Here is a 56419-nt window from a genome sequence, read left to right as displayed (position 1 = left end):
ACTCCGCCGCCCGAACCCCCACCCCACCCGCTGGAGCCACCGCTCGTCTGATGGACGCCGCCACCCGAGCCACGCCCACCCGGGGGACTCCCGCGGGTGCCGCCCCAGCCGCCACTGCTTCCGCCGTTCGACTGCTGGTGGACGCCGCTGGAGCTGCCTCCGCCCCTACCGCCGCCCGACGGGTGGTAGCCCCCACCGGGGCGGCCATTGCCGTAGCCGCCATTGGACGGGTGGTAGCGGGGACCGGGTGACGCCGGGTGCGAGCGCGAGCCGTAGTAGTTGCCCGGCCGCCGGTAGCCGCCGTAGTAGCCCGGGTTGTAGCGGTGGTAGCCGTAGCCGTAGTAGCGCCACGACACGCCCGGATACCGATACCAGGTGCGCAGGAAGGGGTTCGGGCGGCCGAAGGACACCGCGATGCTCGCGTGGCGGTACACCGGGACGATGACGCGCACGGAGCCGTTCCACGCCCAGCCGCCGCCGACGAACACGTAGGAAGGCCCGCGGCGGATCCAGCGCGGCGACACGAACACCAGGCCTGGACGCGGCGGCGCCATCCACGAGCCCGAGATCCACTCATAGCCGTTGACGCCCCAGTACCAGTAGCCCGGCGCCCACGTGTAGTCGGTGGCCGGCGCGGGGGGAGGCGCCTCCACGCGCAGCGGCGGCGGCGCCTGGGTCGCCGTCACGTCCTCGCTGGCGACCTCCACGGGAATCTCCACCTCCGTGGAGCCCTGCTGCGCCCAGCCGCCGGACACCCAGCGCCAGACGTCCTCGTCCTGCGCCCAGTAGCCATTGACGTACTGGTAGCCGGGCATGCGCTCCACCCAGCCTCCGGACTTGAACTGCCACTGGTCGCCATCCCAATACCAGTGCCCGGACGTCCACACCGCGCCGGCGTACGGGCGAGGGGTCGGAGACTCGGCCGGCAGGTCGGGCGGCGGGCTGGGCGCGACAGGCCCGGAATCCTCCGCGTTGGACTGCTCGCCGTATGCATCATCGCCCCAGTCGTCCGCGGCGACCGGTGCGGTCTGCGCGAGCGCCCCCTGGGTGGCCAGACCGACTACCAAACAGACCCACCATCGAGAACCCATGACTTCGTCTCCGATCTTCAGACCCTGAGGGGACGCGGGGCCGCTCCTATTTATTCATCCCGCGGGCCAAAGGCCCGTAATCCCGCCGACACTGCTACACTCCGTATGGACGCGAATGCTGCGCCGACTCCTTCCCACATTGCTGGCCCTGGGTTGTGGACTGCTGGCCCTCGGCTGGGGGTTGGTGAGCCTTCAGCGCATCTTCACCCAGGAGCGCGAGGACGCCCGCGCGCAGGTCCGCTCCGGGCGTGAGGCGCTGGGACAGCTCGCCGCGGAGTCGCTGCGCACCGCGCTCGCGCAGCGGATGAAGGCCCAGTTGCCGAACCTGAACTCGGCCGTGGGGGATCCGCTGCTGCCCGCGGAGGGTTATTACCTGCTCTTCCGGGGCCACCAGTTCCTGCCCCGCGTGGACCGGCTCCGGGACGGCGTGGAGGCCCCCGCGCAGGTCACCTACGCGTTCCTGGCCCGGGCGCTCGAGGATGGACCCGTGCCCCAGCCCTTCCAGGAGCGGCTGGCGAAGCTGCGCGCGGTGGAGACGGCCCTGGCCACCGGCAACGAGGGCCGCACGAACGCCGCGGTGGAAGCGCTGCTGCGCTACCACGCCGCGCATCCGCTGCCAGCCGAGCAGGAGCTGCCCTTCACGCTGCTCGTGGTGGAGCACCTGCAACGCGGGGACGCGACGCCGTTCCTCATCCGGTCGCTGGTGCGCGAAGGCCTGCCGGAGGAGCTGGGGGGCATGGCGCGGGGCGCGGGCCTGCAGCGGGACCTGCTGCGCGCGCGGCCCCGGCTCACCCGGGCGGACTTCGACTTCCTCCAGACGCGCATCGTGGCGTTGAGCCAGCTGCTGCACGAGCCCAGTGACGCGTTCGAGGCGCGCGTGCAGGAGGCGGGCGCGGGGGCGCTGGTGATGCCCGAAGCGCTGGAGGGCCCCACGCTCCTGGCCGAGCAATGGTACGTGGAGCCCGCGGCCGAGCAGGTGCGCGGACTGTCCGTGGACCTGCCCGCGCTGCTCGCGGACGTGACGCGGGAGCTGCGCGCCAGGGACCTCATCACGAGGGACGCCCAGGTGCGGCTGGGCCCCGGAGGCGTGGTGCGGCCCCTGTCGCAGCCGGGGCTGGAGGTGGCCACGCCGGGCTGGGCCGCGGCGGAGGCGGACATCGAGGCGCGCTACGGCCTCAAGACGCTGCTGGTGGCGGCTTGCGGCGGGCTGGCGTCGGCCATCGCCGCGCTGGCGGTGGTGGCCCAGCAGCGCAAGTACCGCTTCGTGGAGCTCAAGAGCGACTTCGTCTCCACGGTGTCGCATGAGCTGCGCACGCCGCTCGCGTCCATCCGCCTGCTGGGCGAGACGCTGGAGCGCAGGCTGGGCCACAGCCCGGAGGCCGCGGACTACCCCACCCGCATCGTGCGCGCGGCGGAGGGCCTGCACTTCCTGGTGGAGAACATCCTGTCGTTCAACCGCATCGACAAGGGGCGGTGGGCGCTGAGGCCCGCGAGGGTCCGCTTGGAAGAGGCGGTGGGCACGCTGCGGGACGACCTGCAGGACGCCATCACGGTGCCGGTGGAGCTGCGCTCGGAGGTGGAGGACGTGGAGCTGGACGCGGACGCGTCGCTCGTCCGGATGCTCTTCGCCAACCTGGGCCGCAACGCCTGCCTCTACAACCAGCGCAGCCCGGTGGTGCTCACCGTGCGTGCGTATCCGCAGCCGGGCTACGGCGCCACGGTGCTCTTCAGCGACAACGGCGTGGGCATCCCCCCGGAGGAGTGGGAGCGCGTCTTCCAGGACTTCTACCGGCTGACGCAGCCCGGGCCGGAAGTGCACGGCAGTGGCCTGGGGCTGGCGCTGTGCCGCAGAATCATGGGCCTGCACCAGGGCAGCATCCAGGTGGCCTCCTCCAGCCCGGAGGGCACCACCTTCGCGCTGACCTTTCCCGAGACACGCAGATGACGACGCAGACGCATTCCTCCACCCGCCCCTCCATCCTCATCGTCGAGGACGACGCCAACCTGCGCCTGGGCCTGCGCGACAACCTGCGCGACGAGGGCTACGACGTGACGGACGCCCCTTCCGCGAAGGACGCGGCGCCCCACCTCCAGGCGAAGGCGTTCGACCTGCTCATCCTGGACGTGATGCTGCCGGGCGAGGACGGCTACGGCTTCTGCCGCCGGCTGCGCGCGGAGGGCGTCAAGAGCATGGTGCTGATGCTCACCGCGCGCTCGCTGGAGGACGACCTGGTGCGCGGCTTCGAGGCCGGCGCGCAGGACTACCTCACCAAGCCCTACCGGCTGCGCGAGCTGCTGGCGCGCGTGCGGGCCCTGGTGCGCAGGTCCGGCACGGCGCCGCCACAGGTGATGACCTTCGGGACCTTCACGCTGGACCTGGGCCGCAGGGCGGTGCTGCGGACGGACGGCGGAGAGCTGGACCTGACGCGCACGGAGTTCGACCTGCTGGCGTACCTGCTGCGGCACCGCGACCGCGCGCTTCCCCGAGGAGAGATCCTGGACGCGGTGTGGGGCCGCGACGTCGTCGTGGATCCGCGCACGGTGGACAACTTCGTGTCGAACCTGAAGAAGAAGCTCGGGTGGACGAGCACGTCGGGCTTCACCATCCACACGCTGCGCGGCGTGGGCTACCGCATGGAAGTGCTGGGCGGCGGCACGTCATGACCGAACGATGACCAAGACATGGAGCGCTGTCGGCCCTCTGGGCCTCGCGACTCCGTACGTTGCTTCTTGAGGGGACGGGACGCCTGGAGCGTCCGCCCCAACCAGGAGGCGGGTCAGATGTTTGAGTCGGTCATCGAACGGCGAGGGTTGCGCTCGGGACGGTTCGGCACGGGCGCGTGGGTGTCCATCAGCGTGCACGCGGGGCTCCTGGGCCTCGTGTTCTTCATCTCCGGCCGGCTGCCCGAGACGCTCGAGCCGGAGCTTCCCGTCCTCGTCTTCAACCCGCCCTCCATCCAGAAGGGCGTGAAGCAAGCCGCGCAGCCGAAGCCGACCACCCCGCCGGCATCGAAGCCCAAGCCGCGCGTTGACCGCATCCCGCGCGAGCCGCGGCCGATGCCGACGACGCTGCCGGAGCCGAAGCCGGATCCGGGGCCGACGAGCGTGGCGGACGCGGCGAACACGACCAACACGACGGATCCGGGAGCGAGCGACCCGGTGGGCGACCCGAACGGGGATCCGACGAGCACCAGCCCCATTGGCGCCATTGGCGTGCAGGGGCTCGTGTCCGACGGCCCCACCGGCACCGAGGTGCTTCCCTTCCAGGGAGGGATGACGCCGCCGGTGATGCTCCAGGGCGCGCAGTTCAGCTACACGCGGGAGGCGCAGCTCGCGGGCGTGGAAGGCGTCATCGTCGCCAAGTGCGTCATCACCTCGGAGGGCCGCGTGCGGGACTGCCGCATCCTCAAGGGGTTGCCGTTCATGGACGACGCCGTGTTGTCGTCCCTCAACTCGCGCACGTATCAGCCCATGACCTTCCAGGGCCGTCCGGTGAATGTGTCCTACACGTTCAACATCAAGCTCCGGATGCCGCGCTGAGACCGGCGCGGTGCCCGCCCGTGAGAGCGGCCGGCTGGCTGCCTCCCCCTCGGGAAGGGAAAAGAATCGCGGCGGGAGGAGGGGGCCGTTAGGAACATCCCGTCGCGCCTGGCCATGTGCGCGATACCGGCACCGGAAGGAGCGGGCCTCCCCCGGCCCGCTCCCGGTGCCGGTCCCTTTTTCCACTGGAGCCTCGAACGCACGGCCCCATGTCTCAGCCCATGGCCGCCGTGTCGCCAGCGCTCGGGGGCACCGTGCGCGCGTTCTCCGCCAGCTCCGCGATGATGCGGACCGCTTCGTGCGCGGCATCTTCCGGACGCACGCTCGTGTCGGAGATACCGGCGATGAGCCGCGTGCGGTCGTGGTCCACCGCGCCCGGCCGGGCCCAGGTGCTCGCGGCCGGCGCCGTCAGGTACGCCGAGTAGGCGTGATGACCCGAACCGGGGCGCTCGCCAATCACGTGCACCAGGGCGCGCGGCCTTGCGTCGCCTGGGTCGCCGAACAGCAGCTGCCCGGCCTGATAGCCCGCTCGCACACGGCCGTGCTTCACCACCAGGACCTCGGGGGCCACGCTCCAGCCCTCTGACGCCAGCGCCGTGCGCAGCGTGTCCAGGAAGGGCGCCAGGTGGCCCGCGTCCATCAACGAGCGCGGATCCAACCCATCCGAGATGACGACCTGCACGTCCCACTGTCCCGCCCGCTGCTCCCGCAGCGCCCTCACCAGGGCTTCCGACGTCGCGTCCAGCGACTCGCCCGACGGCGGGTGCAGGATGTAGTCGCGTCGGTCCTCGGAGCACGTCCGCACCCGCACCGCGCCGGGCACGGCCTCCACCGCCTCGTCGGACAGCTCCGACCACAGCCCCACCTTGGCGTCCTCGTACAGCCGCCGCAGCTCCTTCTCCAGCGAAGGCTCCAGCGTCCAGACCTCGTCGCCGTGACCGACCGCCAGCGGCACGCCACGGGCGCCGACCTCCGCCATCCGCGCCTCCGCCTCCGCGCGCAGCACCGCCTCTGGCCGCGAGTCCCCCTTGTGCCGGCGGTACTGCACGTAGACGTGACGCGGATCCCCGAAGTGCTCCGTGGGCCGGCCGTCGGCGTCGATGACCCCCAGCCGCTGGAAGAAGGACCCCATCCGGTCATCCACCTTCAGGCCGTACCGCTCGCGCAGCCACACGTGGTCCTGGAAGGCCGTGGTGAGATAGCTGAGCATCGGATCATTCCGCGTGGGCAGCGCCATCAGGTACGCGGGCCCGGCCTCCGCGAGCTGCTCCTGGCACCAGCCCAGGTCGTCCAGCGACACGTCCATGTGCAACGTGGAGCACACGTCCAGGCCCAGCGTGAGGCCGTGCAGCTTACCCATCACGATGTCTTCCAGGCAGCAGCGCACCAGCTGCTCGCGCGTGCGGAACACCTCTGGCCCGATGAAGCCCGCCACGTCGTTGACGTGCACCCACGGCGCCGCCTCACGCCCCGCGCCCTCCTGGGCCAGCGCGACCCGGCGCTTCAGGGCCCTCGCGAAGCCGTACTTGCGCGCTTCGTGGATGAGCATGTCCGTGCCGTGGTGATGCCCGTTCGTCGCGTCCGCGCCCTGCCCCGTCTCGAAGTACAGGCCCCATCGCCCCGTGCGAGAGGCCGCGTGCGCCACCATCTTCTCCAGCGTCACGTCGAAGGTGCGGTTGGCGTCGTCGTTCCCACCCAGGCTCTGGAACCAGATGCCCGTGGTGCCTGGATGCATCGCCTCCACTCGCGCCTGCACGTCGATGTGGGCCAGCACGCAGTGGGGCATCACGTCTTCCAGGCCGAAGGTCGTCAGCAGGTCGAGCAGCGCGAGCTCCACCGCCGCGACCGTCGCGGGGTCCGACGACACCGGGTTGGTCCCCAGCACCACGTCCCCCACCGCGAAGGCCCAGCCGTTGAGGACCTGCCAGCGGATGTCCTCCGGATGATCCGTGGGCGAGTTGGGCTGCAACCGCGCACCCAGATAGCCCCGAGCCCCCACCCGGCTGCCCGGCAACGGATGGAACACGCGGCCCCCCACCGCCTTCAGCTCCGCGTCGCTCATCAGCTTCACGACACACGCGATGACGTCGCTGGGCAGCCCGTCCAGCACCTCGTACAGGGCCGCCTCCTCCCCCGTGAGCAGGAAGTCCTTCAGCTGCCCCAGCGTCCAGTCCGCCACGCCCTTCCAGCGCGCCTCATCCCAGGCCTCCAGGTTGAAGACGAACAGCCGGTCCTCGAACGGCGGGTGCGCGTGAACGTCATCCAGCCGCGTGCGCGACAGCAGCAACCGGGCTCGCTCGCGCGACACCTCGTCCGCCGCCGCGACGCCAATGGCCTCGTCGCCTTCCTTGAACGCGTTCGCCGCGCCCAGCACCTGCTGGTACAGACGCACATCGAAGCCACCGGAGAGGCGCTGCACGAAGTCCAGCACGTCTTCGTCAGGGAGGACGTCGGGGAGTTGGACGCTCATGGGGCGCCAGCATGAACCGGCCCCCCCTCCTCGCCACCAGCCCTCCAGGGCCCTGTCGTCTGGGTGACGCCCGGCTGCCTGCCCTGACGGCTGTTTGCTCCTGCAAACGTCAGGTCGTTCCCGCTCTCATGGGATCGCGGAACGGTGGCGGCTCACCCACCGTCCTTGCCGGGCGCGCATCCCGGAGACGGCCGCCACGAACGCAGCGCCTCCACGCGCGCGTCTTGCACTCCGGCCACGCCGCTCGGAGCGTCGAGGTGGTTGACGCCAGGCTCGCGCGTGAAGTCGAGCAGCCGGGACGGCAACGCCAGCGCAGGGCACTCTTCCACGAAGGCGGACTCGGCCTCCTCCAGGAGGATGTCCGCATGGTCCTCCCCGACGGCCCAGGACCACGGGAACGTCCATGTGCCCGAAAAAGGCTCCATGTTTCCCTGCGGAAACCATGTCCAGCTCAGGACCGTCTGGCCCGAGTCCCCTCCGACCGCCCCTCCGAGCACGCCCCCCTCGGTCCAGCCGCCCTTCGTGGGCCATTCGATGCTCAGCCCCTTGGGCACCGGAACATGCTGAGTCGCCACCTGCACGTTGTCGCGCACCTCCGGCGCGAGCAGCAGCATCCACGTCAACTCGCGAAGGCGATCCGCCGCCAGACGCCCCACCTTCACCTCGCCTTGCCGCGTGGCATCCGTGGCCGCCCCATCCACATCGCCCCGGGACTTCAAGACCAGTTTTGAGCAGCTGCTCGAGCGATACGCGGTGCCCGTTCCCAGATGGTACGCATCGAGCTGATCACAGAAGCTGTAGTGCCCCCGCCGACCCCGTACCACCAGCCAGCCATCCATCGGCGCGCGGATGCGCCCCAGGGGGAGGACCGACTGGAAGGTCCGCGGGCCCTGGATCCCGCCCAGGCACCCGCGCCAGGCGACGTAACGCAGCCGCGAAGGCTTCTTCTGGGCCACCGCCATGCAGTCCAGGGGAGGAGTGAGTTTGTCTCGGGAGAGGCCGGAGCGGCGCGGGTTCTCCGACTGGAACACCCGCTCCGCCCGCAGCAGCCAGGGTTCGGTCTCCACGCCGCACGCGCCTGCGTTCGCGGGACACAGCAGGTCCGCCAGCCGGTGTTTCGGAGAATGCTCGCGCGTCAGCACTTCGCGAAGGTCCGGCGGAATCACGATGTTGTGGCGCCCAGGAGCCCCGAGCTCCAGATGCGACGCGAAGAAGTCCTCTCCCCCGACGCGCCACCACACCTTCAACGCGAGCGCCGACACATCCGTTTCGTCATCCCACGCGACCGGCGGGCGCGTCTCCTCCTGACGGGCGATCGCGAAACACCGCAGGCCCAGCAGGGACGCCATGGCCGTCCGCACCGGGGCGACGTCCCCGTCGTCGGGGAGCGCCTCCAACTGCTGGTCGAGCGCGCTCAGCGCATCTCTCGCCGCGATCCAATCGGGCGTATCCGGGGTGCACGGCACGATGCGATCCACCCGCGCGGGTGCGCCCGCCAACAGCCAGCCAACCCCGACGGACACCAGAAAGGAGACGGACATTCCCGGCATCGCACCTGTTCACGCCCCGGGACGTCAAGTCTCCTGGCACCCCTACTCGCCAAGCAACGCCGACCAGAAGCGCACCAGCTTCAGCGCCTCCACCGCGCTGGCCCGCCGGTCCATCTCCGCGTGGGTGATGAGCGGCGTGGGCCGCAGGTGCACTCGCGTGGAGGGCGCCAGTTCGCGCGCCAGCAGCGTGGACTCGATGGCGGGGATGACGGAGTCGTCCGTCCCGTGCAGCAGGTACACCGGCGCCCGGGGCGCGGGCGAGCGCTCCGGCGACAGCGACGGGTCCCCCGCGAAGCCCTTCACGAAGGGCAGCAGCCGAGGGCCCAGCGCGGCCACGTCACGCGTATTCACCAGGCGGAGCAGCGTGGCGGCGGGCTCGGGGAGCGAGGCCTCCATCTCGCGCGCCGCCTGGAAGGTGGCCTCCGCCTGCTTGCCGTCCACGAGCGTCAGGTGCGACGCGTGCAGGAACATGCGCACACCGGTGCGCAGGGGCTCCACCTGCTCGGGTGGCACCAGCCGGTCCGCGACGTTGAGCAGGATGACCACCACTCCGTAGTCGTGGGGCGTGCGGTGCACCCCATCCGCCTGGATGCCCGTGCACAGGAAGGACAGCACGCGCGACAGCTCGCCGTGCCCGCCGAAGGACAGCACCGCGGCCACCTTGTCGCGCAGGTCCGGCCGGCCCGCCGCGACGACGGAGAGTCCTCCGGAGAAGCTGATGCCGAAGAGGTCCACCGCCCCCTCGGGAGCCAGCGCGCCCGGCCCCAGCGCCCAGAGGGCCGCGTCCTCGATGACGTCTGGCAGGCGCGGCGTGATTTCGTAACGCAGCAGGTCCGGTGGCTCCGGCGTGAGCACCGGCTGCCCGCCCATGGCCAGGTCCTCCGCCAGCTTCACCAGCCGGGGCTCGTCGATGCCCGCCGCGTGCACCCCCGAGGTGAGCACGATGAGCCGCCCCTTGCGTCGCTCCGGCTGGTAGAGCCGCCCGCGCACGGGACCATGGCGCGTGGGCACGCGCAGGTCCGCGACGGTGAAGCCCCCGGTGCCGTAGCGGGCCAGCGAATCGGCCGCGGCGCCATGGAGGCCCGCCGCGCGCACGACGAAGGACAGCCCCCGCAGCTCGGGCGGGAGGAGGAAGCAGCCCGCGAGCAACAGGGCCACGAGCCCCGCCCCGAGCGTCCAGCGCGTGCGGCGCTTCATTGCATCAGGGTCTCGACGAAGGTGCACAGCTGGTCGCGCTCGAAGGGCTTCTCCAGCAGCTCCCGCGCGCGGCGGCCGACGAACTCGCGCGCCTGCGGGTTCACCCCGCCCGTCATCAAGCCGGTGCGCGGCGCCAGCTCCGGCGCCAGCCGCTCCAGCTCCACCAGGAAGTCCATGCCGCTCATGCCCGGCATCATCAGGTCGCAGAGGATGGCATCGAACTTCTCACCGTGAGACAGCCGCTTCAGCGCCTCGCGCGCGTCCTGGATGACGTGCACGTCGTAGAGGTTGCGCAGCAACCGGCTCACCGCGCTGCCCACCGCCGGCTCATCGTCGATGAGCAGCAGCCGGCGCAGGCTCCGCGCCGCTCGCACCGTCGGCACGGGCCCTTCCAGCGGCTCCGCGACCGGCTGCACCGGCAGCGCCACTTCGGCGGACCGCACGAGCGCGGGCAGCTCCACGCGGAAGAGGCTGCCCTGATCCAGCTCGCTGGTCACCTCGATGCGGCCGCCCATCGCGTGCACCAGCGTGAGGCAGATGGACAGCCCCAGGCCCGTGCCGCCCCGGGGCGAGCGCGTGGTGAAGAAGGGATCGAAGATGCGCTGGCGCACCTCCGCGGGCATCCCGCAGCCGTTGTCCTCCACCTCGATGAGCACGTGCCCGTCGCGGCCCGGACGCACGCACAGCCTCAGCCGGTTCGCCTCCGCGGGCCGGTCCCCGAAGGACTGGAGCGCGTTCAACAGCAGGTGGGTGACGACCTGTCCCAGCCGTCCTTCGTTGCCGTGCACGACGGCCACCGGCTCCAGGTCGCACGTCAGGCGCGCGCGATGCTGCAGGTCATCCCGCATCAACCGGACCGCGCCCTCCACCGCGCGCAGCACGTCCACCGGCCCGTGCCGCTCCTCCTCCGCGCGGGAGAAGGTCCGCAGGTCGCGCACGATGGAGCGCACGCGCCCCGCGCCCTCCAGCGCCTCGGCCACCACCTGCCGCAGCTCCTCCAGTTGCTCGGAGGGCACCACGGGCTGGGCCACGCGCTCCCAGAGGTACGCCAGGTTGGAGGTGACGTAGGAGAGCGGGTTGTTGATTTCGTGCGCGACGCCCGCGGCCAGCGTGCCCACGGACGTCATCCGCTCCGCCAGCCGCCGCTGCGTCTCCAGGCGGGTGCGCTCGGTGACGTCGCGCACGAGCCCCACGAGGAAGCGCTCGCCGTCCGGCAGCGTGTACGCGGCCCGCTGCGTGAGCACCTCGCGCGAGCGCCCCTTGAGGTCGGTGAAGGACCCCTCGTCCTCCACGGTCTGCCCGGTGGTGAAGGCGCGCTCATCCTGGCGCCAGGAGGCCTCCGCCTCATCGGCGGGCACCAGCAGGTGCGCGGCGCTTCCCCCCGGCGCCTCCGCGGGTTGATCCATCAGGCGGCGAAAGGCGCTGTTCATCGCGACGAGGCGGTGCTCCCGGTCCTTGATGAACAGGGGCTCCGGCACCGCGTCCAGCGCGCCCTGGAACATGTCGCGCATGCGCCGGAGCGCCTGCGAGTCCCCGTCCCCAGACCGCCGCCGCAGCGCCACCAGCCGCGCGCCCCACCGCGTGCCGGGAGGCGCCACGCACTCGTCCACGCCGGCTTCGCTCAGCGCCTCCGCCTCCACGCCGTCGCGCGTCGTCAGCAGCACCAGCCACGTGCGCGTCGGGACCCGCCGGGCATGCACCGACTGGCAGCGCGCCTTCACCGCCTCCAAGGGACCGCCATGGTCCCACAGGACGAGCAGCCCTTCCGGCAGCGGCTCCACGGCGGCCTCGACGCGGAGCACTCGGCACGCGCGTCCTTCGGCCGTGGCGCACAGGTCGCGCTCCACGTCCTGGGCCACCGGGGCTGGGACCGCCACCAGCATTGCGTGCACCGCGTTGCTCCTCGCGCCCCGCGGGCTCATCCCTCCCGCGCCGCCTGTCCGCATTGCAGCCTTGACCGCGCCAACCCGTCAACGCGGGGCCGCGCGGACTGCCCGTAGCCCATTTCCGGGTCCGGTGGGACTCAGATTTGCACGGAACCGCGCGCGATGGCGCGGGGACCTACCTTGCACGACGGAAGGAGCGAGCATCGCGCGCAGTGCTGGGGGACGGTCTTCGCTGGGCAGGCCCCACTCATGCCGTAGTGGCACAGGGCGAAGTCGTAGCGGACGGGGTCTTGGGGGTCGAGCACCCGCAGGGAGGCCGTCACCTCCTCGGCGGTGCGCCAGGTGAGGTCCGTGCGCTTCGTGAGCCCCAGGTGGAGCGCCATGCGGCCAATGTGCGTGTCCAGCGGCACGAGCAGGGCGGAAGGGGGCACCTGCTTCCAGATGCCGAAGTCCACCGCGTCCGGGCCCCGCACCATCCAGCGCAGGTACAGGTTGAGGCGCTTCGCCGCGCCCGGCCCCAGGGGCGAGGGCAACAGGTGGTGCAGGCCCCGCTCGGGCCCCAGCGCCCGACGGAGCCCGTCCATGGGCACGTCCCGGAGCCCGGCGGTGAAGGCCGCGAGCCCGCCGTGGAGCGTTCCGCTCGCGGTCCAGCCACGAATGAAGAGGGCCTCCAGGCTGCCGTGCTCGCGCAGGGCCCGGCCCATGCCCATGAGCAGCACCGCGAGGTCGGTGCCCACGTTGAAGCGGTACACGAAGCCCGTGAGGAGCTCCTTCGCGCCCGCCACGTCCAGGGCCCGCACGAAGGCGGCGGGCGACGGGCCCATGCGCTTGAGCAGCGCGTCCACCTTGGGGCGGAAGAGGTCCGCGCGCCCGTAGGCCAGGGCCGCCGCGAGCAGCGCGCTGACCTCCACGTCACGCGGGTCCCGGTAGCGATGGGGGAACTCCACCGGGTCGAACCCGATGCGGGCCTTCGCGTCGGTGGAGGCCAGGAAGGCGTCCAGGCGGGGGCGCAACCGCTCGGCCGCCTGGGCGCTCAGTCCGGTGTGCGCGCCGCGGCGCTTCTTCATCTCGCGTGCTCCCACGTCGTCGGTTGGAGCGCGGCGGAGCGCCGCGCCCTTCCTGTCCTAACGCGTGAGCTCGCGCACCGCGTGGCCCAGCTCCGGGAGGATGAGCGCGTCCAGCGCCAGCCGCACCGCCTGGGGTGAGCCGGGCAGCGCGAAGAGGATCATCCCCTGGTAGGTGCCCGCCGTGGCGCGCGACATCATCGCGGGGCTGCCGATGCGCTGGTACGACAGCATCCGGAACAGCTCGCCAAAGCCGGGCAGCTCCTTCTCGAACAGCGCCCGCAGCGTCTCCACCGTGAGGTCGCGCCGGCCAATGCCGGTGCCCCCCGTGAAGAGCACCGCGCGGGCCCCCGCCGCCTGCGCCTGCGCGAGCGCGCCCCGGATGGCCTCCGGATCATCCTTCACCACGGTGTGGCCCACGACGGTGTGCCCCGCAGCGGAGAGGCCCTCGCGCAGGTCCTTGCCGCTGGTGTCGTGCGCCGCGTCCCGGCTGTCCGAGCATGTCACCACGTACGCGCTGACATGCACCGGCGCCCGGGCCTTGTGCTCCGCCGCTGGCCCCTCGTGCGAATGCGCGGGGGCGTGGTCGTGCGCGTGACCGTGGTCATGACCGTGCTCGGGGCCGTGTGAATGCCCATGTTCATGCGCGTGGCCATGGTCGTGGTCGTGCGAATGGCCGTGGCCGTGGTCATGCGGGGAGTGGGAATGGCCATGACCGTGGTCATGGTCGTGATCGTGTCCGTCGTGTCCCATGGTGGACGCTCCTGAAGGCGGAAGTAGCGGCGCGAGAGGGTCAGGCGTCGGGCAGGTCGACGACGAGCGTGCCGTCCTCGACCGCCAGTTGCACCGTCGGTTGGTCGTCGCACACGCCGGGGGACGTGACGTTCTGGCCGGTGTCCATGTCGAAGCCGACTTCGTGGCAGGGGCAGACGACCGTGTTGTCCTCGATGCGCCCACCCGACAGCAGGCACCCGGCGTGGTTGCACCAGTCGTCGAGGCCCTTGTACCGGCCGTGGATCTTCGCGATGCAGACGTTGCGCTTGCCGACCTCGTAGCCGCGCATCTCCCTCTCGGCGAAGTCCGCGGGCCCCAGCTTGATCTTCGTCATTGCCTTCCTCTTGCGTTCCTTTTCCCACAACGCGTCCTGGCCTGCACCCCTGTTTCCCCGGCATTAATCTCCCGACCGTGACTTCCGACGTGACACCCTCCCCCGCCGTGCTCACCGACAAGGCAGCCGTCGCCCAGGTCCTCCGGGACATGTCCCTGCTGCTCCAGCTCCAGGGCCAGAGTGGCTTCCGCGTCCGCGCCTACGACATCGCCGCCGACCGCATCGCCAACCTGCCGCAGGACCTGGGCGCCGTCGTCGCCGAGGGACGCCTGCAGGAGCTGCAGGGCATCGGCCCGGGGCTCGCCGAGAAGCTCACCGAGCTGGTGACGACCGGCCGGATGAGCGCCTTCGAGGAGCTGAAGGCCCGCTTCCCCGCCGGCCTCCTGGAGCTGATGAAGCTGCCGGACGTGGGGCCGAAGAAGGTGGCCGCCCTGTGGAGCGAGCTGCAGGTGGGCAGCGTGGAGGACCTGGAGCGCGCGTGCCGCGACGGCCGCGTGCGCGAGCTCAAGGGCTTCGGAGCGAAGAGCGAGGCGAAGCTCCTGGACGGCATCGCGGTGTTCCGGCGCGCGCGCGGCGAGCGCAAGCTCCTGGGGGACGCGCTGCCCATCGCGGAGGCCCTGCTGGAGCGGATCCGCCAGGCCCCGGGCGTGGTGCGCGCGAGCCTGGGTGGCAGCGTGCGCCGCCGCGCGGAGACGGTGTCCGACGTGGACCTCATCGCCTCCGCGGAGGACGCGGGGCCGGTGCTGGACACGCTCGCGCAGGCGCCGGGCGTGGCGACGGTGCTGGGCAAGGGCGACAGCAAGTGCTCCGTGCGCATGGTGCAGGGCGACCTCCAGGTGGACCTGCGCGTGCTGCCGGACGAGGACTTCGCCACCGCGCTGCACCACTTCACCGGCTCCAAGGCGCACCACATCCGGCTGCGCAACCTGGGTCATGAGCGGGGCCTGAAGATCTCCGAATGGGGCGTGCACCGCGACGACGGCACCAAGGTGCCCGTCCCCGACGAGGCGACGCTGTACCGGCTGCTGGGCATGCAGGAGGTGCCGCCGGAGCTGCGCGAGGACTCCGGCGAGGTGGAGGCCGCGCGCGCGGGGACGCTGCCGGAGGACCTGGTGACGCTGGAGGACGTGCGGGGCGCGGTGCACGCGCACAGCACCTGGTCCGACGGCCGCGACACGCTGGAGCGGATGGCGCGCGCGGCGCAGGCCCTGGGCCTGCAGTACCTCACCATCACCGAGCACAGCGAGGCGGCCATCCACGCGGGCGGCCTGAAGGTGGACGACCTGAAGCGGCAGTGGGAGGAGATCGACCGCGTGAACGCGGCGGTGCCCGGCCTGCGGCTGCTCAAGGGCATCGAGGTGGACATCCTGGAGTCGGGCGCGCTGGACTACGCGGACAGCGTGCTGGAGCAGCTGGAGGTGGTCATCGCCTCCATCCACGTGCGGCACTCCATGGACGAGGACCAGATGACGCGCCGGGTGCTGGCCGCGCTGGACAACCCGCACCTGCACATCCTGGGGCACCCCACCGGGCGCCTCATCCAGAGCCGGGAGCCGTACCCCCTGCGCATGGAAGAGGTGCTGGAGCGCGCCCGGGAGCGGGGCGTGGCGGTGGAGATCAACGGCAAGCCCGCGCGGCTGGACATCAAGGCCGAGTACGTGCGGCAGGCCGTGCGGCGCGGGGTGAAGCTGGTGGTCAGCTGTGACGCGCACCGGCAGGAGGACCTGAAGAATCTGGCCTTCGCGGTGGCCACCGCGCGCCGGGGCTGGGCCCGGAAGAAGGACATCCTGAACACCCGGTCCGCGGAGAGCTTCCTCGCCGCCCTGCGGGAGCGCTGATAGGCTCGCGGGCGCGAAGATGTTCCGCCCGCTCCTCCTCGTCCCCGCCCTCCTCGTCTTCCTCGTCATGCCCACGCGGGCCGGCGCGGAGGCCCGTCCGTCGCGCGCCGACCTCCAGCGCGTGCTGGAGCTGCACACCCGCTCCTCCGTGCGCGTGCGAGGCCCCCAGCAAGCGGGCCCCGGCATCATCGTGGGCGCGGACGGCCAGGTGCTCACCTCGGTGACGCACGTGGGCCCCCAGTCCGCCCAGGTGGAGCACGACGGAAACGCCCTCACGGCGCGCGTGGTGCTCTCCAGCGCGGTGCTCCAGGTGGCGGTGGTCGCGGGCCCTCAGGGCACGTGGCCCGCCGCGCCGGTGCGGCTGGTGCCGGAGGGGCTCGCGGGCCGCTGGGTGGTGGGCGTCCTGCCGGGTCGAAAGAAGGGCCAGCGGGACACGCCCAAGGCCGCCGTGGCCAGGACTGGCCCCGCGCCGTTCTTCGACGTGGACCTGACGCTCGCGCCGGGCAGCCCGCTGTACGACGGGGACGGGCGGCTGGTGGCCGTCGTCGTCCAGCGCCGGGGCCGGGGCGCGCGCGCGCTGCCCCTCTCCGCGGTGAAGGCGGAGCTGGCCTCGGCGGACACGCCATGAGCCGTCCCGCGGGACCTCCGTTCCGGCTGAGCGCGGTGCAGGAGGCGGTGGGCCTCTGGGCCCTGGGCTTCCTGGGCATCATCGTGGCGTTCGTCGCCGCCGGGAGCACCAGCGTGCCCAAGCTGGTCGCCACGGTGGGCTTCCTCTACCTGCCGCTCATCCCCATGCGCTGGCGCGACGAGGACTACCGCGACTACGGCCTCACCCTGCGCGCGTGGAAGCAGGACGTGCGGCTGTTCCTGGTGATGTCCGCCATCGTGGGGCCGCTGTTCTTCGCGGGCTTCGCCGGCTTCGTGCAGGTGGTGCCGCACCTGCCCCCCGCGCTCGCGCACCACCTGTCGCCCATCATCGGCGAGGGCCACTTCCAGCCGCGCCTGCCCCCGCGCTTCGGCGAGTGGGTCATCGACCAGCTCTTCGTCGTGGCCCTGCCAGAGGAGTTCTTCTACCGGGGCTACCTGCAGGCCCGCCTGCGCGACGCGTGGCCCCAGGGGCGCGTGGTGCTGGGCGCCCGGCTGGGGCGGGCCTTCTGGGTGACGGCGCTGCTCTTCGCGCTGGGCCACCTGGCCATCTTCCAGACCTGGCGGCTGGCGGTGTTCTTCCCCGCCCTGCTCTTCGGCTGGATGCGCGAGCGCACCGGCACCATCGTCGGCTGCGCCCTCTTCCACGCCGCGTGCAACCTCTACATGCGCGTCCTGGAGGTGTCCTTCTTCGGCGGCCCGTGACGGCCCTCGCGCGTCAGGATGGCGGCAGGTGCTGGACCTGGAGGTCCGAGCCCACCACCAGCGTCGTGCCGGGCCCGAGCTCCACCCAGCCCTGCGTGCGGGTGACGTGGCTGGACACCACCACCGTGCGGCGCCGGCGGTGCGCGCCCACCTCCGGATGCGTCTCCGGGGTGCCCGCGTCCAAGCCGCAGCGCGCGCACTCCGCGCTGCCCTCCAGGCGCGTGTAGTAGAGCGGCGACTCGCCGCAGCGGGTGGCCAGGAGCACCGTGCCGTTGGTGGCCACCAGGTTGAGCGGCGGCGTGCGCACCCGGCCCGCCTGGACGAGCGCGGCCTCCACCTCCCGCACCGTGCCCCGAAGGACGCGCCCCGCGACCTCCGGCTCCAGGCGCGGATCATCCGTGCGCCCCAGCTCCCGCAGGCGGGTGAGGAAGAGGGCGAAGAGCACCTCGCTGCCCGTGGGCCCCCGCACCTGCCGCTGAAGATGCTCCGGCACGTGGGAGAGCAGTGGACCGCGCAGGGGCTCGAAGTCCGGCAGCGGGTCTTGATGGGCGAACAGCCAGTGGCGGGCCCGGAAGGGCTGGGTGTTTTCCTCGGGCGACATGCCGGGCGGCAGCAGGCCCGCGTGGAAGAGCACCGCCTCCGACTCGTGGGGAGGCCCCAGGTCGTCCAGGGTCACGTCCGTCCCAGGTGCCAGGCGGCGCAAAAGGACCTCCTCCTGGGCGTAGGAGCCCACGCCCAGGGCGTTGACCCGCGCGTCCGGGCGCAGGACGACCTGGGACGTGAGACGGTGCAGTTCGCACCGCAGGAGATTGGGGTCCGACGACAAGGCGGCGAGGATGGCGGACAAGGCTGTTACCCCCCTTCCCTTCAAGGGATAAGTCCCGTGGGGCCCCGCTTCAGCGCGGCCCACCTGCTCCCCTGCTCTGGCGCTAAGCCCTTGAAATGGCTGGCATTTGACCACTCCGTGAATTGACACCTCACATCGTGGGGCCTAACCTCCGTCCGCTTCTCGGCACCTCCCCCCGAGGGACCGGGGTGCAGGACTTCACCGGAGACGGAATGGCGGACGACATCGCAATCGGCATCGACCTGGGCACGTCGTATTCGTGCGTGTCCGTCGTGCACGAGGGTCAGCCCACGGTCATCCCCAACGAGTGGGGCGAGACGACGCATGCCTCGTGCGTGTCCTTCCTGGAGGAAGGGTCCGTGCTGGTGGGCAACGCGGCGAAGAAGAACATCATCACCAGCCCCGAGATGACGGTGTACTCGGCCAAGCGGCTCATTGGCCGGTACTACTTCTCCGACGAGGTGAAGAAGGCGCAGGCGGTGATGCCGTACCGCATCGTCGAGGGCGAGAACAACTCGGTGCGCATCGGGGTGCGGGAGCGCAGCTATTCGCTCCCGGAGATCTCCGCGCTGGTGCTCAAGGAGATGAAGGCCGTGGCGGAGACGTACCTGGGCCGCGAGGTGACCAAGGCGGTCATCACCGTCCCGGCGTACTTCAACGACAACCAGCGTCAGGCGACGAAGGACGCGGGCCGCATCGCGGGGCTGGAGGTGCTTCGCATCCTCAACGAGCCCACGGCCGCGGCGCTGGCGTATGGCTTTGGCCGGGACGTCAACCAGCGCGTCGTGGTGTACGACCTGGGCGGCGGCACGTTCGACGTGTCCATCCTGGAGATTGGCAAGGACGTCTTCGAGGTGCTGGCGACGGCGGGCGACACGTACCTGGGCGGCGACGACTTCGACGACCGCATCATGACGTGGATGGCGGACGACTTCCTGAACCGCACGCGGTTGGATTTGCGGCAGAACAAGTACTGCCTGCAGATGCTCAAGGACGCGGCGGAGAAGGCGAAGATCGACGTGGGCCAGTACGGCACGGCGGACATCCTCTGCCAGGGCATCTGCCAGGACGCCAACGGCAACGTGATGGACCTGCGCAACACGCTCAACCAGGACCAGTTCAACCGGATGGTGATGGACCTGGTGCAGCGCACGTTCAAGGTCTGCGACGAAGCGCTGCAGAGCGCCCGGCTGACGGCGGCGGACATCGACGCGGTCATCCTGGTGGGCGGGCCCACGCGGCTGCCCATCATCCGCAACTCGGTGAAGCACTACTTCCAGAAGGAGCCTCTGGAGGGCATCAACCCGGATCAGGTCGTGGCGATGGGGGCCGCGCTCCAGTCGCACGCGCTGCTGGACAGCAAGACGGAGACGTTCCTGGTGGACGTCACGCCGCTGACGCTGCGGATCGGGACGGTGGGCGGGTACACGGAGAAGATCATCGACAAGAACACGCCGGTGCCCATCGACCGGTCGAAGACCTTCACCACCAGCCGCGACGGGCAGGAGAAGGTGAAGATCCGCGTGTACCAGGGAGAGTCCAACCGCGCCGAGGAGTGCGAGATGCTGGGCGAGTTCGAGTTCTCGGGCTTCCGCATCGGGTATCGCGGCGAGGTGAAGATCGAAGTGACGTTCGAGATCAACACGGACGGCCTGGTGAATGTCTCCGCGTGTGACGTGGAGACGGGCCAGAAGACCTCCACGACGATCACGTTGTCATCGGGCATGACGGAGGCGGACATCCAGCAGTCGATCCAGGCGAACCGCAACACGCGGCTCGCGGGCCACAACAGCAACGACCTGCCCGCCGTGGCCAGCTAGGCGCCGCCGATGTCCGAGCCTTCCGACCCGACCTCTGGCGCACCGCCAGGGCCTGTGGCCCCCGCGGCCCCCGCGCGTCCGGCGACGCCCGCCCTGCCTCGGGTGACGGCGTCCGTGCCTCCGGCCATCGCGCCCACGACCCCGCCGGCCGCGCCACGCGCGCCGGGAGCCGTGGCCCCGCCTCGGGTGGCTCCGCCCGCGGGAGCAGCCACCCGCGCCACGCCGCCCCCCATCGCACCTCCGGTGCCGGCGGACCAGCCCGCGTCAGGGCCGGTGGCTCCGGCGGCGAGGCCTGCGTCGGGTCAGGTGCCTTCGGCGGCGCCCGCGACTCGACCTGCTTCGGGTCAGGTTCCTTCGGTGACTCCGGCTGTACGACCCGTGTCGGGTCAGGTGCCTCCGGTGGCCCCTGCGACGGCGAGGCCTGCTTCAGGTCAGGTGCCTTCAGTGGCTCCGGCGGCGCGGCCCGCTGCGGGTCAGGTTCCTTCGGTCGCTCCGGCGACGCAGCAGCCCGCTTCGGGTCAGGTTCCTTCGGTCGCTCCGGCGGCGCAGCGGCCCGCTTCGGGTCAGGTTCCTTCGGTCGCTCCGGCGGCGCAGCAGCCCGCTTCGGGCCCAGTGCCATCAGTGGCTCCGGCGGCGAGGCCTGCGTCGGGTCAGGTTCCTTCGGTGGCTCCGGCGGCGCAGCCCGCCCCTGGGCAGGTGCCTTCGGTGGCTCCGGCGGCGCAGCCCGCCTCGGGCCCGGTGGCTTCTGCGACAGCACGGCCTGCGTCAGGTCAGGTGCCTTCGGTGGCTCCGGCGACGGCGAAGCCTGCGTCAGGCCGCGTGCCTTCGGTGGATCCTGCGGCACAGCCCGCTTCGGGTCCGGTGGCTCCGGCGACAGCGAGGCCCGCTTCAGGTCAGATGCCTTCGGTCGCTCCGGCGGCGCGGCCCGCTTCGGGTCCGGTGCCAGCAATTCCCGCAGCGGCGACTCAGACGTCCCCGACCGTGGCTCCGGCAGCGAAACCTGCCGCATCCCCTGGCGTGCCCTCGGTCGCCCCGGCCACGGGCACGCCACCGCGTCCCACTCCCCCAGGAATCGCACCGCTGGGTCCCACCGCCGGATCGCGGCCCACGGTGGCCGGGGTCCCCGCTGTTGGCGTGGCGAGCGCGACGGCTCCTGGGACCGCGCAGACACGGCCCACCGTCAGCGCGATGCCCGCCGTCGGAGCAACGCCGATCCAAGGCACGCCGGCCCAGGCACGGCCCACCGTCAGCGCGATGCCCACCGTCGGCACGACGCCGACCCAGGGCACGCCGGCCCAGGCGCGCCCCACCGTCGGCGCGATCCCCGCTGTCGGCGCCGTGACGCCGCCCCAGGTACGTCCCACCGTCGGCGCAGTGACGCCGCCGCAAGCTCCCGCCAGCGCCCGGTCGACCGCCAACGCAATCCCCACCGTCGGCGCGGTGACACCTCCCGTGGCCCCCGCGGCGATGCCTCGCGTCGCGCCCGTCGTGCCGCCCACCGCGAGCGCCACACCCGCGATGCCTCCGGCCATCGCGCCAGCCAGAGCGGACGCACCGCCATCGGGCCCCGGAGTGACACCGCCTGCGATGCCCCCCGCGCCCCGCCCGCCCAGCGCGAACATCCCGGCCGTCCAGCCCTTGCCCCCCGCGGTACCGGCCGTCGCCCGGGTGCCCGCCGTCGCCCCGGCGCAGGTCCCTCCCGCCGCGCGTCCCGTCCCCGCCGGAGGCCCGCTGACGCCGCCCCCCATCGCGCCTCGGATCAGCCCGCCCGCCATCGCTCCCGCCGGCGCGCCCCCGATGCTCGCCGTCGGACAGGCCATCCCGCCCATCGCTCCGGCCACGGCCGCGCCGCCGCGCCCTGGCAACCGGCCCACCACCTCGCTGCCCGCGGTCGCGCCCGCGGGATCCCCGCGCCCCCTGACCCCGGTGCCGGTGGCCCCGCCCCGCCCGCCCGCGGCGGCGCTCATGCCCCCACCGCCGCCGTCCTCGGCCGCGGGTCCAGCCCTCACTCCGGAGCAGCTCGATGACCTGGAGTCCCGCTGCGCGAAGCTCGACCAGATGGACTACTTCGAGCTGCTCGGCCTGGACCGCTCCGCCGTGCCCGGCGACATCAAGAAGGCCTTCTACAAGGAGAGCCGCGTCTACCACCCGGACCGCTTCTTCCAGCTCGAATCCAAGGCCCTCAAGGACCAGGTGAACGAGCTCTACAAGCGCGTCACCGAGGCCTATTACGTCCTGCGCGACGACACCAAGCGCAAGAAGTACCTCACGGACATCGCCGGCCCGGACCGCGCGCAGAAGCTGCGCTTCACCGACGCCTCCGAGTCCGAGACCAAGGCCGCCGCGAAGAAGGAACAGGAAGAGCAGATCGGCACCCACCCCAAGGGCCGTCAGTTCTATGCCCAGGCCCAGAAGGACCTGGACTCCGGCAACCCGTCCGCCGCGGAGCGCAACCTCAAGATGGCGCTCACCTACGAGCCCTCCAACGCCCGCTACAAGGAAGCCCTCGCGGAAGCCCAGAAGCAGACCGCGGAGAAGACCAAGGGCGAGTCGTCGTTCAAGATCCGCTAGCGGCCCTCAGGAGCCCCCCGCATGGTCATCGACCTCATCCTCCTGGGCATGGTGCTGTTCTTCGGCGTCCTCGGCGCCCTCTCCGGCGCCGCCCGGCAGGTGGCCAACTCGGTGGGGCTCGCGGCGGGCTACTTCGTCTCCCGCAAGCTCGCCCCCATCGCGGGCCCCAAGCTCGCCGTCGCCCTGGGCTCGCCGCTGCTCATCGGCACCCTCTTCGGAACGGTGCTCCTCTTCGTCGTCACGTGGCTCACCGTGCGCTACGCGCTGGGCGCGCTGCTCCTGCGCTTCCTCTCCGGCAAGAACCCGGACGAGCGCGGCGTGGATCGCACCCTGGGCTTCGTGCTCGGCGGCGGCAAGATGGCGGCCCTCTTCTGGGTCTGCCTGAGCGCGCTCACCTTCATGGAGCAGCACGTCATCGTCGCCGGCAAGCGCCTGGGCGTGGCCCCGAAGGACTCCGTCGCCTTCGACCTGTCACGCCGCTTCAACCTCTTCGAGCTGACCCAGTTCGCGCCCCTCCAGGACCTCGTGCGCGTGGCCCAGGCGACTCACGATCCCGCGAAGGCCAAGAAGCTCCAGGACGACCCGGCCTACAAGGCCCTGCGCAAGGATCCGCGCTTCCAGCTCGCGCTCCAGCACCAGGACCTGCAGGACGCCCTGGAGCGCGGCGACACCCGGGCGCTCCTGCGCAACGACGTGGTGCTTCAGCTCATCCAGGACCCGCAGGCGGCGGCACGGCTGGGCGCCGCCGCCCGGGCCTCCGAGCGGCCCGCCCCCGTCAAGCGTTGAGCTCCACGTCGTCCAGGCTCGCGAGCCGCGCCTTCACGAGGCCCGCGTCCACCGTCACCTGACGGTGCCGCCGCTCCGGCGCCTCGAACATGATGTCCGACATCACGTGCTCCAGGATGGAGCGCAGGCCGCGCGCCCCCAGCCCCCGCGCCATGGAGTAGCGCACCACCTCGCGGAGGCCGTCCTCCGGGAACTCCAGCTCGATGTCGTCCAGCGACAGCAGCTCCTTGAACTCGCGGGTGATCGCGTCCGGCGGCTCCCGGAGCACGCTCAGCAGGTCGGACTCCCCCAGCCGCTCCAGTTGCACCATCACCGGCATGCGGCCCAGGAACTCCGCCATCATCCCGAAGTCCACCAGCTGCTTCGGGGAGATGCGCTTCTCCTTGCGCCGGGCCCCCAGCGCGTCCGCGCCAAAGCCCATGGCCCGGCCCCCCTCGTCCCCGAAGTCGTGCAGGTCGCTGAAGGTGCCCGCGCAGATGAAGAGGATGTCGCGCGTGTCCACCTGCACGAAGTCACTTTTGTTCCACGCTTGCGTGACATTCATGGGCACGTGCACCTCGCGCCCCTCCAGCAGCTTCAGGAGCGACTGCTGCACGCCCTCGCCGCCGATGTCGCGGCTGCCCGCGCCGTTGCGCGCCCCCTGCGTGCGGCGGGCGATCTTGTCCACCTCGTCGATGAAGATGATGCCCCGCTGGGTATCCTCCACGGAGTGATTCGCCTTGAAGAGCAGGTCGGACACCATCACCTCCACGTCCTTCCCGTAGTAGCCCGCCTCCGTGTACTCGGTGGCGTCCACGGTGGTGAACGGGACGTGGAGGATCTCCGCCAGGTTGCGCGCGATGTGCGTCTTGCCACTGCCCGTGGGTCCGATGAGCAGGATGTTGGACTTCTTGATGAGGGACTGCCGGCGCATCCGCCGGGCCTGGATGCGCTTGAGGTGGTTGTGGGCGGCGATCGCCACCGCACGCTTCGCGGCGTCCTGCCCGATGACGAAGCGGTCCAGTCGCTCGAAGATCTCCCGCGGGGTCAGTGGGGCTGCCTCTTCCCTGCGTGCGGACGACTCCATGTACCCTCCCCGTGTGTCCACTCAGCCTCCTTGCGCTGCCTAGGTGGAAGGGTAGGAATTGGATGCTGACCGGCCCAGGAGGGCCAGCACCGGGTTTTGGCCCCCGCTTGCCTGCTCGGTCTCCGTTCAGCCGGCTATTGAATGCCCGGGACGTTTCCGATAGTCCGGCCCCCCTCCCGTGTTGATGGGAGTTTCCACGCAGTCGCTAGTCCCTCCGGAGGCAACGAAACAACGATGCCCGCTCCCGCCCCTCAGCACCGCTGGACCCTGGCCGATGCCCATGAGCTGTACGGCATCCGGAACTGGGGCTCGCCCTACTTCGGCATCAACGACAAGGGCCACGTGTGCGTCCATCCGGACGGGCCCGCCGCTCCGAGCATGGACCTCAAGGAGCTGGTGGACGAGGTCCGCCGCCGGGGCATCGGCCTGCCGCTGCTCTTGCGGTTCACGGACGTGCTGCGCCACCGCGTCGTCCACCTGAACAGCGCGTTCAAGAAGGCCATCGCGGATCAAGGCTACAAGGGCCTCTACCGCGGCGTGTATCCCATCAAGGTGAACCAGCACCGCTACGTGGTGGAGACCATCATCGAGGCGGGCAAGGAGCACACCTACGGGCTGGAGGCCGGCAGCAAGCCGGAGCTGCTCGCGGTGATGGCGCTGCTCGACAGCGAGGACGCGCTCGTCATCTGCAACGGCTACAAGGACGAGGAGTACATCGAGACGGCGCTCTTCTATTCGCGCCTGGGCCGCAACGTCATCCTGGTGGTGGAGAAGCCCAGCGAGCTGCCGCTCATCGCGGAGGTGGCGCGCCGCACCGGCATCTCGCCCCGCCTGGGCATGCGCGTGAAGCTGTCCACGCGCGGCGCCGGCAAGTGGGAGGCGTCCGGTGGCGACCGCTCCAAGTTCGGCCTGTCCTCGTCGGAGCTGATGTCCTGCATCGGCTTCATGAAGGACGCGGGGCTCCTGTCCTGCTTCGAGCTCTTGCACTTCCACCTGGGCAGCCAGATCTCCAACATCCGCAACGTGAAGAACGCGCTGCGCGAGGTGGGCTGCTTCTACGTGGAGGTGGCCCGCCAGGGCGCGCCGCTCAAGTACCTGGACGTGGGCGGCGGCCTGGGCGTGGACTACGACGGCTCCCAGACGAACTTCGCCTCCTCCATGAACTACACGACGGAGGAGTACGCCAACGACGTCGTCTTCGGCGTGATGGAGGCGTGCGACCGCGCGGGCGTGCCGCACCCCACGCTCGTCTCCGAGTCCGGCCGCGCCGTCGTCGCGCACCACGCGGTGCTGGTGGTGGACGTGCTGGGCACGAGCGAGTTCGACCCCTCCCAGACGCCCGACAAGGTGGACGACAAGGCGCCCTCCGTGGTGCGCAACCTGTATTCCACCTTCCGCGAGGTGACGAACAAGAACGTCATCGAAGCGTTCCACGACGCGCAGGACGCCAAGGAGGAGAGCCTCCAGCTGTTCTCCCTGGGCCACCTGTCACTGGAGCAGCGCGTGGCGGCGGAGAACCTCTACTGGGCCATCTGCCACAAGATCCTGCGCGTGGCGCGCGAGGCCGGGGAGATTCCGGAGGAGCTGGAGGCGCTGGAGAAGCAGCTGTCGGACACCTACTTCTGCAACTTCTCCGTGTTCCAGTCGCTGCCGGACTCGTGGGCGATTGATCAGCTCTTCCCGATGATGCCCATCCACCGCCTCGCGGAGAAGCCGACCCGGCGCGCGACGCTGGCGGACATCACCTGCGACTCGGACGGGAAGATCGAGCACTTCATCGACAAGCGCGAGGTGAAGGACGCGCTGGAGCTGCACGCGCTCAACAGCGACGACTACTACCTGGGCATCTTCCTGGTGGGCGCGTACCAGGAGATCCTGGGCGACCTGCACAACCTCTTCGGGGACACGCACACGGTGCAGGTGTCGCTGGCCCCGGGCGGCGGCTACCTCATCGACCACGTCGTCGCCGGGGACACCGTGACGGAAGTGCTCAACTACGTGAGCTACAACAAGGACGACCTCGTCGCGAAGCTGCGCCGCTTCACGGAGCTGGCGCTGCGCCAGGGACGCATCACCCTGGACGAGTCGCGCAACCTGCTGCGCGTCTACGAGGACGGCCTGTCCGGCTACACGTACCTGGAGCGCGAGGTGGACGCGACGTTCACCTCCGCCAGCCAGCTGCGCCTGCTGCCCGGGCCGGAGAACGGGACCGCCCGTCCCCCGGTCGCGCCCTCGGGGACCTGAAGGCGCTGACGCTTCACCCCTCCGCCGGGACCGGCAGCTCCTCGCCGGTCTCGACGGAGGTGTCCATGAAGGCGGCCTCCGTCGAGCGCAGCCGCAGGGTCCGCAGCGTGGCCAGCTGCGCCTCGGCGCGCTCGGCCAGGAAGGCGAAGTCGAACCGCGCGAGGCGCGGCTCCTTGCGCGAGAGCGTCTCCAGGCTCCTCCACACGGACATGCGCCCTTGGGCGTCCACGCACAAGCCCTCCAGCTCCACCAGCCGGCTCAGCGGGGAGTAGCGCAGCCAGGAGCCGTTGAGCTTCAGCCGCGCCAGCTTCTCCACCAGCCACGCCCCGCCCACCTTGAGCGGATCCGGCTTCAGCTCCAGCACGGCCAGCACCGCGAGCAGCATGGCGCGGTCCTGCTCCAGCAGCGGCGTGAGCGTGGCCAGGTACTGGCCCACGGCGTTGCTGCGGTTCTCGTGCTCCGTCCGGCGGGCCAGGTCCACCCCCACGGTGGAGGCCAGGAGGTGGTCGTTCAGGTAGCTGCCCAACCGCTTCAGGTTCATGTCGCGCGTCCTCCGACGGAGCCTCGCTGGAGCCTCGCTGGAGCCTCCTAGGGCTCCCGCCAGGGTGGTCACGCGCGGGCGACGGCGCACGGCATCACGGGGGCCTGGAGGGCGGGCGGCCGTCCAAGCCCCCGAGGGGGCGGCTCAGTCCGGATAGCTGAACGACGTCGCCACCTTCACGTCCGGATGGAGGCTGCGCGCCACCGGGCACTCATGGGCGATCTTCTCCAGCGCGGCGCGGTGCTCCTTCGAGAGGCCGGACGGCATCTGGATGGACAGCACCAGCTCGCCAATGCGGCGCGGCGGCGGGGTCATCCGCTTCTCCACCGACGCGCGCACCTCGCCCAGGGTGATGCCGTCGCGGTTGGCCACCAGGTGCATGGTGGTCACCACGCAGGACATGAGCGCCGTGGCCACCAGGTCCGTGGGGGAGAAGCTGCCGCCGGTGCCGCCGTTGTCGCGCGGCGCCTCCGTGGGCAGCGTCGCGCCGGACGGGCCGTGCGTCACCTGCGTCTTCAACTGGGGAGCGCTCACCAGGGACATCACCACACCCGTCGCGGGCTGCTGACTCATCACCGTCTCCTTGGGCAAGGACTGCGTGTCTAGCGGACGTAGCTGTCGTGGGCCTTGGCGTCCTTCTTCTTGGAGGGCTCGGCCTCCTCGACGCTCCAGTCCAGCGTCTTCATCAGCGACTTGCTGCGCTTCTTGACGTCCGCGTCCAGGAACTTCACCGCGTCATCCAGCTTGTCCATCAGGCGCATCGGCTTGCGCTTGTTCTTCGGCTCGCTGAACAGCGCGTGCGTGAGCCACGGGAACACCGCCGTCACGTCGCAGTGCACGTACATGGAGCCCGTCTCCACCGCCTCCACGGACACCTTGCCCCAGGTGTGGCCCTCGCCGGCCGGGCAGCTGGACAGCGCGCCGTTGTCCACCGGGTCCACGCAGAACTGCACGTCGATGTCGAAGCCGGACGTGGGGACGTTGAGGATTTGGTCCAACAGCGGCTCGCCCTGGAGCGTGTAGTTCTTGGGCACGCCGCCGCCCAGGATCCAGATGGCCAGCTTCCCGCTGCCGTTGTGGCGGCAGTAGTGCTGCATCGCGGCCATGGAGAAGACGTCGTCGTTGATGTCCAGCTCGAACTTGAACGCGTCGCCCAGGAGGCGCTTCAGCTTCACGATGTTGAGGAAGATGGAGCCGTCCTGCACCGCGCCCACCCAGATGGGCACCCCGTGCTTGTAGCAGGTGGACAGCAGCGACGGCTGCTTGACGCCCAGCTCCTTCTCGATGCCGTGGATGGCCTTGCCGAGCAGGTAGTGGAACTCCGGCGTGGTCATCTTCTTCTGGAACTCCGGCTGCCGGAGGATGGCGGAGAAGAGGCGGTCGGTGTCCAGCAGCGCCTCCTCCCAGAAGCCCAGGTCGTAGATGCGGATGATGCGCGCCAGGCGGTACTGGAGGTCGCCCGCGTTGGGGTTCACCTCGCGGATGCCGTGGCCGATGATGCGGTGGGCGTCGTGGTAGAGGTTGGCGCCCGTGGTGGTGATGGCGGAGATGATGCCCTTCTCCACCAGGGGAATCAGACAGGACTGGTGCAGACCCGCGGGCGTCATCGCGCCGGACAGCGTGAGGAAGATGGACGCGTCCTGCTGCACGGACTGCTGCATCAGCTCGAACGCGGTGCGCTCCTGCCGGCCCACGTAGGCGCTGAACGCGTGCGCGAGCAGCTCCGCCGGCTTCTCCTTGCCGGTGATGGGACGGGGATCCGCCTTGCGCGCGTTCGCGTAGGCGGCGCGAAGGGAGGACTTCTTCGGGGTCGGGGTCTTGGCCATGGCGCGGCGATCTAACACCGCCTGCCTGCCAAGGGGAGGCCCGCCTTCAGCCCTGCCCCCGCCCAGGTGGCTTCCGGCCGACAGGAACAAACCCCGGGCCGTGCGGATTCACACAGGGCTCGCTCTTCGGGTCCCTTCCCACGGGGACATGGCGTAAGAGTGCCCGCCGCCTCGCCCTCCGGAGGGTCTTCAGCCGTGATCGACCTGCATTCGCACACCACCGCCAGTGACGGCCAGTACCCGCCCGCGACGCTGGTGGCGCGCGCCGCCGCCGCGGGGGTGACGGTGCTGGCGGTGACGGACCACGACACGGTGGCGGGCCTGGCCGAGGCGAAGGCCGCCGCCCTGACGCACGGCGTGGAGCTGGTGCCCGGCATCGAACTGTCCGCCTTCGTGTACGGCAAGGAGGCCCACATCCTGGGCCACTTCCTGCGCCCGGAGGACCCCGACCTCGCGCGCTTCGCGGACCGGCTGCGCGACGAGCGCACCTGGCGCATGGAGGCGATGGTGGCCCGCATGCGCGAGCTGGGCTTCCCGGTGCGCATGGAGCACGTGCGAAGGGTGGCCGGGGACGCGCAGCTGGGACGGCCCCACCTGGCCCGGGTCCTGGTGGATCAGGGCTGGTGCGTGGACATGAAGGCCGCCTTCGACCGCTTCCTGGGCACGGGCCGCGCCGCGTGGGTGGAGCGCTTCAAGCTGGAGGGCGCGGAGGCCATCCGGCTCATCCGCGCCGCGGGCGGCACCGCGACGCTCGCCCACCCGGGCTCCTCGAAGATGGAGCGCGGGGAGATCCAAGCGCTGGCGCGGGCCGGGCTGTCCGGCCTGGAGGTCCTGAGCGCGGACCACAACCCGGCCGTGCGGCAGAAGTACCTGGCGCTCGCGAGCGAGTTCGACCTGGTGCCCACCTTCGGCAGCGACTTCCACGGCGAGGCCGTGGCGCCGGACCACCGCCTGGGCGTCGCGGCCATGCCCCCGGAGCTGTTCCTGAAGCTGCGCGCCCGCGCGCCGTCCAGCGCGGCATGAGGCAGCGCCCAGGCGCCTTCAGGGGCGCGGCTGGGCCTTGAAGCGGCTCGTCACGGCGGTGAGGCCTTCAGCGACGGCCTGGAGGTCCTGCGCGATGCGTGTGGTGCGGCCGGTGGCGTCCACGCCCTGCTTCACCAGGTCCGCCACGTTGCGGGCGCCCTGCACGGCCTGCTCGCTGGACTGACGCTGCTGCCGGGTGGCGATGGTGATCTGCCGCGCCGCCTCGCTGGTGCCTCGCGCCAGCTCCACGATGCGCAGGAAGACGGCGGACGCCTGCTCGGCCACCTCCACTCCCCGGTCGCTGGTGGCCATGCCCACGCGCGCCTTGGACGCGGCCTCCTCGCCGGAGTCCTGCACCTTCTCCACGATGCGGGCGATGTCGCGCGCGGACGCGGACACGTTCTCCGCCAGCTTGCGCATCTCCGCGGCCACCAGCGAGAAGCCCCGGCCCACGTCGCCGGCCTTGGTGCCCTCCAGCGCCGCGTTGAGCGCCAGCAGGTCGCTGCGCTCCGCCACCTGGTTGATGACCTGGGCGATCTTCGAGACCTGCTGCAGGTCCTTGTTCAGCCCGACGATGGCGTCCGCCACGCCCTTGGATTCGGTGCGGATGTCGTTGATGCCGCCCACCACCTGGGCCACCACCGCCATGGCCTCGGCCACCGCGTCGTGGGTGCGCCGCGCGCTGGACTCCACCACCTCCGTGGAGGAGGAGATCTGCTCCGCGGTGCGGCTCAGCTCCTCGAACGTGGCGGCGATCTGCTGCGCGTACGCGGCCTGCTGGCTGATGACGTGCTCCTGATCCGCGGAGGCCCCCATCAGCCCGCGCGACGCGCTGGAGAGCTGTTCGGTGCGCGTCACCAGCTCCATCACCGTGGCGCGCAGCGTGCCCAGCATCTCGTTGAAGGACGTGGCCATCTGCCGCACCTCGCCGGCGGCGGACACGTCCAGCTCGCCCCGGAACACGTCGCCGCGGGCCACCTCCCGCGCCACCTGCGTGACGCGCGAGACCGGGTCCGCGATGGCGCGGCTGATGATCACCGCCAGCCCCAGGCCCAGCACCGCGGCGCCCAGGTAGCCCAGCAGCGAATAGCCCTCCGTCGCCGCCAGCGCGGCCCGCACCTCATGGATGCCGAAGCCCGCCCGGTACACGTGGCCGCCGCTCTCGCAGCGCACCACCACCGCCTCCGACAGGCGCGCCACGGTGCACGTGCCCGGCTCCGGCAGGGGCGGCTGCGTCAACCCGGCCGGCACGCGGCCCCGCAGCTCCACCACCGACCCGTCCGCGCGGGACAGCTCCTGGAACAGCAGCGTGAAGCCGCCGGAGTCCACCTGGGAGAAGACCTCATCGCGCCGCGCGCGGGCGTCCGGAGCGCTGTCCGGCAGCGCGAGCGAGGGGTGGCGCGCCACCAGCGTCCCCAGCGTCATGGCGCGCCCGGCCAGCACCTCCACGCCCGCGGCCCGCTGCCGGGCGGGGAAGTACACCCCGCTGAAGAACACCACCGCGAGGCACGGCAGCAACACCGCGATCGCGACCTGCATCCGCAAGGTCAGCCGGCCCCACATGTCCGTGACTCCCCGGGCGATGATCCGAACAACCCGGTGACGCTAGGCGTGGGCTCCCCCAGCGTCAAACGACCCCGGCCCCGGGGCGGGCGGCCCTCGGCCCCGGGCAGCGGCAGGCGTCCGGGCGGCGATGCCCGGGGGGGTGAGCGCGGTGGATGGGTTCCCCTTTTCGGCCGTCTTCTCAAGGGGTTGGCGAGTCCAGGCCCGGGGCGTTTCCCTTTGACATGGCGCCAGCGGTGTCATTAGGTTCCGCGCCCGATGACTACACCCCTCGCACCGTACCTGCCGCTGGCGGTGGTGCTCCTGCTGGCCGGCGTCCTCGGGATGATCATTCCGCAGGTCACCACCCGGCTGGGCCCCAAGCGCCCGAGCAGCACCAAGTCGGCCCCCTTCGAAGCAGGCTCTGAGTCGAGCGGTCCCGCTCGCCAGCGCTTCGCCGTGAAGTTCTACGTCATCGCGCTGCTCTTCATCGTGTTCGACGTGGAAGCGGTGTTCCTGTACCCCTGGGCGGTGAACTTCCAGGCACTCGGCTGGTTCGGCTACGTGGAGATGCTGGTTTTCGCGTCGACCCTGGTCGTGGGCCTTATCTACGTCTGGAAGAAGGGCGCCCTGGACTGGGAGAGCTGAGACATCATGGCTGACACCGACATCGCTCCGATCATGACCACCCGCCGGGAAGAGGCCACGGGCTTCTTCCAGAAGCTGGTGTCCAAGGGCCTGGGTTGGGCTCGCAAGTACTCGCTCTTCACCTACCCGTACGCCACCGCGTGCTGCGGCATGGAGTACATGTCCGTGGCCGCCAGCCGGCACGACATCTCGCGCTTCGGCGCGGAGTTCCCGCGCTTCTCGCCGCGCCAGGCGGACCTGCTGATGGTGGTGGGCACCATCAACCTGAAGCAGGCCCCCATCCTCAAGCGCGTCTACGAGCAGATGACCGAGCCCAAGTGGGTCGTGTCCTTCGGCGTGTGCGCGTCCTCGGGCGGCTTCTACGACAACTACGCGGTGCTCCAGGGCATCGACCGCATCATCCCGGTGGACGTCTACATCCCCGGCTGCCCGCCGCGCCCCGAGCAGGTGCTCGACGGCCTGATGCTGCTGCAGGACAAGATTGGCAACCAGGTGCACCGGCTGCGTGACACCGGCCAGCCCAACGAGACGGCGGAGCACCACGCCCGCATGCTCTCCGCCGGCAAGTAGTCCCTTCGCCGCCTGCTTCACGAACGGGCCCCGCGCCGCCTCTCTCGAGGCCGGTGACGGGGCCCGCGGCGTTCCAGGGCCTACCAGCGGTGGTACGCGGGGTGCCCTTCCTTCACCGCCACGAAGGTGCCCTTGCAGGTCGCCGTCACCTTGCCGTTCGCGGTGAGGACGCCCTCCACGACGACGCGGTCGCCCTGGATGTCCACGGGCTTCGCGGACAGGTGCAGCGGGCCCAGGGGCGTGGGCCGCTTGAGGACGATGGTGTAGTCGGCGGTGACGGTGCACGGCGGGGTGGTCGCGCCCTGCGCCTTCATCAGGTGGTAGGCCGCGGTCCAGTTGCAGTGGCAGTCCAGCAGCGCGCCGATGATGCCGCCGTTGAGCACGCCGGGGAACGCCTGGTGGTGCTCCTCCGGGGTCCAGTCCGCGACGACGAGCTCACCCTCCACGCGGCTGCGGATGCGCAGTCCCTTCGGGTTGGCCGGGCCACATCCGAAGCAGGCGTTGTGGGGGGCGTATGTTTCCTGGAGGCCGGGGGTTTCGGTCGTCGACATGGCCGGCGACTCTACGTGAAGCGGGCTCCGGCGCGCGCTCCCGTGCGTCATCCAGCCAGTCCGCCAGCGCTCGCGCGTCAGCCCCCGCACACGCCCCCGAGCAGGTCCGCCGCACGCTGCCGTCCGCCTGCGGCCGGTCCACCACCCAGCGCTGCCCATCGAAGGCGCCGGTGTCCTTCTCCCTCAGCACCGCCGCGTCCGCGTCATCGCCCATCTCCACCACGCCGTCCGGGCGCAGGCGGTACGCGTCGAAGGTGCGCGGCGCGCCGGGCCAGTGGCCAGGGTCGAAGACCTCCGGGCTCACGTGCGTGTAGCCCGTCTCCGCGTACAGGGGCGTGAGCGGCCGCGCCTCCCCGCGCAGCAGCGGCGCGAGCGACACCCCGTCCATCTCCGGCAACATGGGCAGGCCCGACAGCTCCAGCAGCGTGGGCCCCACGTCCACCAGCCGCGCCAGCGCCTCCACCTCCGCGGGCACCGGCCCCCGCCCCACGGGCGGCTTCACCGCGAGCAGGATGCGGTTCTCCTCCTCGCCCAGCCGCGCCCCGTGCACGGACGTGGCGCCCGCCAGGTCCGGCCGGTCCGCGTGGAAGCTCTCGCCGTGGTCGGACATCAACACGATGAGCGCGTCGTCGTAGCGCCCGGACTCCCGCAGCGCGTCCAGCAGCGTCCCCACCTGCGCGTCCGCCTGCGCGAGCAGCTCGTCGTAGAGCCCCTCCGCGCCCTCGCGGTTCCAGGAGCCCTTCGCCCCCGGCGTCACCGGCGCGAAGTGCATGCGCAGCCGGCGCTCCAGCGGCTCGGACGCGGACACGAAGCGGCGGTAGAACGGGTACACCGGGTCGCCCGGGAAGTGCGCCGCCGTGGCGTGGAAGGCGAAGAGCAGCGGGCCCGCTCCGGCCTCCGCCACCAGCCCGCCCGCCAGCCGCTTGGCGTACCCCAGGGGATCATGGATGCCGGCCAGCGCCCGGTTGTCGATGAACTCGGGCACCCACGCGGCGCCCAGCGCGTTGTCCGCGAAGAGCCCCAGCGCCCGGTAGCGCAGCTTCTCCAGCGCGAAGTTGAGCGCCCCGCGAGGCGGCTGCCAGCGCGTGGCGAAGCCGGAGGCCGGCCCCTCGAAGTGGAAGCGAGAGCAGTCGGTGGCGAACACCGTGCGCCACCCGGCCTCCGCGAAGCGCTGCGCGAAGGTGGGCGCCAGCACGAGCCGCGCGTCGGACGTGAGCGGGTAGCGCACGCCCGTGCGGTACGGCCAGCGCGCGGTCAGCAGCGAGCGCCAGGCGGGCTCCGTCTGCGCCACCGGCGTGTAGGCCCGCGTGAAGAGCGTGGCGTCCTGGAGGAAGCGGTCCACATGGGGCGCCACCCCGCGCCCCGCCGCGCCCAGCCGGTCCGGCCGGAACGCGTCGATGCCGATGAGCACCACCAACGGCCGCCGGAGGGTCTCCGCCGGAGGACGCACCGTCAGCCCCACCGCGACGACCACGACGCCCACCGTCACCACGGCCCAGCAGAAGCGCTCGGCGCGAGCGGCGACCGGCGCCCTGGAGGAAGCAAGCCAGCGCAGCGCCCGCGCGCCCAGCACCATCAGGTGCGCCGCCACCCAGGCTCCGGCCGCGGCCCGCGCCTGCCAGGGCTCGCCGTGATCCACCAGCCACGCGAGCACCGGGCGCGCCACCGGCAGGTCGTCGAAGAGCGCGGGCCGCGCCAGGGCCCGGTCCCACGCCCAGAACCCCAGCAGCACCGCCCAGTGAAGGAGCACCAGCCCCGCCGCCCCCCACCCGCCCCGCCGCGTCCAGGCCCGGGCCAGCACCGCGGCCCCCAGCCCCAGCAGCGCGCCCGCGACGACATAGACCGTGGCCACGCGCAGGACGACGCCCGGCAGCAACGGCCGCACCGCCGCCGCCAGCGCCGCATAGGGGCCGTCCAGGGGGATGTCCACGCCCACCACGCCCGCCTTGAGCAGCCAGGCCGTCTCGGCCGCGAAGAGCAGCAGCCCCAGCAGGGCGCCCAGCGCCAGGCGCCCCGCACCGGCGCGGAGGAAGGAAGCGACGGACCGCACGGACATGCCTCCACCGTCTACCGCGTCCGGGCATTTCCGTGCCAACTCTGTCTCTCACCGGGCTTCAGGGGAGTCCGGGACGTGCGTGGCGAGCACCTCCGATGCAAGATGGCGACCGGACTGTTCCAGACCGACGCTTCCCTCGGTCCGGGGACCCTCATGACTTCCAGGGCCACGCCCAGCGACACCCTCCAGGAGTCCGTGCGCCGCGCACTCGACGTGGAGCGCCAATCCAACGGCCGGCACCTGGCGTGGGTGCGACTGGGGGCGGTGGCCGTGCTGTTCACCATGGCGGTGTACCTGGGGCGCGGGCGGGGCCTGCGCGACTGGGACGTCTACCTGGGGCCGTTCGCGCTGTACCTCGTCTGCACCACCTGCGTCGCCGTGGCGGTGGCGGCGTCCGCGCGCGTCGCCAGTTGGGCGTCGCTGTCCGTCGCGTTCGTGGACGTGCCGGCCGTCTACTGGCTGCAACACCTGGCGCTGCCGGTGTCCCCGTCCCCGGGCGGCGTGGCCGGCTTCTCGCTGGGGATCTTCGCGGCCCTGGTCCTCCTGTCCGCGCTGAGCCTGCGAAGGCCCGTCACGCTGCTGGTCACCGCCGTCGCCATCCTCGCGGAGACGGAGCTCCAGCGGCAGGCCTCCATCGGAGGAGGGGCCCAGGTGGCCGGCGCGGTGATGCTGGCCATGACGGCCGCGGGCGCGTCCCGGCTCCTCCAGCGCATCCGCCTGCTGTCCGCCGCCGTCACCCACGAGGAGCTCCAGCGCGCGCGCCTGGGCCGCTACTTCTCCCCCGCCGTGGCCGAGCGCCTCCAGGACAAGGACTCCCCCGCCCCGGAGCTGAGGGAGGTCTCCGTGCTGTTCGCGGACGTGCGCGACTTCACCTCCTTGAGCGAACGGCTACCGCCCGAGCAGGTGGTCACGATCCTCAACGAGTACTACGGCCGCATGGTGGAGGTGGTGTTCCGCCACGGCGGAACGCTCGACAAGTTCATCGGGGACGCACTGATGGTGTACTTCGGCGCCCCGCTGCCGGACGCCCTCCATGCGCGGAGCGCCACCCGGTGCGCGCTGGAGATGGTGCGCGAGCTGGAGGCGGTCAACGCGGAGCGCGCCGCCCGGGGCGAGTTCGGCCTGCGCATGGGCGTGGGCGTGCACTCGGGCCCGGTGGTGCTGGGCAACATCGGCTCGCCCTTCCGGCGCCTGGAGTACACCGCCATCGGCGACACGGTGAACCTGGCCAACCGCATCGAGCGGCTGACCAAGGGCTTCGAGGTGCCCGTGCTCGTCTCCCAGGCGACCCGCGAGCGGGCGGGTGCCGCCTTCCGCTGGGCCCCCGCCCCCGTCGCGCTCGTGCCCGGCAAGAGCCAGCCGGTGGTGACCTTCATCCCCCTGCCTGAAGAGGACGCCCCGGCGCGGGGCTCGGACGCGGCGGCCTGAGCTTTCCGCCTACCCGCGACAGGCGGGCAGGGGGTGGGCCGCGACGCGGGCTACTGGACCACCTAAGTGGCCTACACGGTTGAGGGTTTACGTTGACGCCTCACGCGAACGGTCCTTATAAAGCCGCGGTTTCCTCTGTCGTAGATCGAGGCCCCCCTTGAGCATTTTCGCGTTGGACCGGGTCGCCGCCCAGTTTCCCGAGGCGGTCGCGGAGCGCTATGTCGACCGCGCTGGCGGAGCCTGGGCCGTCATCCATGCGGAGTGGCTGCCGAAGGTCGCCACCTTCCTGAAGATGGACCCCGAGCTGGACTTCAAGCTGTTCGGCTCCGCGGACGCCGTGGACCGGCTGCACCTGGCGGAGAGCGATCCGCGGTTCGAGATCGTCTACTTCCTCTACTCGCTCAAGCGGAAGGAGCACGTCCGCCTGAAGGTGCGCGTCACGGAGACCCGTCCGGAGGTCCCCTCCCTCTCCGCCCTGTACCGGGGCGCGAACTGGTGGGAGCGCCTGGCGTTCGACTTCTACGGCATCCGCTTCACGGACCACCCGGACCTGCGCCGCATCCTCCTGTACGACGAGTTCCAGGGCCACCCCCTGCGCAAGGACTACGCGCTGCGCGACCGTCAGCCGCTGATCCCCGAGCGCCCCATCAAGGACATCTTCCGCGGCCCCGGCACCAGCGGCGTCGCCTGACGAGACCTCCCCATGGCCGACAGCCACAACATCGACGCGACGAAGCCGCACAACCCCGACACGGATGGGTTCGCCCACGAGGAGTCGGAGCTCGAATCGCATCTCCAGTCGAAGCACATGGTCATCAACATGGGCCCCTCCCACCCGGCCACGCACGGCACCGTGCGGCTGAGGGTGGAGCTCGAGGGTGAGACCATCGTCAAGATCGATCCGGAGATCGGCTTCCTCCACCGCGGCTTCCAGAAGAGCTGCGAGAACGTCACCTGGACGCAGTGCCTGCCGTACACGGACCGGCTCAACTACCTGTCCGCGATGATGAACAACTTCGGGTTCCTCAACGCCGTGGAGAAGCTCATCGGCCTGGAGATCCCGGAGCGCGCCCAGTACATCCGCGTCATCGGCAGCGAGCTGCACCGGCTCACCGACCACCTGACGTGCGTGGGCGCCACCGGCCTGGAGATGGGCGGCTTCGCGCCGTTCCTCTACGGCATGGAGGCCCGCGAGCTCATCCAGGACCGCGTGACGGAGCTCACCGGCGCGCGCCTCACCACCAGCTTCGGCCGCGTGGGTGGCATCAACCGCGACCTGCCGGAGGGCTGGTCGGAGAAGGTGCTCAAGACGCTGGACCGCACGGAGGAGCTGCTCCAGGAGATGGACGGGCTGCTCACGCGCAACCGCATCTTCGTGGACCGCACCAAGGGCACCGGCATCATCAGCGCCCAGGACGCCATCGACTACGGGTGGACGGGCCCCGCGCTGCGCGCGTGCGGCGTGGACCACGACCTGCGCAAGGCGCACCCGTACTGGGTCTACGAGCGCTTCGACTTCGAGGTCGTGGTGGGCCAGCACGGCGACAACTACGACCGCTACCTCGTGCGCCTGGAGGAGATGCGCCAGTCCATCCGCATCCTGCGCCAGGCCCTGGCCACCATCCCCGCGGGCCCCATCATCGTGGACGACTGGCGCATCGCGCTGCCGCCCAAGCCGGAGGTGTACGGCACCATCGAAGGCGTGATGGCGCACTTCAAGCTGGTGATGGAGGGCATCCAGGTGCCCCCCGGTGAGGTCTATGACGCCACGGAGGCGTCCAACGGCGAGCTGGGCTGGTACCTGGTGAGCGACGGCCGCGGCCGTCCGTACAAGGTCCACGTGCGCGCCCCGGGCTTCCCGGTGCTGGCGGCCCTGCCCCACATCATCCAGGGCAAGATGCTGGCGGACCTCGTTCCCACCTTTGACACCATCAACATGATCGGCGGCGAGGTCGAGCAGTGAGCGACAACGACACGAAGAAGCCCACCGGTGACGCGCAGACGCCCCCCAAGGGCGCCCCCACCGACTCGCCCGCGGCCAAGGTCGGCGCGGAGCCGTCCAACCCGCCCGCCGGCGCGAAGCTGGACACCCCGCCCGCGGCCGCCAGCGGCCCCACCGGCACGCCTCCGCCGAAGCCCGCGGCGCCGGCCGGCGGCCCTCCGCCCAAGCCGCAGCCCAAGAACCCGGGCTTCGTGACGGCGGTCATCGACGGCCGGGAAGTCGTGGTGAAGCCGGGGACGAACATGATCGAGGCGGCCAAGACGGTCGGCTCGGAGATCCCCTACTACTGCTACCACCCGCGCCTCTCCATCGCGGCCAACTGCCGCATCTGCCTCATCGAGGCGTCCAACGCGCCCAAGCTCGTCCCCGCCTGCCAGACGCCCATGGCCGAGGGTCAGGTCATCAAGACCACGACCCCCAAGGTCAAGGAGCAGCAGCGCGCGGTGATGGAGTTCCTGCTGCTCAACCACCCGGTCGACTGCTCCATCTGCGACCAGGCCGGTGAGTGCAAGCTGCAGGACTACTACATGAAGTACGACTACCGGCCGTCCCGGCTGGAGGGCACCAAGGCCCTCAAGCACAAGCGCAAGGTGCTGGGGCCCCGCGTGGTGCTGGACCAGGAGCGCTGCATCATCTGCACGCGCTGCGTCCGCTTCATGAACGAGATCCCGAAGGAGCCGCAGCTGGGCGTCTTCGGCCGCGGGAGCCACGAGCGCATCGACGTGTTCCCGGGCAACGAGCTGGACAGCAACTACTCGCTCAACACCGTGGACGTGTGCCCGGTGGGCGCGCTGCTCAGCCGCGACTTCCGCTTCAAGGCGCGCTCCTGGTTCCTGTCCGCCACGCCGTCCGTCTGCACGGGCTGCTCGCGCGGCTGCAACATCTCCGCGGACTGGATGTCCCAGGACACCTACCGCTACCGCCCGCGCGAGAACGAGGCCATCAACAAGAGCTGGATGTGCGACCAGGGCCGCCTGTCGTACAAGGACCTGAACACGGGACGCGTGCTCGCCGCCCGGGTGGGCCGCGGCCTGCAGGCCCCCGGCACGGTGCAGCCGGTGCTCACGCGCAAGGACGCGGCGGTGGGCGCGGCCAAGGCGCTCAAGCCGCTGGCGGGCTCCAAGCAGCTGGCCGTCCTGGCCTCGCCGCTCGCCTCCAACGAGGACCTGCTCGCGGGCCTGACGTTCGCCAAGACGGTGCTGGGCGCGACGGCGGTGTTCGTGGGCGGCCGGGCGCAGGGCAAGGCCGACCACTACCTGATGACGGCGGACAAGAACCCCAACCGCCAGGGCCTGGCGCTCATCGCCAAGGGCCTGGGGCTGACGCTGCGCACCTTCGACGAGCTCACCCCCGCCATCAACGCGGGCCAGGTGAAGGCGCTCTACGCGGTGGGCACCGAGGTCCCGACGGACGCGGCCGCCTTCGCGGAGGTCGTCGCGAAGCTGGAGGTGTTCGTCGCCCAGGCGCAGAACGACTCCCCCGTCACGGCGCAGGCCACGGTGCTGCTGCCGGCCGCCGCGCACATCGAGGACGAGGGCACCTTCACCCAGCAGGACGGCATCACCCAGCGCTTCCGCAAGGCGTACCCGCCCAAGGGTGACGCGGCGCCGCACTGGAAGTGGGCCACGGAGCTGACGCGCGAATTGGGCGGCGACGCCGCTCACGCCTCCGCGCGCGACGTGTGGCGGGCGCTCTCGGGCCAGGTCTCCGAGTTCGCCGCGTTCAACTGGGACAAGGCCTCTCCGCCGGACCGGGAGAAGCCGGGCATCAATCCGCTGCCGTCGAGTGCCGACGGCCGTCCGCCGGGCTACCGCGAGTTCGGCGCGCCGCGCGTGAGGGGCATCTGACCATGAACCGCATCCTGACCATGCTGTTCGCCATGGCCTTCATCATCTTCGCCGTCGCCGGCGGAGTGGCCTCGGCGTATCTGGTGGGCTACCTCGCGGAGGAGTACCTCTTCGAGGGGGCCAGCCGCCTGACGAACATCATCTTCCTGATGCTCGTCTTCGTGATGATCACCGCGACGCTGCTCACGCTCGCCGAGCGCAAGTGGAGCGCGTTCATGCAGGACCGCGTGGGCCCCAACCGCGCGCGCCTGGCCATCCCCGGCCTGTCCAACCGCTCCCTGGGCGGCATCCCGCACATCATCACCGACGTGCTGAAGATGCTGACCAAGGAGGACTTCGTCCCCGGCACCGCCAACCGCTTCCTGTTCAACCTGGGCCCCATCCTCGCGTTCGCGCCGGTGTTCGCGCTGTTCGCGGTGGTGCCGGCCGGGCCGACGGTGTCGGTGTTCGGCAAGACGGTGGACATGGTCGTCGCCACGCCGGACTTCGGCATGCTGTACCTGCTCGCCATCGCGTCGCTCGCCGTGTACGGCACGTCGCTGGCGGGCTGGTCCTCCAACAACAAGTTCGCGCTGCTGGGCGGCGTGCGCGCCTCCGCGCAGATGATCTCCTACGAGGTGGCGCTGGGCCTGTCGCTCGTGGGCCTGTTCCTGGCGTTCTCCTCCGTGCAGCTGCCCACGCTGGTGGGTGACGTGGGCAACGCGCTCGTGTCCGGCACCGGCCAGGCGAAGTACCTGTGGCGCACCGACGGCGGCTTCGACCTGGGCCTGCCGGCGTGGGGCATCTTCATCCAGCCGCTGGGCTTCATCGGCTTCTTCGTGGCGTCCTTCGCGGAGACCAAGCGCGCCCCGTTCGACGCGCCGGAAGGCGAGTCGGAGATCATCGGTTACTTCGTGGAGTACTCCGGCATGAAGTTCGGCATGTTCATGATCTCCGAGTTCGTGGAGGTCGTGGTGCTGGCCGGCGTGACGACGTCGCTCTTCTTCGGCGGGCACCACCTGCCCTTCGGCGGCGAGTGGCTGGCGGCGCAGCCGTTCATGCAGGAGCACGGCTGGGTGTACGGCACGCTCCTGGGCACGGTGTTCTGGATCAAGGTCATCCTGCTCATCTGGGTGCAGCTGGTCATCCGCTGGACCTTCCCGCGCTTCCGTTACGATCAGATCCAGAACCTGGGCTGGAAGATCCTCCTGCCCGTGGGCCTGGCCAACGTGTTCATCAGCGGCGCGCTGGTGCTGTGGGATCCGTCCCTGCGGGCGCTGGGCGTGGTGGGCCTCCTGGAGATCGGCTTCGTGCTGGCGCTGACGCTGACGTCGGGCGCGAAGGCGGAGGACGCGCACGACACGGCGAACGGCCATGGGCACGACGCGCACGGACACGACGCGCACGGCCTGCCGGCGCACGCGGATCCCCACTCCCATTCCCCGGCGGGCGCGCACTAGCGCGGCCTGTCCGGCCCAAGCCCTTCGCCGGAAGCGAGACAAGACACCATGGCGTTCAATGCTTCCCAGGATCCGCGCACGGACCTCCGCGAGCGGATGTACATCCCGGAGCTGCTGCGCGGTCTGGCCATCACGACCAAGCACTTCTTCCGCAACATGTTCGGCACGCGCGACCCCAACCCCCAGGTGGTGGATCGCACGGGCATGAACCTGATGACGACGGTGGAGTACCCGGAAGAGAAGCCCATCTATCCGGAGGGCTACCGGGGTCTGCACCGGCTGGTGCCGCGCGAGGACGGCAAGCCGCGCTGCGTGGCCTGCTACATGTGCGCGACCATCTGCCCGGCGCAGTGCATCTACATCGAGGCGGGTGAGTACGAGACGGCAGACGCGGATTCGGAGTCCGCGGTCATCGAGAAGTACCCCACCCAGTTCGTCATCGACGAGCTGCGCTGCATCGTGTGCGGCCTGTGCGTGGAGGCGTGCCCCAAGGACGCCATCCGCATGGACACGTACATGCACACGCCGTCCGAGTACAACCGGCAGAACTTCGTCTACGACATCCCCAAGCTGCTCAAGGGGCCGGCGGTGTCGCACCCGTCCGACCCCTGGAACAAGCGCGACAGCTCCGAGGAGCCGCACCACGTCCACAAGGAAGCGCACACGCGCATCGGCGAGGGACACGCGGACCCTGGCAAGCACGCGCAGCTGCCCGCGGGCCACGGCCACGCGAAGGTGGGCGCCGGGCAGACGGTGGTGACGCAGCAGGGTCCCATCCAGGTGACGAAGTTCCTCAAGTAGTCCGTTCACGCATCATGGGGGCGGGCCTGGTTCCGCCGCCCCCTTCGCACGCATCCCGGCCCGCCTCCTCCCCGCTTCCAGGGAAGGGCGGGCCGCCGCCTTTTCAGGGGGCATGTGGTGACGCTGCAGCTCTTCAATGCACATGGTGCCGCTCACGCGCGCGGGGGCTTCCGGTGAAGCGCTACCGGATGTCGGTGTGCAAGGGCTCCAGTTGCCGCGCGGGCGGCTCGGACGCGGTGCACGTGGCGGCGCGCGAGGCGCTGGCGGAGGCCGGGCTCCAGGCGCGCTGTGAGCTGTACCGGGGCGGCTGCTACGGCTTCTGCCACATGGGGCCCAACGTGGTGGTGCGCGAGGACACGGGCCGCAAGCGGGACCCGCTGTCCCCGGAGGACTACCAGCTCATGGGGTGGCCCGGAGAGGTGTACTACTCGGGGATGACGGCGGAGAAGATGCGCCGCGTGGTGGCCGAGCACATCCAGGCGGATGAGCCCGTGCGTGAGCTGTTCGGTCAGCCGGACTCCGGCGACGACGGCTGAGGCTCGGGACGCACGCCGTGGATCGCGCATCCCCTCCCTAGCGGGGATCCGTGCTCCGCCGGCCCCAGCGGATGACGCCGTCCCAGTCCGCGGGCGGCGGACTCTGGATGAGGCCCTGGCAGCGCTGGACGTAGACGCGCGCCACCGCGTCGCCGTGCTCCACGGTGCACCGGCGGAACAGCTCCTGCGCCAACAGGAAGTCCCGCGCGTGGTAGGCGATGAGGGCCTTCTCGTAGAGGGCCATGCCCGCCTGCTTCTCCTGGGAGAACTCGCCCTTGCGGCCCAGCAGCTCGTGCACGCGCACGGGCTGGGGACGGTCGCGCACGAGCACGCGGTCCACCTCGCGGAAGACGTAGGCGTCGCTGGCCAGCTGCGCGGTGGCCTCTCCCACGAGCACCTGGGTGCCGTACTGCTTGTTGGCGGACTCCAGCCGGCCCGCCATGCCCACCGCGTCACCCATGACGGTGTAGTGGGACTTGAGCTCGCTGCCCATGTCGCCCACCAGCAGGTCGCCCGTGTCGATGCCGGCGCGCACCGACAGCCGGTGGCCGAACTGCTTCTCCCAGAGGGGCTGCCTCTGCGCGAGCACCGCCTGGAGCTTCAGCGCCGCCTCGCAGGCCAGATGCGCGTGGCGGTCCGTGCGCACGGGCGCGCCCCAGAAGGCCATCACCGAATCACCGATGTACTTGTCCACCTGCCCCACCGTGGCGCGCACCACCGCGGTCATCTCCGTGAGGAAGGTGTTGAGCAGCGGCACCAGCTGCTCCGGGGGGAGCGTCTCGGACAGGCGGGTGAAGCCCTCGATGTCGCAGAGGTACACCGTCATCTTCCGGCGCTCCGGCCGCATCAGGCTCACGTCGCGCGCCACCAGCCGCGCCACCTCCGGGCTGACGTAGCGGCCCAGCGCGCTGTGCACGAAGTCGCGCACGTCCTGTTCGGTGCGGAAGGCGTAGAGCGTGGTCACCAGGAACGCGAGCCCGCCGGACCACAGCGGGCCGGCCACGGCGATCCACAGCTTGTCGTGGACGAACACGTAGCCCGCGGCGGCGACGTAGCCCGCCCCCGCCGCCACCGCCACGCAGACGAAGAGGAACGCGCCGCCCACGGAGCGGAGCAGCCAGCTGCAAGACAGCGCCAGGAACGCGCCGATGAACGCGAGCGCCATGGTGGCGAGCATGTCCACCTTCGGCGGCGCGCGGGTGATGCCGTCCGAGGCGAGGATGTTGGCGAGCGCCTGCCCCAGCACGGCGCCGTTGGCGATGCCGGGGCCAATGGGCGTCACCCGCCGCTCCGGCGCGTAGCTGCTGGTGTTGGTGAGGATGACGGCGCGGCCGTCCAGGTCGTGGGCGAAGCGCGCGGGCCGCTCCGCCTGCGCGTCGAAGAGGTTGAGCATCACGTTCCACGCGCGGATGGAGCGGGCGAGCGGCCCCCGGGCCCCCCGCGTGGCGGATGGAGCCTCCCACCGCAGGAGGCTGTAGCCGGACGCATCCATGGGCACGGAGTACGAGTCGCCGATGTAGAGCCGCCCGTCCGCGTACCGCAGCTTCTGCGTGCCCGCGAGGCGCATGGCGGCGGCCAGCGGCAGGGAGGGCAGGACATGGCGCTCGCCGCCGCGCGGGCTGTAGGCGACGAGGTGGGGCACGCCGCGCACCACGCCGTCGGGGTCCGCGGGCAGCGTGGTGGCGCCATAGCCGCTGCCGGTGCCGAGCAGCGGCGTCACCGGGTACTGGAGCTGGCGGACCTCCAGGAGCTTGTCGGGGTCCAACCCGGTCACCTGCACGGAAGCCAGCGCGAGGAACAGGTCCGACGGCGCCACGCGGAAGGCGTCGTCCGCCGCGCGGCGCTCCTGGATGGACGCGGCGGCCGCGCCCAGCTGCTCGCCCAGGCTGCGGCCCTCGCCCTCGTCGGCGACGCCTGCCCAGACCTCCATGCCCTTGCCCGCGGGGATGAGGAACGCGGGGCGCTGGAGGGCGAGGACGGCCTGCGCGCGGGTGCGGGCCTCGGTGGCGCCGGGGTAGCTGCCCAGGCGGACGCGGTAGGGCCACAGGCGGCCCGTGGGGGGCAGCGAGCGGGTGCCCTCGGCGCCCCAGCGGAAGGCGAGCACGGAGTGGCCGGGGTCCTGATCCAGCAGGGCCCGCAGCGCGTCGTCGTCCTGGGACAGGGCGCCCCGGCCCGTGCGCGTGGGGGTGACGCAGGCGCGGGGGCTCAGCTCCGGGAAGGCGAAGTCCAGCATCACCACGGAGGCGCCCTCCTCCACCAACCGGTGGACCATGCCGCCCATGACCTGGCGCGGCCACGGGTACGCGGCGATGTCGGCGCGGGGGCCTTGCTGGGCCTCGGCGAGGGTCTCGTCGTCGATGGAGACGAGCACGACGCGGTCGGAGCGCTCGGACACCTCTCCGAGCTGGCGGATCCGCCAGTCGTAGAAGACTCGCTCGCCCCCATCGAGCCCGTGGGACAGCGCGTCCACGAGCCCGGAGGGCGACAGCAGGGGGGCGGGCGTCTCGTCCGGCCGCGTGGGGCGCGTGACGCGCTGGGAGACAAGCAACCCCAGCAGGCAGCCGAACAGGGCCGCCATGACGAGTGAGAAGCCGAGCCGATGCAGGAAGCGGCGGCCGGAGGAGTGGATGCGGAGACGTTGCACGAGCGGCTCGCAGGATACCCCGCCGGAGCCGGGCGCCTATGGGGCAACACGCGCGGTATGGTTGGCCGCTGTCATTCGCGCATCCGTGCCCCGCCCAAGAGAGTGCCCATGAAACGCCTGTTGCTGTCCGCCCTCGCCGCCGCCGCCGCGCTGTCCCCCCTGGCCTGTGACCTGGAGAAGACGGGCAACCAGCTCCGAGCGGACCATGTGATGGTGGGGACGCTGCTGGCGACACCGCAGGTGGACGTGTGCGCGTCCGCGCTGGCGGGCTTCGACGCGGGGACGTGCGGCACGCCAGACTCGGGAGACACGGTGTCGTTCCCGGGGCAGACGGCGGCGTTCGTGTTCTTCGGGACCAAGTCCGGGGAGAACTCGCAGCCGGAGGGCCTGAGCGGCGCCGCGGTGACGCTGCAGGCGGGGAGCGCGGCGGGCGTCCCGCTCAACGCCCAGGGCGGCGGCAGCTACGGCGTGACGAGCGATTCCACGGACGCGCTCAAGTACACGTCCGGGGCCACCTATTCGTTCTTCGCGGAGCAGGGAGGGACGAAGTACGAGGCGCGGGTGGAGGACTCGCCGACGAAGGAGGCCATCGCCGCGTTCCATCCTCCGGAGGGCTTCGTGCGTCTCAACGCGAACACGGCGTTCGCGTTCGACCGGCCCGCGCCCCCGCCGAACCAGGACCGCACGCTGGGGTTCGTGACGGTGGTGCCGCTGGGCTCGAATGGAGAGAAGGGCAAGGCCACCTACTCGAACGTGCCGACCACGCCGGTGGAGTTCCTCCAGTTGGCGGCGATGCCCGCGACCTTCCGGGAGGCGCGCGTGACGATCCCCGCCACCGCGTTCCCGACCCCCAAGCAGACCTACCTGATCATCTTCCAGGCGGTGCGCATGGGCGGGCCGGAGTCCGACAACCTCTTCCTGGGCAGCGTCGTCCTGGCGGGCACCGCGGAAGTGGGCATCGCGCGGACGAACTGAGGCCCGCTACCCCGCTTCGATGTCCAGCCCGATGCGCCCCTCCAGCTTGAGGCGCAGCAGGTAGCCCGCGAGGCGCTCCGACTCCTCGCGGGTGAGGATGCTGCGGAAGTCCGGTCCGTCCGCGATCTCCACCTCCATCACCGCGCCGCGCTGGAGGAGTCGGAAGAAGTCCTCCCCTCCTCCGGGCCGAGGCACCCGCAAGGGGATGAAGCCCTTGAGCGGCAGAACCTCCACGCTGGCGTCGATGACTCGCAGGAGGCCCGGCGCATCCGGGCGCACCGCATCCGCGGCGATGGACTCTTCCGCGTAGAGCGGAGCGGGAGGGAGTGACAGCTCCTCGGTGGAGTCGTCGAAGAGGAAGCCGTAGCGGGACGGCACCCGCTGCGTGAGCAGGTAGCAGAGCAGCACGGCCTCATCTGGCTGCACGCGCGCGACGTGGAGGATGGATCGCTCCGCGCCCACGCGGCGCAGCAACAGCGTCAGGTGCGGCTGGCTCCGGAGCAGGTAGCGGCGGACGCGGTCCAACAGCGTGACGCGCACCTCCGCGAACGCGGCCTGGAACCGGGCCTCACTCTCCGCTTCGCGCTGGGAGACAGCCTCCCGCGCCTTCGCGAGCTTCGCCTCCGCGTCACGCAGGAAGTCACCCGCGGCCCCCTGCTGCTGAAGACCCGGGCCCGAGGCACCGCCCGCGTCCATGCCCGCCGCGCGCACCGCGCCCAAGAGGAACGTCCCCTGCTGCGCGAGCCGTGCTTGTTCCTCCCGGAACTGGATGACGGAGGCCGCGTGGTCGCGCTTCAGCTCCGCCCAGGCGTCGTAGGCGGACTCCAGCGTCTCCAGCGCCCGGAGCTGCCCCAGGGCACCGTCGGGCCCGGAGGACGAGCCGGTCCACGGCGAATCCATGTGTCGCGCGGGAAGCGCCGGGGACGCATCCACGGCGGGAACATCCACGGGGGTGTCATGACGCATCGAACGGACATCATGCTTCGATGCGTCCGTCGCCTGGGGAGGTTTCGTCCCGGACGGCCTCCGGTTCTTCGACGCGCTCACGGTGTGGCTCACCGCGGCCAGGACGGGTAATGGAAAACTTGGCCGAAGCGTCCGACCACCCAGACGTCATCGGGCCGGGAGCCGTCGATCGCGTAGAGGCTGACGCCCAAGGAGGAGGACGACCAGCTCCGACCATTGTACCGGTAGAGACGCCCCTCCTCCGAGGTCACGTAGATGGAGTTCGCTCCGAACGCCAGCACGCCGGTCAGCCTGTCCACGGTGCCAGGGCCGGCCGCACTGCTGCGCCATGCGCTGCCATTCCAGGTCAGGAAGGTCCCATTGTCTCCCACGGCGTAGGCCAGCCGGGGTGTCACGACATCGATGGCGTTCAATCCTCCCGCGTCCGGAACGCCAGTCTCCGAGACCCAGAGGGCCTTCCCAGCACCGCCGCGGAGGATATGGCCGCGCCCCCCGCCAGTTCCGACAGCGAAGAGCAGGTCTGGCGAAACGCCATCCACCCCCGCCATGGGCCGGTTCAAGTAGGACTGCACGGGGACGGTCACGCTCCCCCCGTCCCATTCAAAGGTGCCGCCACTCGCACCGTTGCTCAACGACGCGACGCCGAAGATGACGACGCCTCCATCCACGCCGGCAAACCCCTTCAGCCCCAATGTGCTCCCTGAGGCACTGGGAGGCGCGAAGGGGGCACAAGAAGTGCTGGTCGGAGTCTGGACCGTGAGCAGCCCGTCTGTCCCCCCGATATAGGCGGTCCCGGTCTGGGGATGAACCCAGACGCTCGCCAGGGTTCGGGGGGTCGCATCCAGGGAACACTTCCCCGGCGTGAAAGTAAAACCACCCGCTCCTGGCTGCATCCAGGCTCGCGACGAGTCGCTCCCGACAATCCAGACGCCTCCGCTCCCCCAGAGCCCCATCGCGTACCAGTCCCCACCGCCAACGCTCCGAGCGCTCCATCCCGGAGCGCCCATGCAGGTTCCCTGATCCGTCAAGCCGTCGCAGTCGTTGTCTTGCTCGTCGCAGATTTCAGGCGCTCCGGGGTGGGTGAACGGGTTGCCGTCGTCACAGTCTCCGCCCTGCCGTACGAAACCAGCGTCGGGCTGTAGACATGACACGACGCCCGCATCCGTCCGCCCGAAGGAGTCGGAATCTTCATCCGGATACCAGGCGGCGGCCCTTGGGGCATCGCACTCGACCCCGTTGCCCGAGGCGTCGCAGCGAGTGACTCCGGGGCACCCCTCCTTGTCCTCGGTACAGGCGGTGCCCACGTTGAATCCTTCGTCGATCCCTCCCGTGCAGTTGTCGTCCCGCCCGTTGCAAAGCTCCTGCGCGCCCGGATGCACGCCGGGATGGGTGTCATCACAGTCGTCATGCGGCGCGAACATCACCAATCGGTTCGGAGGCAACGGTCCCGCGCAGACCAGCAACGGCCCGCGCGCCCCATCTCCATGCCCGTCCCCATCCTCATCCGCCCAGGCGGACTGCATGGGGCTCGTGAAGCACGTCACCTCGCCAGCCCCGCCACAGACCGTGAAGCCCGTGCACCCCGCCTCCGAAACGCACGCCTGCGCCAATCCCAACCCTTCGTCTTGCTCCCCGTCACAGTCGTCATCCTTGTAGTTGCAGATCTCTGACGCCCCTGGATTCACCTCCGCGATCTCGTCATCGCAGTCCGTGCCGCCGGTCCCCGTGCTGACGTAGCCGTCCCCATCCGCGTCCGTCGCCTCCAGCGTGAACTCGACGTCGGAGGTCTTCCCCTCACTCAGCACGAACTCACGAACCTTCGTGATGACTCCGGTCCCCATGCATTCGTGTTCAAAGGCCTGCACGGACACCGCCACCTCGAGCGACCACGCCTTCGGCGGGGAGAACCCCTGCGTCAGCGTCTTTCCCGCCAGCGGCGTCCCCCGGTACGGAACCGTCACCGCCCGCGTCTCCTCGCTCGCGGCATCCTTCGCCACGATCTCCAGACACCCGGGCACGAAGCCCCGCGCCTCCACCTGGATGCGCAACATGCCGCAGTCCTCGACGCCCGCCGGGCAGAAGACCCGTTCGCGCCAGAGGTCCTCCAGCGATGGCACCGTGCAGTGCACCTGGAGCAGCGCCAGCATGGACACCCACAGCAAAGGGAGACGGGGCATGGCCTGACATCCTAGGCCATTCCCTTTCACCCAGCGCAAACACCAAGGCCCCTCCCCGCTCGCACGGGAAGAGGCCCTGTGAAAGCCAGCCGGCGTCTGGAATCAGGTGGTGCGCGAACCCGGCGGCACCGTGGAGCCCGCGCCGGAATGGGTTTCCGTACCGCGCGCGCTGTTGATGGCCGAGGCCAGCTTGTCCTGACCGCCCTGGATGCGCTGGCGCAAGTCACCGCGCAGCTGCGTGCCCGGCTTGTCCGCGAGCAGCAGGCCCACGCCCACGCCCACCAGCAGGCCGGCCGCGAAGATGCCCAGCGCCGGCAGCGCCGTCTCCGCCGTCGTGCGGCGCGTCTCCAGGCCGATGAGGTCCAGCACGTCGTCCCTGTCCAGCTTCTTCAAATCCTTCAGGCTCAGCATGTCCGACTCCGGGGGAGGAATACTTCGTGGAACCGCGTGTGGCGCGAACCGAAAGTCTAGACGCCGCCCGACGGCGGCGGGCCCCGGCCCGTCTGGTAACCCTGGAAGGCGGACTCCGCCATGCCCATGAGCTCGTCCTTCACGAAGGGCAGCGCCGCCAGCCGCACGCCCAGCTTCAGGATGCGCGCCGTCAACGGCGTGAAGAGGCCACCGCCCAGCACGTAGCCCACGCCCACGGCGATGGCCAGCGTGCCGTAGGGGTTGCGCTCCACGCGCCCCTTCAAGTCCAGCGTCTGCCCCAGGTCCGCCACCGCGCTGCGCGCGTTGTCGATGAACTGCTGCGCGTCCGAACCCAGCTGATCCACGCGCTGCCCGAAGCCCGCGTCCTCGCCGTGCTCCGCCGTGCCGTTGCCCGTCGCGCCCGAATAGTTCGTCATGTCCGTGCTCCCTTCCTGGCCCGTCCCCGAGGGGCGGCGGTTAGCGCGAGGCGATCCGGCCGACGATGAAGCCCACGGCGATGGCGCCCAGCAGGCACGTGCCGGGGTTCGCCTTGATGAACCCCACCACCTGGCGGTTCAGGTCCACCAGGTTCTGCCGCGCGTCATCCACGTTGGGGAGCACCTGGTCCTGAAGCTGCCGCGCCCGGTCTGCCATCTGCTGCGGATTGATTTCCATGGAAGCCCTCTGCTGTTCGTTCTCGATTGCGTCCTAAAGCTTCTGCATCCAGGCCCGCCCGCGCTTGCTCAGCGCCGCGAGCCCACCAGGTAACCGACGAGGAAGGCGGTCCCCACGCAGGTGTAGGGATGCTTGCGCACCCACTGCCGCCAGTCCGTGACCTCCGCCACCTCTTCCCGCAGCGCGCTCACCGACGTGGCCAGGTCGGCCCGGGTGCGCTCGATCTCCTCTCGAAGCGCCGCGCTGGTGCGCGGCAGCTGTGCCTTGCTAGCGGCCATCCCGCGTCTCCTTGAAGGCCATCGCCGTCGTGTCCTTCAGCGTGTTCACCCCCGCCACCGGCGAGGGGGGCCGCGCCGTGGTGAGCGCCGCCATGCTGCGGGACAGCTCGCTCACGCTGTCGTCCATCATCTGGCGCGATTGCATCCGCTTCACCGCGCGCAGGATGCCCAGGCCACCGCCCACGAGGTTCAACGCGCCCACCAGCGCCAGCGCTCCGGCCCACCCCGTCCAGGGCGCCAGGAGGGCCGCCAGCGCGCCGCACACGAACGCGTAGCCCACGAGCAGGAAGGGCACGAACACGGCGATGCTCGCCGCGTCCAGGCCCATGGCCTTCGCATCCTCCGCCAGCTCCACGCGCGCCAGCTGGAGGTGCTGCGTGACCAACCGACTGAAGCCATCCGCCATGCGCCCGACGAGCGCGGCCACGCCGCGTTCCGTCTGTTCACCGCCCACGTGCATGCGCTCTCCGGCCGACGCTCACGTCCTCGTGCGCGTGGGCGCCAACCTAGGCACCCCTCCCCGCCACGACAACCACACCGCGGCGGAAGTGTCCGGCGTTCGCCAGCGTCGGCCACTGAACGCGAAAGCCTCCGGACCCGGGCCAGCCTAGCCGATCCACTGCACCGGCGGGGCGACGGGAGGCTGCACGGAGATGGGCGCCTCGAAGCGCATCACCAGCGGCAGGTGGTCCGACGCCACCCGGCTCAAGGGCGAGCGGTGCGGCGTCACCGACACCGGCCGCACCCCGGAGTCCACGTAGATGCGATCCAACCGGAACAGGGGCAGCCGCGTCGGGTAGGTGCGCGCGGCGGCGCCCAGCTCGAACGCGGCGTCGTGGATGGCCTCGCGCACCAGCGACGACACCGGCCCGTTGCCCCACGAGTTGAAGTCCCCGCACACCACCATCGGGTCCTTGCGGGCCGCGTCGCGGAGCAGGTCGGCGGACAGCAGGAGCGACTCCTGCCGCCGCCGCTCGCTCACGGACAGGCCCAGGTGGAGGCAGAACACGTGCAGCTGCTTTCCTCCCCCCAGGTCCAGGTCGCACCGCAGCGCGCCCCGGGGCTCGCGGCGCGGCACGCTCAAGTCGTAGTTCTTCGACTTGAGCACCGGCAGCCGGCTCAGGATGGCGTTGCCGTAGCGGCGGCCATTGCGGACCACGTTGGGCCCGAAGGCCATGTGCAGGCCCAGCAGCTCGGCCAGGTGCTCGGGCTGGTCCTCCCGGGACGTCTTGCCCCGGAAATCGCCCACCTCCTGCAACGCGATGATGTCCGCGTTCACCTCGCGGAGCACCGCGCCCACGCGCGCCAGGTCGAACACCCCGTCCACGCCGATGCCGGAGTGGATGTTGTAGGAGACGAGGGTCAGCTCCACGCGCCGTTCACCCTCGCCTTCAAGCCGGGAGGAGTCGGCGGGCCGCCAGCCGCACCGCCTCCAGCGGCAGCGCGGCCAGCCGATGCAGGGCCGAGGCGATGTCACCCACGCCGGATTGGACGGCCTTCAGCTGCCGGCGTGCCTCGTCGACGAGGTCCGGCAGCCGGCCCTTGGGCGGCTGCTCCTTCGTGGGCGGCAGGGCCCCAATGGGCGAGGTCGTCCCGATGACGGGCGACGCCGCCTTGCGCTTCTTCACGCTGCCGCTCGCCCGCGACACGGGCCCATGGGAGAACTTGGCGTCCGCCTCGGGCCGCGCCAGCTCCTCCAGCTCGAGCTCCATCTTGCGCGCGGCGAGGATCTCCTCCGTCTGGGCGTGGCTCCTGCCGTAGTGGACGCCCTCGGACTCGTCCACCGCTCCCCGCGACGCCTGGGCGAGGTGCTCCTTGTCCCGCTGACGCAGGCCGCGCTTCTGCGGCGGCAGCGTCTTGGGGACCTGGAAGTGGTCGAAGCTGTAGGAGCGAGGCATGCGCGCCCTCCCTTTCGAAGTCGAGGCGTTGCGTTGACGTGGAAAAGCTAGGGAGCCCCCCGCCGTCCGTAACGCCTTGACACCCGCGAACCGGCACGGCCGCCTGCCTCGCGTCCGGCCAGGAACAGTGCGTCGCCTCGGAGCGCCCGCAAGTGCCGACAATGGCACGCATCCGGTGCCCGCCCTGGGTCGGCCGGCCAGACGCGGGGCCGGAGCCCTCCAGCCAGGCCCTTCCAGGCAGGGAGGCAGCCAACCAACACGCCAGACGCGGGTCCGGGAAGGATCCGAGCGCACGTGGTGTAAAGAACAGCCCATGCCCGCCCGGACCCCTTCGGCTTCCCGCGTCCTCGTCGTCACCCTGCTCGCCACCAGCGCTCCGGCGCTCGCCGCCACGACGCCCTCCGCGTCCTCGGCCGTGGTGACGGGCAGCGTGCCGGGCACGCCGCGGGACACCACCGGGACCCGCGCGCCGGGCGCGCCCACGCCCGGCGCCGTCGTCCAGGGGGAGCTCGCGCCCCTCCAGGTGAAGCCCGTGGACGGGCCCCATCTGTCGCTCCAGCCCGCCACCGCGAAGCCGGGCGACCCGGTGCTGGTGACTGTGCGCGGCGCGGCGTCCCTGCCCACGGGGACGCTGGCGGGCCGGCCCCTGCGCTTCTTCGCGTGGCACGACGGCTTCGCGGCGCTCGGCAGCCTCCCGGTGGAGCTGGCCCCGGGCACCGTGACGGTGGACGTGACGGCCCCCGGGCGCGGCCTGCCGGTGTTGCTGTCCAGCGTGCTGAACGTGGACCCGCCGGGCTTCCGGGAGCGCGAGCTGCGCGTGGCCAACAAGTACGTGTCGCCGCCCAAGGCGGTGAAGGCGCGCATGGAGGCGGACCGCAAGGCCTTCGCCGCGGCGTTCGCCCAGCCGTTCCGCGCGCCGCTGTTCGGACAGAACTTCGCCTGGCCTCGCGAGGCCACGGTGACGGCGCCCTTCGGCGACCGCCGCTCGTTCAACGGCAAGCTGCAGACGCAGCACTTCGGCGTGGACCTGGACGGTGTCACGGGCGCGCCCGTGGTCGCCGCCAACGACGGCACCGTGGTGATGGCGCGCGACAACTACGCGTCCGGCAACACCGTGCTCGTGCACCACGGCGCGGGGCTCTACACCGCGTACTTCCACATGTCGCGCATCGACGTGAAGAACGGGGCGAAGGTGAAGCAGGGAGAAGCGCTGGGCCTCGTCGGCAGCACCGGCCGCGTCACCGGCCCCCACCTCCACTGGGGTGTGAAGGCGGATGACCGGTGGGTGGATGGCCAGACGCTGCTCAAGCTGGACTTCACCGGCGCCCCGGCCGCGTCTGGAGTGGCCGCCAACGCGGCGGGGCTGGGGACGCCCTGAACTAGCGGTCCTTCCACTGCGGGGGCCGCTTCTCCATGAAGGCGGTGACGCCTTCGGCCGCGTCATCCGCCAGCACGTTGAGCGACAGCTGCGACGCCAAGAGCTCCAGCGCCGCCGGCAGCGGCAGGTCCTCCGCGGTGAAGAAGGCGCGCCGGCCCAGGGCCAGCACCGCCTGACTCTTGCCCGCAAGCTTCCCCGCGAGCGCGTCCACCGCGGCGTCCAGCTCCGCGGCGGGCACCACGCGGTTGAGCAGGCCCAGGCCCAGGGCGTCCTTCGCGTGCAGCCGGTCCCCGGTGAGCACCAGCTCCAGCGCGCGCTTGCGCCCCAGGTGCCGCTGCAGGAGCGCCATCATCATCATGGGGAAGAGCCCCACGTCGATTTCGGGCGTGCCCAGGTCCGCGCCCTCCACGGCCACCGCCAGGTCGCACGCGAGCACCAGCCCCAGGCCCCCCGCCAGCGCGTGGCCGTTGACGCGCGCGAGGGTCGGCTTGCGCGCATCCTGGAAGCGCGTGAGCAGCCGCGCGTAGGCGCGCCGGCCCTCATGGGTCGCCAGGAAGCCGCCGTCCCCGGCCATCTGGCCCAGGTCCCCGCCCGCGCAGAACACCTTCTCCCCCGCGCCGGTGAGCACGATGACGCGCACGGCGGGGTCCGCGTCCGCGCGGTCCACCGCGTCGAGCAGAGCCTGGATGACCCCCGGCGAGAGCGCGTTGCGCGCCTTCGGCCGGTCGAGGGTCAGCCGCGCTTGGGGGCCTTGGACTTCGTACCGGACTTCTCCCGCTTCCATGTCGACACCTCCGGGGAAGGCTCGCCCTGCTGTTCGTCCTTCGTCGGCTCCTGCTTCGCGGGTTCGCCCTGGGGCGCTCCGCCTGGGGACAGGAGCACGCCGTGAAGGAAGGAGTCGGCGATCTGCGCCTTGGCGCGCTCCAGCATCGCCTGGTCGCGCGCGTCCGCGAGCCCCACGACGAACGCGGTGAGCCCCATCTCGATGGAGCCGAAGAGCAGCGCGGACGCCAGCAGCGGATCCACGTCCGGCCGCAGCTCCCCCGCGGCCTTGGCGTGGGTGAACATCTGCGCGCTCAGGCGGATGACGTCCACGAAGGCCGTCTGGCGGTTGATGCGGGCCCCGGCCGGCGAGCGGGCAATCTCCAGGATGAGCACCTTCACCGCGCGGGGGTCCACCCGGTAGGCCTCGAAGGCCACGTCCGCGATGCGGCGCACCTTGTCCACCAGCGGGCCTTCGCTCTCCGCGACAGCGCGAGCGCGCGAGATGAACCCGCTCCAGCCCGTCTCGAAGACGGTCTCCAGCAGCTCATCCTTGTTCTTGAAGTAGTGGTAGACGAGCCCGTACGCGACGCCCGCCTCCTTGGCGACGTCCGCGATACGGCAGCCGTGGTAGCCCTTCCGGGCGAACACGTCGATGGCGGCCCGCAGGATGGTACGGCGGCGCTCGCTCTCCCGCGTCCCGCTCTCCGGCGCCGACTTCTGCTGGCCCACGCGTCCTCCCATGGCTGGTTGATTCTAGAATCAGCCAACCACGCTACGGACGCGGGGCCCCGGGGTCAATCCTTACGTGGGACCTTCCACCACGCCGAGGGGGAGGCGGGTGGAAGGGGTCCACACGAGGGGAAAGGCCCTCCCCGGAGGGTCAATCAGGCTGCCGAGCCATTGAACATCACTCGGGCGACGCCGAGCAGGCGGTCCACGTCGCGCGCATTGAGGCCGCGGGCGCGGGCGAAGTCCGATAGCGGACGCAGCAGGTCCTCCGTCTGGGCAGGGGTC

General features: G+C 71.1%; 52 protein-coding genes (2 of these 52 running past the window's edge). 22 read left to right on the top strand and 30 right to left on the bottom strand.

Annotated elements, in window-relative coordinates:
- On the bottom strand, window positions 1-1091 hold the 5' portion of the coding sequence (locus tag GTY96_RS38285; protein WP_268903951.1) for a hypothetical protein. 268 nt of this gene lie to the left of the window's left edge; only the first 1091 of its 1359 coding nucleotides appear in the window; its start codon is at window positions 1089-1091; its stop codon lies off the left edge, out of view.
- Window positions 1092-1206: 115 nt separating this feature from the next.
- Here GTY96_RS38285 and GTY96_RS17535 point away from each other — a divergent pair, with 115 nt between their 5' ends.
- From GTY96_RS17535 to GTY96_RS17525, 3 genes are all read left to right on the top strand, one after another.
- Window positions 1207-3036, top strand: coding sequence for a sensor histidine kinase (locus GTY96_RS17535; protein ID WP_143901770.1), 1830 nt, complete (start codon window positions 1207-1209; stop codon window positions 3034-3036).
- On the top strand, window positions 3033-3755 hold the full coding sequence (locus GTY96_RS17530; protein WP_143901772.1) for a response regulator transcription factor: 723 nt from the start codon (window positions 3033-3035) through the stop codon (window positions 3753-3755). The genes GTY96_RS17535 and GTY96_RS17530 overlap by 4 nt, the downstream gene beginning before the upstream one ends.
- 117 nt (window positions 3756-3872) lie before the next feature.
- Window positions 3873-4631: an energy transducer TonB gene (locus GTY96_RS17525; RefSeq protein ID WP_143901774.1), complete on the top strand. Its 759-nt coding sequence runs from the start codon at window positions 3873-3875 to the stop codon at window positions 4629-4631.
- Window positions 4632-4845: 214 nt separating this feature from the next.
- On the opposite strand, the gene eutB is transcribed toward GTY96_RS17525, so the two are convergent.
- The 7 genes from eutB to GTY96_RS17490 form a co-directional block, all read right to left on the bottom strand.
- Window positions 4846-7101, bottom strand: a complete 2256-nt coding sequence (gene eutB, locus GTY96_RS17520) for an ethanolamine ammonia-lyase subunit EutB (protein WP_161665309.1) — start codon at window positions 7099-7101, stop codon at window positions 4846-4848.
- Window positions 7102-7253: 152 nt separating this feature from the next.
- A complete protein-coding gene (locus GTY96_RS17515) occupies window positions 7254-8642 on the bottom strand; it encodes a hypothetical protein (protein WP_161665308.1) in 1389 nt (462 codons plus the stop codon).
- A 51-nt stretch (window positions 8643-8693) separates the two neighbouring features.
- Window positions 8694-9848, bottom strand: a complete 1155-nt coding sequence (locus GTY96_RS17510) for a hypothetical protein (RefSeq protein WP_143901780.1) — start codon at window positions 9846-9848, stop codon at window positions 8694-8696.
- Window positions 9845-11794, bottom strand: coding sequence for an ATP-binding protein (locus GTY96_RS17505; protein ID WP_161665307.1), 1950 nt, complete (start codon window positions 11792-11794; stop codon window positions 9845-9847). Before GTY96_RS17505 ends, GTY96_RS17510 begins: the two co-directional genes overlap by 4 nt.
- A gap of 77 nt (window positions 11795-11871) precedes the next feature.
- Complete coding sequence (locus GTY96_RS17500; RefSeq protein WP_161665306.1) at window positions 11872-12801, bottom strand: TIGR02757 family protein; 930 nt, start codon at window positions 12799-12801, stop codon at window positions 11872-11874.
- A 57-nt stretch (window positions 12802-12858) separates the two neighbouring features.
- Entirely contained in the window at window positions 12859-13326 is a 468-nt protein-coding gene (locus tag GTY96_RS37675) for a MogA/MoaB family molybdenum cofactor biosynthesis protein (RefSeq protein WP_186001898.1), read from the bottom strand.
- A gap of 265 nt (window positions 13327-13591) precedes the next feature.
- Complete coding sequence (locus GTY96_RS17490; protein ID WP_143901786.1) at window positions 13592-13906, bottom strand: Rieske (2Fe-2S) protein; 315 nt, start codon at window positions 13904-13906, stop codon at window positions 13592-13594.
- An 89-nt stretch (window positions 13907-13995) separates the two neighbouring features.
- On the opposite strand from GTY96_RS17490, the gene polX reads away from it, so the two are divergent.
- The 3 genes from polX to mrtX are packed head-to-tail and all read left to right on the top strand — an operon-like array spanning window position 13996 to window position 17094.
- A complete protein-coding gene (polX, locus tag GTY96_RS17485; protein WP_186001899.1) occupies window positions 13996-15744 on the top strand; it encodes a DNA polymerase/3'-5' exonuclease PolX in 1749 nt (582 codons plus the stop codon).
- A 19-nt stretch (window positions 15745-15763) separates the two neighbouring features.
- Window positions 15764-16372 carry an MXAN_2756 family trypsin-like serine endoprotease gene (locus tag GTY96_RS17480; RefSeq protein ID WP_143901791.1) on the top strand — a complete coding sequence of 203 codons (609 nt, stop codon included), beginning with the start codon at window positions 15764-15766 and terminating at the stop codon, window positions 16370-16372.
- The gene (mrtX, locus tag GTY96_RS17475) at window positions 16369-17094 is read left to right on the top strand and encodes a myxosortase MrtX (protein WP_143901793.1); all 726 of its coding nucleotides are present in this window, start codon (window positions 16369-16371) and stop codon (window positions 17092-17094) included. The genes GTY96_RS17480 and mrtX overlap by 4 nt, the downstream gene beginning before the upstream one ends.
- Window positions 17095-17107: 13 nt before the next feature.
- Here the strand turns inward: mrtX and GTY96_RS17470 are convergent, their stop codons facing one another.
- On the bottom strand, window positions 17108-17941 hold the full coding sequence (locus GTY96_RS17470) for a class II glutamine amidotransferase (protein ID WP_161665305.1): 834 nt from the start codon (window positions 17939-17941) through the stop codon (window positions 17108-17110).
- 212 nt (window positions 17942-18153) lie between these two features.
- Between GTY96_RS17470 and dnaK the strand changes: the two genes are divergently transcribed.
- Window positions 18154-19761, top strand: a complete 1608-nt coding sequence (gene dnaK / locus GTY96_RS17465) for a molecular chaperone DnaK (protein WP_143901797.1) — start codon at window positions 18154-18156, stop codon at window positions 19759-19761.
- 965 nt (window positions 19762-20726) lie between these two features.
- Here dnaK and GTY96_RS17460 read toward each other — a convergent pair.
- Window positions 20727-21728, bottom strand: coding sequence for a hypothetical protein (locus GTY96_RS17460; RefSeq protein WP_201756152.1), 1002 nt, complete (start codon window positions 21726-21728; stop codon window positions 20727-20729).
- Here GTY96_RS17460 and GTY96_RS17455 point away from each other — a divergent pair.
- On the top strand, window positions 21727-22332 hold the full coding sequence (locus tag GTY96_RS17455; RefSeq protein WP_201756151.1) for a J domain-containing protein: 606 nt from the start codon (window positions 21727-21729) through the stop codon (window positions 22330-22332). The genes GTY96_RS17460 and GTY96_RS17455 overlap by 2 nt on opposite strands.
- 21 nt (window positions 22333-22353) lie before the next feature.
- Window positions 22354-23118 carry a CvpA family protein gene (locus GTY96_RS17450; RefSeq protein ID WP_143901798.1) on the top strand — a complete coding sequence of 255 codons (765 nt, stop codon included), beginning with the start codon at window positions 22354-22356 and terminating at the stop codon, window positions 23116-23118.
- Here the strand turns inward: GTY96_RS17450 and clpX are convergent.
- Window positions 23108-24184, bottom strand: a complete 1077-nt coding sequence (gene clpX, locus GTY96_RS17445; protein WP_161665303.1) for an ATP-dependent Clp protease ATP-binding subunit ClpX — start codon at window positions 24182-24184, stop codon at window positions 23108-23110. The two genes, GTY96_RS17450 and clpX, sit on opposite strands and share 11 nt — an antisense overlap.
- Before the next feature lie 234 nt (window positions 24185-24418).
- Between clpX and speA the strand changes: the two genes are divergently transcribed.
- Window positions 24419-26428 (top strand): biosynthetic arginine decarboxylase, encoded by a 2010-nt coding sequence (gene speA, locus GTY96_RS17440; RefSeq protein ID WP_143901802.1) that lies wholly within the window; start codon window positions 24419-24421, stop codon window positions 26426-26428.
- Between the two features lie 13 nt (window positions 26429-26441).
- Here the strand turns inward: speA and GTY96_RS17435 are convergent, their stop codons facing one another.
- The 3 genes from GTY96_RS17435 to GTY96_RS17425 all read right to left on the bottom strand — a co-directional run bounded on the left by GTY96_RS17435 (window position 26442) and on the right by GTY96_RS17425 (window position 28795).
- Window positions 26442-26969: a hypothetical protein gene (locus GTY96_RS17435; RefSeq protein ID WP_143901804.1), complete on the bottom strand. Its 528-nt coding sequence runs from the start codon at window positions 26967-26969 to the stop codon at window positions 26442-26444.
- Window positions 26970-27113: 144 nt separating this feature from the next.
- Entirely contained in the window at window positions 27114-27542 is a 429-nt protein-coding gene (locus GTY96_RS17430; protein ID WP_143901806.1) for an OsmC family protein, read from the bottom strand.
- 29 nt (window positions 27543-27571) lie between these two features.
- Window positions 27572-28795, bottom strand: a complete 1224-nt coding sequence (locus tag GTY96_RS17425) for a deoxyhypusine synthase family protein (protein ID WP_143901808.1) — start codon at window positions 28793-28795, stop codon at window positions 27572-27574.
- A 195-nt stretch (window positions 28796-28990) separates the two neighbouring features.
- On the opposite strand from GTY96_RS17425, the gene GTY96_RS17420 reads away from it, so the two are divergent.
- Window positions 28991-29818 (top strand): PHP domain-containing protein, encoded by an 828-nt coding sequence (locus GTY96_RS17420; RefSeq protein ID WP_143901810.1) that lies wholly within the window; start codon window positions 28991-28993, stop codon window positions 29816-29818.
- An 18-nt stretch (window positions 29819-29836) separates the two neighbouring features.
- On the opposite strand, the gene GTY96_RS17415 is transcribed toward GTY96_RS17420, so the two are convergent.
- On the bottom strand, window positions 29837-31381 hold the full coding sequence (locus GTY96_RS17415) for a methyl-accepting chemotaxis protein (RefSeq protein ID WP_143901812.1): 1545 nt from the start codon (window positions 31379-31381) through the stop codon (window positions 29837-29839).
- A gap of 258 nt (window positions 31382-31639) precedes the next feature.
- On the opposite strand from GTY96_RS17415, the gene GTY96_RS17410 reads away from it, so the two are divergent.
- Both GTY96_RS17410 and GTY96_RS17405 read left to right on the top strand, forming a co-directional pair.
- Window positions 31640-32008 carry an NADH-quinone oxidoreductase subunit A gene (locus GTY96_RS17410; RefSeq protein ID WP_143901814.1) on the top strand — a complete coding sequence of 123 codons (369 nt, stop codon included), beginning with the start codon at window positions 31640-31642 and terminating at the stop codon, window positions 32006-32008.
- A 6-nt stretch (window positions 32009-32014) separates the two neighbouring features.
- Window positions 32015-32578, top strand: a complete 564-nt coding sequence (locus tag GTY96_RS17405) for an NADH-quinone oxidoreductase subunit B (RefSeq protein WP_143901816.1) — start codon at window positions 32015-32017, stop codon at window positions 32576-32578.
- 80 nt (window positions 32579-32658) lie between these two features.
- Here GTY96_RS17405 and GTY96_RS17400 read toward each other — a convergent pair whose 3' ends face one another.
- Together GTY96_RS17400 and GTY96_RS17395 are read right to left on the bottom strand one after the other, a co-directional pair.
- Entirely contained in the window at window positions 32659-33024 is a 366-nt protein-coding gene (locus GTY96_RS17400) for a PaaI family thioesterase (RefSeq protein ID WP_186001901.1), read from the bottom strand.
- A complete protein-coding gene (locus GTY96_RS17395; RefSeq protein WP_161665302.1) occupies window positions 33014-35185 on the bottom strand; it encodes a sulfatase-like hydrolase/transferase in 2172 nt (723 codons plus the stop codon). Before GTY96_RS17395 ends, GTY96_RS17400 begins: the two co-directional genes overlap by 11 nt.
- A 153-nt stretch (window positions 35186-35338) precedes the next feature.
- Between GTY96_RS17395 and GTY96_RS17390 the strand changes: the two genes are divergently transcribed.
- From GTY96_RS17390 to GTY96_RS17360, 7 genes are all read left to right on the top strand, one after another.
- Window positions 35339-36613 (top strand): adenylate/guanylate cyclase domain-containing protein, encoded by a 1275-nt coding sequence (locus GTY96_RS17390; RefSeq protein ID WP_161665301.1) that lies wholly within the window; start codon window positions 35339-35341, stop codon window positions 36611-36613.
- A gap of 172 nt (window positions 36614-36785) precedes the next feature.
- Entirely contained in the window at window positions 36786-37304 is a 519-nt protein-coding gene (locus tag GTY96_RS17385) for an NADH-quinone oxidoreductase subunit C (protein WP_143902189.1), read from the top strand.
- Between the two features lie 12 nt (window positions 37305-37316).
- On the top strand, window positions 37317-38576 hold the full coding sequence (gene nuoD, locus GTY96_RS17380) for an NADH dehydrogenase (quinone) subunit D (protein ID WP_143901824.1): 1260 nt from the start codon (window positions 37317-37319) through the stop codon (window positions 38574-38576).
- Window positions 38573-40462, top strand: a complete 1890-nt coding sequence (locus tag GTY96_RS17375) for a 2Fe-2S iron-sulfur cluster-binding protein (protein ID WP_161665300.1) — start codon at window positions 38573-38575, stop codon at window positions 40460-40462. Before nuoD ends, GTY96_RS17375 begins: the two co-directional genes overlap by 4 nt.
- Window positions 40463-40464: 2 nt before the next feature.
- The gene (locus GTY96_RS17370; RefSeq protein WP_143901828.1) at window positions 40465-41901 is read left to right on the top strand and encodes a complex I subunit 1/NuoH family protein; all 1437 of its coding nucleotides are present in this window, start codon (window positions 40465-40467) and stop codon (window positions 41899-41901) included.
- A 48-nt stretch (window positions 41902-41949) separates the two neighbouring features.
- On the top strand, window positions 41950-42702 hold the full coding sequence (locus GTY96_RS17365) for a NuoI/complex I 23 kDa subunit family protein (RefSeq protein WP_143901830.1): 753 nt from the start codon (window positions 41950-41952) through the stop codon (window positions 42700-42702).
- Between the two features lie 173 nt (window positions 42703-42875).
- Window positions 42876-43238 (top strand): (2Fe-2S) ferredoxin domain-containing protein, encoded by a 363-nt coding sequence (locus tag GTY96_RS17360; RefSeq protein WP_143901832.1) that lies wholly within the window; start codon window positions 42876-42878, stop codon window positions 43236-43238.
- 37 nt (window positions 43239-43275) lie between these two features.
- On the opposite strand, the gene GTY96_RS17355 is transcribed toward GTY96_RS17360, so the two are convergent.
- Window positions 43276-45882 carry an adenylate/guanylate cyclase domain-containing protein gene (locus GTY96_RS17355; protein WP_328700918.1) on the bottom strand — a complete coding sequence of 869 codons (2607 nt, stop codon included), beginning with the start codon at window positions 45880-45882 and terminating at the stop codon, window positions 43276-43278.
- 108 nt (window positions 45883-45990) lie between these two features.
- Between GTY96_RS17355 and GTY96_RS17350 the strand changes: the two genes are divergently transcribed.
- Complete coding sequence (locus tag GTY96_RS17350) at window positions 45991-46857, top strand: hypothetical protein (protein WP_201756150.1); 867 nt, start codon at window positions 45991-45993, stop codon at window positions 46855-46857.
- Between the two features lie 6 nt (window positions 46858-46863).
- Here the strand turns inward: GTY96_RS17350 and GTY96_RS17345 are convergent, their stop codons facing one another.
- The 9 genes from GTY96_RS17345 to GTY96_RS17305 all read right to left on the bottom strand — a co-directional run bounded on the left by GTY96_RS17345 (window position 46864) and on the right by GTY96_RS17305 (window position 53262).
- On the bottom strand, window positions 46864-47823 hold the full coding sequence (locus GTY96_RS17345; protein WP_235685678.1) for a hypothetical protein: 960 nt from the start codon (window positions 47821-47823) through the stop codon (window positions 46864-46866).
- An 89-nt stretch (window positions 47824-47912) separates the two neighbouring features.
- Window positions 47913-50000: a putative metal-binding motif-containing protein gene (locus GTY96_RS17340; RefSeq protein WP_161665299.1), complete on the bottom strand. Its 2088-nt coding sequence runs from the start codon at window positions 49998-50000 to the stop codon at window positions 47913-47915.
- A 102-nt stretch (window positions 50001-50102) separates the two neighbouring features.
- Window positions 50103-50411, bottom strand: a complete 309-nt coding sequence (locus tag GTY96_RS17335; protein ID WP_161665298.1) for a YtxH domain-containing protein — start codon at window positions 50409-50411, stop codon at window positions 50103-50105.
- A 56-nt stretch (window positions 50412-50467) separates the two neighbouring features.
- A complete protein-coding gene (locus GTY96_RS17330; protein ID WP_143901837.1) occupies window positions 50468-50848 on the bottom strand; it encodes a hypothetical protein in 381 nt (126 codons plus the stop codon).
- Window positions 50849-50888: 40 nt separating this feature from the next.
- Window positions 50889-51086, bottom strand: coding sequence for a hypothetical protein (locus tag GTY96_RS17325; protein ID WP_143901838.1), 198 nt, complete (start codon window positions 51084-51086; stop codon window positions 50889-50891).
- Window positions 51087-51154: 68 nt separating this feature from the next.
- Window positions 51155-51364, bottom strand: a complete 210-nt coding sequence (locus GTY96_RS17320) for a DUF3618 domain-containing protein (RefSeq protein WP_143901839.1) — start codon at window positions 51362-51364, stop codon at window positions 51155-51157.
- Window positions 51354-51824 (bottom strand): phage holin family protein, encoded by a 471-nt coding sequence (locus GTY96_RS17315; RefSeq protein ID WP_143901840.1) that lies wholly within the window; start codon window positions 51822-51824, stop codon window positions 51354-51356. The genes GTY96_RS17320 and GTY96_RS17315 overlap by 11 nt, the downstream gene beginning before the upstream one ends.
- Window positions 51825-51971: 147 nt before the next feature.
- Complete coding sequence (locus GTY96_RS17310) at window positions 51972-52736, bottom strand: endonuclease/exonuclease/phosphatase family protein (protein ID WP_143901841.1); 765 nt, start codon at window positions 52734-52736, stop codon at window positions 51972-51974.
- Window positions 52737-52755: 19 nt separating this feature from the next.
- Complete coding sequence (locus GTY96_RS17305; protein WP_143901842.1) at window positions 52756-53262, bottom strand: hypothetical protein; 507 nt, start codon at window positions 53260-53262, stop codon at window positions 52756-52758.
- A gap of 313 nt (window positions 53263-53575) precedes the next feature.
- Here GTY96_RS17305 and GTY96_RS17300 point away from each other — a divergent pair, with 313 nt between their 5' ends.
- Window positions 53576-54640, top strand: a complete 1065-nt coding sequence (locus tag GTY96_RS17300) for a M23 family metallopeptidase (RefSeq protein WP_235685677.1) — start codon at window positions 53576-53578, stop codon at window positions 54638-54640.
- Between the two features lies 1 nt (window position 54641).
- Here GTY96_RS17300 and GTY96_RS17295 read toward each other — a convergent pair whose 3' ends face one another.
- The 3 genes from GTY96_RS17295 to GTY96_RS17285 all read right to left on the bottom strand — a co-directional run.
- The gene (locus GTY96_RS17295) at window positions 54642-55424 is read right to left on the bottom strand and encodes an enoyl-CoA hydratase/isomerase family protein (RefSeq protein ID WP_143901843.1); all 783 of its coding nucleotides are present in this window, start codon (window positions 55422-55424) and stop codon (window positions 54642-54644) included.
- On the bottom strand, window positions 55373-56134 hold the full coding sequence (locus GTY96_RS17290; RefSeq protein WP_143902199.1) for a TetR/AcrR family transcriptional regulator: 762 nt from the start codon (window positions 56132-56134) through the stop codon (window positions 55373-55375). Before GTY96_RS17290 ends, GTY96_RS17295 begins: the two co-directional genes overlap by 52 nt.
- A gap of 155 nt (window positions 56135-56289) precedes the next feature.
- Window positions 56290-56419, bottom strand: the 3' portion of a protein-coding gene (locus GTY96_RS17285) for a helix-turn-helix domain-containing protein (RefSeq protein WP_014398120.1). Its footprint extends 221 nt past the window's final position; only the last 130 of its 351 coding nucleotides appear in the window; the start codon falls outside the window, past its right edge; it ends in the stop codon at window positions 56290-56292.

The sequence above is a fragment of the Corallococcus silvisoli genome, assembly GCF_009909145.1.
Taxonomy (GTDB): domain Bacteria; phylum Myxococcota; class Myxococcia; order Myxococcales; family Myxococcaceae; genus Corallococcus; species Corallococcus silvisoli.
This window is presented reverse-complemented; position numbering and strand designations above follow the sequence as displayed.

Coding starts and splice junctions, on each gene's coding strand:
- GTY96_RS17505 (WP_161665307.1), bottom strand. CDS start 11,794: ATGCGGACAGGCGGCGCGGGAGGGATGAGCCCGCGGGGCGCGAGGAGC.
- GTY96_RS17325 (WP_143901838.1), bottom strand. CDS start 51,086: ATGGAAATCAATCCGCAGCAGATGGCAGACCGGGCGCGGCAGCTTCAG.
- GTY96_RS17460 (WP_201756152.1), bottom strand. CDS start 21,728: ATGAGCGCCGCCGCGGGCGGGCGGGGCGGGGCCACCGGCACCGGGGTC.
- GTY96_RS17345 (WP_235685678.1), bottom strand. CDS start 47,823: ATGCGTCATGACACCCCCGTGGATGTTCCCGCCGTGGATGCGTCCCCG.
- speA (WP_143901802.1), top strand. CDS start 24,419: ATGCCCGCTCCCGCCCCTCAGCACCGCTGGACCCTGGCCGATGCCCAT.
- GTY96_RS17455 (WP_201756151.1), top strand. CDS start 21,727: ATGCCCCCACCGCCGCCGTCCTCGGCCGCGGGTCCAGCCCTCACTCCG.
- GTY96_RS17295 (WP_143901843.1), bottom strand. CDS start 55,424: ATGGAAGCGGGAGAAGTCCGGTACGAAGTCCAAGGCCCCCAAGCGCGG.
- GTY96_RS17480 (WP_143901791.1), top strand. CDS start 15,764: ATGTTCCGCCCGCTCCTCCTCGTCCCCGCCCTCCTCGTCTTCCTCGTC.
- GTY96_RS17500 (WP_161665306.1), bottom strand. CDS start 12,801: ATGAAGAAGCGCCGCGGCGCGCACACCGGACTGAGCGCCCAGGCGGCC.
- GTY96_RS17410 (WP_143901814.1), top strand. CDS start 31,640: ATGACTACACCCCTCGCACCGTACCTGCCGCTGGCGGTGGTGCTCCTG.
- GTY96_RS17525 (WP_143901774.1), top strand. CDS start 3,873: ATGTTTGAGTCGGTCATCGAACGGCGAGGGTTGCGCTCGGGACGGTTC.
- GTY96_RS17305 (WP_143901842.1), bottom strand. CDS start 53,262: ATGCCTCGCTCCTACAGCTTCGACCACTTCCAGGTCCCCAAGACGCTG.
- GTY96_RS17415 (WP_143901812.1), bottom strand. CDS start 31,381: ATGTGGGGCCGGCTGACCTTGCGGATGCAGGTCGCGATCGCGGTGTTG.
- GTY96_RS17370 (WP_143901828.1), top strand. CDS start 40,465: ATGAACCGCATCCTGACCATGCTGTTCGCCATGGCCTTCATCATCTTC.
- GTY96_RS17435 (WP_143901804.1), bottom strand. CDS start 26,969: ATGAACCTGAAGCGGTTGGGCAGCTACCTGAACGACCACCTCCTGGCC.
- GTY96_RS17315 (WP_143901840.1), bottom strand. CDS start 51,824: ATGCACGTGGGCGGTGAACAGACGGAACGCGGCGTGGCCGCGCTCGTC.
- GTY96_RS17335 (WP_161665298.1), bottom strand. CDS start 50,411: ATGCTGAGCCTGAAGGATTTGAAGAAGCTGGACAGGGACGACGTGCTG.
- nuoD (WP_143901824.1), top strand. CDS start 37,317: ATGGCCGACAGCCACAACATCGACGCGACGAAGCCGCACAACCCCGAC.
- GTY96_RS17340 (WP_161665299.1), bottom strand. CDS start 50,000: ATGCCCCGTCTCCCTTTGCTGTGGGTGTCCATGCTGGCGCTGCTCCAG.
- mrtX (WP_143901793.1), top strand. CDS start 16,369: ATGAGCCGTCCCGCGGGACCTCCGTTCCGGCTGAGCGCGGTGCAGGAG.
- GTY96_RS17300 (WP_235685677.1), top strand. CDS start 53,576: ATGCCCGCCCGGACCCCTTCGGCTTCCCGCGTCCTCGTCGTCACCCTG.
- GTY96_RS17515 (WP_161665308.1), bottom strand. CDS start 8,642: ATGTCCGTCTCCTTTCTGGTGTCCGTCGGGGTTGGCTGGCTGTTGGCG.
- GTY96_RS17330 (WP_143901837.1), bottom strand. CDS start 50,848: ATGACGAACTATTCGGGCGCGACGGGCAACGGCACGGCGGAGCACGGC.
- GTY96_RS17490 (WP_143901786.1), bottom strand. CDS start 13,906: ATGACGAAGATCAAGCTGGGGCCCGCGGACTTCGCCGAGAGGGAGATG.
- GTY96_RS17425 (WP_143901808.1), bottom strand. CDS start 28,795: ATGGCCAAGACCCCGACCCCGAAGAAGTCCTCCCTTCGCGCCGCCTAC.
- GTY96_RS17395 (WP_161665302.1), bottom strand. CDS start 35,185: ATGTCCGTGCGGTCCGTCGCTTCCTTCCTCCGCGCCGGTGCGGGGCGC.
- GTY96_RS17510 (WP_143901780.1), bottom strand. CDS start 9,848: ATGAAGCGCCGCACGCGCTGGACGCTCGGGGCGGGGCTCGTGGCCCTG.
- GTY96_RS17450 (WP_143901798.1), top strand. CDS start 22,354: ATGGTCATCGACCTCATCCTCCTGGGCATGGTGCTGTTCTTCGGCGTC.
- GTY96_RS17350 (WP_201756150.1), top strand. CDS start 45,991: ATGAAACGCCTGTTGCTGTCCGCCCTCGCCGCCGCCGCCGCGCTGTCC.
- dnaK (WP_143901797.1), top strand. CDS start 18,154: ATGGCGGACGACATCGCAATCGGCATCGACCTGGGCACGTCGTATTCG.
- clpX (WP_161665303.1), bottom strand. CDS start 24,184: ATGGAGTCGTCCGCACGCAGGGAAGAGGCAGCCCCACTGACCCCGCGG.
- GTY96_RS17365 (WP_143901830.1), top strand. CDS start 41,950: ATGGCGTTCAATGCTTCCCAGGATCCGCGCACGGACCTCCGCGAGCGG.
- GTY96_RS17430 (WP_143901806.1), bottom strand. CDS start 27,542: ATGAGTCAGCAGCCCGCGACGGGTGTGGTGATGTCCCTGGTGAGCGCT.
- GTY96_RS17535 (WP_143901770.1), top strand. CDS start 1,207: ATGCTGCGCCGACTCCTTCCCACATTGCTGGCCCTGGGTTGTGGACTG.
- GTY96_RS17530 (WP_143901772.1), top strand. CDS start 3,033: ATGACGACGCAGACGCATTCCTCCACCCGCCCCTCCATCCTCATCGTC.
- GTY96_RS17405 (WP_143901816.1), top strand. CDS start 32,015: ATGGCTGACACCGACATCGCTCCGATCATGACCACCCGCCGGGAAGAG.
- GTY96_RS17390 (WP_161665301.1), top strand. CDS start 35,339: ATGACTTCCAGGGCCACGCCCAGCGACACCCTCCAGGAGTCCGTGCGC.
- GTY96_RS17320 (WP_143901839.1), bottom strand. CDS start 51,364: ATGGCCGCTAGCAAGGCACAGCTGCCGCGCACCAGCGCGGCGCTTCGA.
- eutB (WP_161665309.1), bottom strand. CDS start 7,101: ATGAGCGTCCAACTCCCCGACGTCCTCCCTGACGAAGACGTGCTGGAC.